52 protein-coding genes and 1 tRNA gene (1 of these 53 cut by a window edge) are annotated in these 55,863 nt (G+C 65.1%); 17 read left to right on the top strand and 36 right to left on the bottom strand.

Going from position 1 to position 55,863, the window contains the following annotated elements; all coding sequences use genetic code 11:
- The 3 genes from ACXYN8_RS11985 to ACXYN8_RS11975 all read left to right on the top strand — a co-directional run.
- Positions 1–902, top strand: partial view of a zinc transporter ZntB gene (locus ACXYN8_RS11985; RefSeq protein ID WP_458889693.1) — the 3' portion only. It extends 100 nt beyond the left edge of the window; only the last 902 of its 1,002 coding nucleotides appear in the window; the start codon falls outside the window, past its left edge; its stop codon occupies positions 900–902.
- Between the two features lie 389 nt (positions 903–1,291).
- Positions 1,292–1,978, top strand: coding sequence for a response regulator transcription factor (locus tag ACXYN8_RS11980; protein WP_458889692.1), 687 nt, complete (start codon positions 1,292–1,294; stop codon positions 1,976–1,978).
- A 23-nt stretch (positions 1,979–2,001) separates the two neighbouring features.
- Positions 2,002–3,348, top strand: a complete 1,347-nt coding sequence (locus ACXYN8_RS11975) for a sensor histidine kinase (RefSeq protein WP_458889691.1) — start codon at positions 2,002–2,004, stop codon at positions 3,346–3,348.
- A 30-nt stretch (positions 3,349–3,378) separates the two neighbouring features.
- Here ACXYN8_RS11975 and ACXYN8_RS11970 read toward each other — a convergent pair whose 3' ends face one another.
- The 9 genes from ACXYN8_RS11970 to ACXYN8_RS11930 form a co-directional block, all read right to left on the bottom strand.
- Entirely contained in the window at positions 3,379–3,891 is a 513-nt protein-coding gene (locus ACXYN8_RS11970; protein WP_458889690.1) for a GNAT family N-acetyltransferase, read from the bottom strand.
- 41 nt (positions 3,892–3,932) lie between these two features.
- Positions 3,933–5,171 carry a mechanosensitive ion channel gene (locus ACXYN8_RS11965; RefSeq protein WP_458889689.1) on the bottom strand — a complete coding sequence of 413 codons (1,239 nt, stop codon included), beginning with the start codon at positions 5,169–5,171 and terminating at the stop codon, positions 3,933–3,935.
- Between the two features lie 93 nt (positions 5,172–5,264).
- Positions 5,265–6,185, bottom strand: coding sequence for an RDD family protein (locus tag ACXYN8_RS11960; protein ID WP_458889688.1), 921 nt, complete (start codon positions 6,183–6,185; stop codon positions 5,265–5,267).
- The gene (locus ACXYN8_RS11955; RefSeq protein WP_458889928.1) at positions 6,182–7,210 is read right to left on the bottom strand and encodes a stage II sporulation protein M; all 1,029 of its coding nucleotides are present in this window, start codon (positions 7,208–7,210) and stop codon (positions 6,182–6,184) included. Before ACXYN8_RS11955 ends, ACXYN8_RS11960 begins: the two co-directional genes overlap by 4 nt.
- A 5-nt stretch (positions 7,211–7,215) precedes the next feature.
- Complete coding sequence (locus ACXYN8_RS11950; protein WP_458889687.1) at positions 7,216–8,547, bottom strand: DUF58 domain-containing protein; 1,332 nt, start codon at positions 8,545–8,547, stop codon at positions 7,216–7,218.
- Positions 8,548–8,562: 15 nt separating this feature from the next.
- Positions 8,563–9,525, bottom strand: a complete 963-nt coding sequence (locus ACXYN8_RS11945) for an AAA family ATPase (RefSeq protein WP_458889686.1) — start codon at positions 9,523–9,525, stop codon at positions 8,563–8,565.
- Positions 9,522–10,814, bottom strand: coding sequence for a DUF4350 domain-containing protein (locus tag ACXYN8_RS11940; RefSeq protein WP_458889684.1), 1,293 nt, complete (start codon positions 10,812–10,814; stop codon positions 9,522–9,524). Before ACXYN8_RS11940 ends, ACXYN8_RS11945 begins: the two co-directional genes overlap by 4 nt.
- Entirely contained in the window at positions 10,811–11,482 is a 672-nt protein-coding gene (locus ACXYN8_RS11935; RefSeq protein ID WP_458889683.1) for a hypothetical protein, read from the bottom strand. The genes ACXYN8_RS11940 and ACXYN8_RS11935 overlap by 4 nt, the downstream gene beginning before the upstream one ends.
- 51 nt (positions 11,483–11,533) lie before the next feature.
- On the bottom strand, positions 11,534–12,442 hold the full coding sequence (locus ACXYN8_RS11930) for a prephenate dehydratase (protein WP_458889682.1): 909 nt from the start codon (positions 12,440–12,442) through the stop codon (positions 11,534–11,536).
- 151 nt (positions 12,443–12,593) lie between these two features.
- Here ACXYN8_RS11930 and ACXYN8_RS11925 point away from each other — a divergent pair, with 151 nt between their 5' ends.
- Positions 12,594–13,277 carry a c-type cytochrome gene (locus tag ACXYN8_RS11925; RefSeq protein WP_458889681.1) on the top strand — a complete coding sequence of 228 codons (684 nt, stop codon included), beginning with the start codon at positions 12,594–12,596 and terminating at the stop codon, positions 13,275–13,277.
- Positions 13,278–13,298: 21 nt separating this feature from the next.
- Here the strand turns inward: ACXYN8_RS11925 and ACXYN8_RS11920 are convergent, their stop codons facing one another.
- Positions 13,299–13,967: an RlmE family RNA methyltransferase gene (locus ACXYN8_RS11920; protein ID WP_458889680.1), complete on the bottom strand. Its 669-nt coding sequence runs from the start codon at positions 13,965–13,967 to the stop codon at positions 13,299–13,301.
- Positions 13,964–15,136 (bottom strand): Ppx/GppA phosphatase family protein, encoded by a 1,173-nt coding sequence (locus ACXYN8_RS11915; RefSeq protein ID WP_458889679.1) that lies wholly within the window; start codon positions 15,134–15,136, stop codon positions 13,964–13,966. Before ACXYN8_RS11915 ends, ACXYN8_RS11920 begins: the two co-directional genes overlap by 4 nt.
- 183 nt (positions 15,137–15,319) lie before the next feature.
- Between ACXYN8_RS11915 and ACXYN8_RS11910 the strand changes: the two genes are divergently transcribed.
- A tRNA-Gln gene (locus ACXYN8_RS11910) sits at positions 15,320–15,393 on the top strand.
- Between the two features lie 22 nt (positions 15,394–15,415).
- Here the strand turns inward: ACXYN8_RS11910 and virB11 are convergent.
- The 9 genes from virB11 to ACXYN8_RS11865 form a co-directional block, all read right to left on the bottom strand.
- Positions 15,416–16,420, bottom strand: a complete 1,005-nt coding sequence (virB11, locus tag ACXYN8_RS11905) for a P-type DNA transfer ATPase VirB11 (protein ID WP_458889678.1) — start codon at positions 16,418–16,420, stop codon at positions 15,416–15,418.
- Between the two features lie 4 nt (positions 16,421–16,424).
- The gene (locus ACXYN8_RS11900) at positions 16,425–17,558 is read right to left on the bottom strand and encodes a TrbI/VirB10 family protein (RefSeq protein ID WP_458889677.1); all 1,134 of its coding nucleotides are present in this window, start codon (positions 17,556–17,558) and stop codon (positions 16,425–16,427) included.
- A gap of 3 nt (positions 17,559–17,561) precedes the next feature.
- The gene (locus ACXYN8_RS11895) at positions 17,562–18,344 is read right to left on the bottom strand and encodes a TrbG/VirB9 family P-type conjugative transfer protein (RefSeq protein WP_458889676.1); all 783 of its coding nucleotides are present in this window, start codon (positions 18,342–18,344) and stop codon (positions 17,562–17,564) included.
- Entirely contained in the window at positions 18,341–19,534 is a 1,194-nt protein-coding gene (locus tag ACXYN8_RS11890; RefSeq protein WP_458889675.1) for a TrbL/VirB6 family protein, read from the bottom strand. The genes ACXYN8_RS11895 and ACXYN8_RS11890 overlap by 4 nt, the downstream gene beginning before the upstream one ends.
- Entirely contained in the window at positions 19,531–21,954 is a 2,424-nt protein-coding gene (locus tag ACXYN8_RS11885) for a VirB4 family type IV secretion/conjugal transfer ATPase (protein ID WP_458889674.1), read from the bottom strand. The genes ACXYN8_RS11890 and ACXYN8_RS11885 overlap by 4 nt, the downstream gene beginning before the upstream one ends.
- A 46-nt stretch (positions 21,955–22,000) precedes the next feature.
- The gene (locus ACXYN8_RS11880) at positions 22,001–22,285 is read right to left on the bottom strand and encodes a VirB3 family type IV secretion system protein (RefSeq protein ID WP_458889673.1); all 285 of its coding nucleotides are present in this window, start codon (positions 22,283–22,285) and stop codon (positions 22,001–22,003) included.
- Position 22,286: 1 nt separating this feature from the next.
- Positions 22,287–22,592 (bottom strand): TrbC/VirB2 family protein, encoded by a 306-nt coding sequence (locus tag ACXYN8_RS11875; protein WP_458889672.1) that lies wholly within the window; start codon positions 22,590–22,592, stop codon positions 22,287–22,289.
- Positions 22,589–23,236 (bottom strand): lytic transglycosylase domain-containing protein, encoded by a 648-nt coding sequence (locus tag ACXYN8_RS11870; protein WP_458889671.1) that lies wholly within the window; start codon positions 23,234–23,236, stop codon positions 22,589–22,591. Before ACXYN8_RS11870 ends, ACXYN8_RS11875 begins: the two co-directional genes overlap by 4 nt.
- A 160-nt stretch (positions 23,237–23,396) precedes the next feature.
- The gene (locus ACXYN8_RS11865; protein ID WP_458889670.1) at positions 23,397–23,756 is read right to left on the bottom strand and encodes a tetratricopeptide repeat protein; all 360 of its coding nucleotides are present in this window, start codon (positions 23,754–23,756) and stop codon (positions 23,397–23,399) included.
- Positions 23,757–24,025: 269 nt separating this feature from the next.
- Between ACXYN8_RS11865 and ACXYN8_RS11860 the strand changes: the two genes are divergently transcribed.
- Together ACXYN8_RS11860 and ACXYN8_RS11855 are read left to right on the top strand one after the other, a co-directional pair.
- Positions 24,026–25,609, top strand: coding sequence for a hypothetical protein (locus ACXYN8_RS11860; RefSeq protein WP_458889669.1), 1,584 nt, complete (start codon positions 24,026–24,028; stop codon positions 25,607–25,609).
- 117 nt (positions 25,610–25,726) lie between these two features.
- Complete coding sequence (locus ACXYN8_RS11855) at positions 25,727–28,408, top strand: TonB-dependent receptor domain-containing protein (RefSeq protein WP_458889668.1); 2,682 nt, start codon at positions 25,727–25,729, stop codon at positions 28,406–28,408.
- Positions 28,409–28,476: 68 nt separating this feature from the next.
- On the opposite strand, the gene ACXYN8_RS11850 is transcribed toward ACXYN8_RS11855, so the two are convergent.
- Complete coding sequence (locus ACXYN8_RS11850; protein WP_458889667.1) at positions 28,477–29,154, bottom strand: response regulator transcription factor; 678 nt, start codon at positions 29,152–29,154, stop codon at positions 28,477–28,479.
- Positions 29,155–29,356: 202 nt separating this feature from the next.
- Here ACXYN8_RS11850 and ACXYN8_RS11845 point away from each other — a divergent pair, with 202 nt between their 5' ends.
- From ACXYN8_RS11845 to ACXYN8_RS11825, 5 genes are read left to right on the top strand one after another with little or no spacing between them, the layout of a single operon-like run.
- Positions 29,357–31,672 (top strand): glycosyltransferase family 4 protein, encoded by a 2,316-nt coding sequence (locus ACXYN8_RS11845; protein ID WP_458889666.1) that lies wholly within the window; start codon positions 29,357–29,359, stop codon positions 31,670–31,672.
- A complete protein-coding gene (locus ACXYN8_RS11840; protein ID WP_458889665.1) occupies positions 31,629–32,936 on the top strand; it encodes a glycoside hydrolase family 130 protein in 1,308 nt (435 codons plus the stop codon). The genes ACXYN8_RS11845 and ACXYN8_RS11840 overlap by 44 nt, the downstream gene beginning before the upstream one ends.
- A 19-nt stretch (positions 32,937–32,955) precedes the next feature.
- Complete coding sequence (locus ACXYN8_RS11835) at positions 32,956–33,987, top strand: mannose-1-phosphate guanylyltransferase (RefSeq protein ID WP_458889664.1); 1,032 nt, start codon at positions 32,956–32,958, stop codon at positions 33,985–33,987.
- Positions 33,984–34,793, top strand: a complete 810-nt coding sequence (locus tag ACXYN8_RS11830; protein WP_458889663.1) for a class I mannose-6-phosphate isomerase — start codon at positions 33,984–33,986, stop codon at positions 34,791–34,793. The genes ACXYN8_RS11835 and ACXYN8_RS11830 overlap by 4 nt, the downstream gene beginning before the upstream one ends.
- Before the next feature lie 46 nt (positions 34,794–34,839).
- A complete protein-coding gene (locus ACXYN8_RS11825; protein ID WP_458889662.1) occupies positions 34,840–35,721 on the top strand; it encodes an LOG family protein in 882 nt (293 codons plus the stop codon).
- On the opposite strand, the gene thiD is transcribed toward ACXYN8_RS11825, so the two are convergent.
- From thiD to glmM, 3 genes are read right to left on the bottom strand one after another with little or no spacing between them, the layout of a single operon-like run.
- On the bottom strand, positions 35,718–36,527 hold the full coding sequence (gene thiD / locus ACXYN8_RS11820; protein WP_458889661.1) for a bifunctional hydroxymethylpyrimidine kinase/phosphomethylpyrimidine kinase: 810 nt from the start codon (positions 36,525–36,527) through the stop codon (positions 35,718–35,720). The genes ACXYN8_RS11825 and thiD overlap by 4 nt on opposite strands.
- On the bottom strand, positions 36,524–36,748 hold the full coding sequence (locus ACXYN8_RS11815; RefSeq protein WP_458889660.1) for a DUF1272 domain-containing protein: 225 nt from the start codon (positions 36,746–36,748) through the stop codon (positions 36,524–36,526). The genes thiD and ACXYN8_RS11815 overlap by 4 nt, the downstream gene beginning before the upstream one ends.
- A complete protein-coding gene (gene glmM / locus ACXYN8_RS11810; protein WP_458889659.1) occupies positions 36,748–38,085 on the bottom strand; it encodes a phosphoglucosamine mutase in 1,338 nt (445 codons plus the stop codon). The genes ACXYN8_RS11815 and glmM overlap by 1 nt, the downstream gene beginning before the upstream one ends.
- A gap of 88 nt (positions 38,086–38,173) precedes the next feature.
- On the opposite strand from glmM, the gene ACXYN8_RS11805 reads away from it, so the two are divergent.
- Together ACXYN8_RS11805 and ACXYN8_RS11800 are read left to right on the top strand one after the other, a co-directional pair.
- Positions 38,174–39,463, top strand: a complete 1,290-nt coding sequence (locus ACXYN8_RS11805) for a dicarboxylate/amino acid:cation symporter (RefSeq protein ID WP_458889658.1) — start codon at positions 38,174–38,176, stop codon at positions 39,461–39,463.
- Between the two features lie 80 nt (positions 39,464–39,543).
- Positions 39,544–40,155 carry a superoxide dismutase gene (locus tag ACXYN8_RS11800; protein ID WP_458889657.1) on the top strand — a complete coding sequence of 204 codons (612 nt, stop codon included), beginning with the start codon at positions 39,544–39,546 and terminating at the stop codon, positions 40,153–40,155.
- Between the two features lie 66 nt (positions 40,156–40,221).
- Here the strand turns inward: ACXYN8_RS11800 and ACXYN8_RS11795 are convergent, their stop codons facing one another.
- Genes ACXYN8_RS11795 through ACXYN8_RS11785 form a run of 3 tightly spaced genes read right to left on the bottom strand, consistent with a single transcriptional unit; the run spans position 40,222 to position 42,200 of the window.
- The gene (locus ACXYN8_RS11795; protein ID WP_458889656.1) at positions 40,222–41,385 is read right to left on the bottom strand and encodes an AI-2E family transporter; all 1,164 of its coding nucleotides are present in this window, start codon (positions 41,383–41,385) and stop codon (positions 40,222–40,224) included.
- Positions 41,386–41,409: 24 nt separating this feature from the next.
- Entirely contained in the window at positions 41,410–42,036 is a 627-nt protein-coding gene (locus tag ACXYN8_RS11790) for a sigma-70 family RNA polymerase sigma factor (protein WP_458889655.1), read from the bottom strand.
- Positions 42,033–42,200, bottom strand: coding sequence for a NepR family anti-sigma factor (locus ACXYN8_RS11785; RefSeq protein ID WP_458889654.1), 168 nt, complete (start codon positions 42,198–42,200; stop codon positions 42,033–42,035). The genes ACXYN8_RS11790 and ACXYN8_RS11785 overlap by 4 nt, the downstream gene beginning before the upstream one ends.
- Before the next feature lie 262 nt (positions 42,201–42,462).
- Between ACXYN8_RS11785 and ACXYN8_RS11780 the strand changes: the two genes are divergently transcribed.
- A complete protein-coding gene (locus ACXYN8_RS11780) occupies positions 42,463–44,115 on the top strand; it encodes a CHASE domain-containing protein (protein WP_458889653.1) in 1,653 nt (550 codons plus the stop codon).
- 96 nt (positions 44,116–44,211) lie between these two features.
- On the opposite strand, the gene ACXYN8_RS11775 is transcribed toward ACXYN8_RS11780, so the two are convergent.
- From ACXYN8_RS11775 to ACXYN8_RS11765, 3 genes are all read right to left on the bottom strand, one after another.
- Positions 44,212–44,994 carry a response regulator gene (locus ACXYN8_RS11775; RefSeq protein ID WP_458889652.1) on the bottom strand — a complete coding sequence of 261 codons (783 nt, stop codon included), beginning with the start codon at positions 44,992–44,994 and terminating at the stop codon, positions 44,212–44,214.
- A 322-nt stretch (positions 44,995–45,316) separates the two neighbouring features.
- Positions 45,317–45,763 carry a response regulator gene (locus ACXYN8_RS11770; RefSeq protein WP_458889651.1) on the bottom strand — a complete coding sequence of 149 codons (447 nt, stop codon included), beginning with the start codon at positions 45,761–45,763 and terminating at the stop codon, positions 45,317–45,319.
- Between the two features lie 61 nt (positions 45,764–45,824).
- Positions 45,825–46,982 carry an N-acetyltransferase gene (locus tag ACXYN8_RS11765; protein ID WP_458889650.1) on the bottom strand — a complete coding sequence of 386 codons (1,158 nt, stop codon included), beginning with the start codon at positions 46,980–46,982 and terminating at the stop codon, positions 45,825–45,827.
- A gap of 139 nt (positions 46,983–47,121) precedes the next feature.
- On the opposite strand from ACXYN8_RS11765, the gene ACXYN8_RS11760 reads away from it, so the two are divergent.
- Entirely contained in the window at positions 47,122–48,228 is a 1,107-nt protein-coding gene (locus ACXYN8_RS11760) for a fatty acid desaturase family protein (protein WP_458889649.1), read from the top strand.
- Between the two features lie 63 nt (positions 48,229–48,291).
- Here the strand turns inward: ACXYN8_RS11760 and ACXYN8_RS11755 are convergent, their stop codons facing one another.
- The 6 genes from ACXYN8_RS11755 to ACXYN8_RS11730 all read right to left on the bottom strand — a co-directional run bounded on the left by ACXYN8_RS11755 (position 48,292) and on the right by ACXYN8_RS11730 (position 54,436).
- The gene (locus tag ACXYN8_RS11755) at positions 48,292–48,597 is read right to left on the bottom strand and encodes a hypothetical protein (protein ID WP_458889648.1); all 306 of its coding nucleotides are present in this window, start codon (positions 48,595–48,597) and stop codon (positions 48,292–48,294) included.
- A 99-nt stretch (positions 48,598–48,696) separates the two neighbouring features.
- Positions 48,697–49,797: an LPS export ABC transporter permease LptG gene (gene lptG / locus ACXYN8_RS11750; protein ID WP_458889647.1), complete on the bottom strand. Its 1,101-nt coding sequence runs from the start codon at positions 49,795–49,797 to the stop codon at positions 48,697–48,699.
- Positions 49,787–51,025 (bottom strand): LptF/LptG family permease, encoded by a 1,239-nt coding sequence (locus ACXYN8_RS11745; protein ID WP_458889646.1) that lies wholly within the window; start codon positions 51,023–51,025, stop codon positions 49,787–49,789. The genes lptG and ACXYN8_RS11745 overlap by 11 nt, the downstream gene beginning before the upstream one ends.
- A gap of 72 nt (positions 51,026–51,097) precedes the next feature.
- Complete coding sequence (gene clpS / locus ACXYN8_RS11740; RefSeq protein WP_458889645.1) at positions 51,098–51,478, bottom strand: ATP-dependent Clp protease adapter ClpS; 381 nt, start codon at positions 51,476–51,478, stop codon at positions 51,098–51,100.
- 180 nt (positions 51,479–51,658) lie between these two features.
- Complete coding sequence (locus tag ACXYN8_RS11735) at positions 51,659–52,453, bottom strand: phasin family protein (RefSeq protein WP_458889644.1); 795 nt, start codon at positions 52,451–52,453, stop codon at positions 51,659–51,661.
- A 105-nt stretch (positions 52,454–52,558) separates the two neighbouring features.
- Positions 52,559–54,436 (bottom strand): PHA/PHB synthase family protein, encoded by a 1,878-nt coding sequence (locus ACXYN8_RS11730; RefSeq protein ID WP_458889643.1) that lies wholly within the window; start codon positions 54,434–54,436, stop codon positions 52,559–52,561.
- 123 nt (positions 54,437–54,559) lie between these two features.
- On the opposite strand from ACXYN8_RS11730, the gene ACXYN8_RS11725 reads away from it, so the two are divergent.
- Positions 54,560–55,759, top strand: coding sequence for an LL-diaminopimelate aminotransferase (locus ACXYN8_RS11725; RefSeq protein WP_458889642.1), 1,200 nt, complete (start codon positions 54,560–54,562; stop codon positions 55,757–55,759).
- Positions 55,760–55,863 lie beyond the last annotated feature (104 nt).

Here is a 55,863-nt window from a genome sequence, read left to right as displayed (position 1 = left end):
CGAAGGGCTGGCAGCCCGAAGCCGCGCAGGAGGTGCTGTGGGTGCATCTGTGCCGCAACCGACCCGGCGTCCAGCAATGGCTGGAACAGGGACTGGGCCTACCGGAACCGTCGGCCGAACTGCTGGTGAGCGACGCGACCCGCCCCCGTGCATTCCGCGAAGGGGAAACGCTGGTCGCGACCCTGCGCGGGATCAATTTCAATCCCGGTGCGGAGCCGGAAGACATGGTTTCCATGCAACTTTGGTGCGACGGCCGGCGGCTGGTGACGCTGCGCCGCGATCCGTTGCAGACGCCGCGCGACGTGCTCGCGCTGATCGATGCAGGCCGCGGTCCGGCGGACGCGGGAGCGTTGATCACGAATCTCACCGAGTTCATGATCGCCCGCATGAACGCCTCGGTCGTCGACATGAACGACCATATCGACGAGCTGGAAGAAGCCGACGTCGAGAGCGAGGGCGAAAAGATGCTCGCCAAGGTTTCGACCATCCGCCGCAATTGCCTTGCCCTGCAGCGTCACATGGGGCCGCAACACGTCGCGCTGGAAGCGATCAGCCGCGAGGCGCCGGCATGGTTCGAGGATCATGACCGGCGCGAAATCGCCGAGAGCATCGATCGCCTGCGCCGTTATCTCGACGACATCGACGTCAGCAAGGAAAGCGCCGTCGTGTTGCAGGACGAATTGCGCGCACGCGCGCTGGCACGCTCCGAACGGACAAATTACCTGCTCACCATCGTCGCCGCGATCTTCCTGCCGCTGGGGTTTCTCACCGGCCTGCTGGGCATCAACGTCGGCGGCATACCGGGGACCAAAGACGGCGACGCCTTCTGGATCGTGGTCGGCCTGTGCGGGGTGATCTTCGCCGCCCAGATGGCGCTGTTCTGGCGCTGGCGCTGGCTGTGATGCCGATTATGACAGGATTTGTCATATTGGTAACATCAAGAGTCAGTAGGCCTGTAAGCTAACTTTTGGCATTGCGGCAATGCGAGGTGACGGAGGGGTCTGATCACTTTCGCAGACGGTCGAAAGGCCGACCATACGGGGGCAGGACCGGCAACGGTCCACTTCGCGACACCGATCGCGAACGATGGTCGGACATCGGCAATCGCCGCACAGACGGCATACTCGCGGAGACGGTTCGGCGATTGGGGTGCCGAATCGTCTCCGCGAAATTCTCATCCGCTTCCGCCACAACCGCCCGCGCCGCACTTGCGCCTGCGCCGCTTGGCTGGCAAACGCCCGCCCACAAAAGAAAATCAGGGTCGCTGAACTCCATCTAACGGGATCGGCGCGTGGCAGGTTTATCCATCCTCTATGTGGAGGATGACCCCAGGACTGCAGAGCAGGTTCGCGAGCTGGCAAGCCGCGAAGGCGACACGCTGGTGTGGGAAAGCACCGGCAGTGGCGGGCTTCTGCGCGCCGGCATGGGGGGTGTCGATGTCATCATACTCGACCGGATGCTGGACGATCTCGACGGGCTGACCGTGCTCCGCCGCCTGCGCGAAAGCGGGGTCGGAACGCCGGTGCTCATGCTGTCGGCGCTGGGCCGCACCTCCGACCGGGCCGAGGGGCTGGACGCGGGCGCCGACGATTACCTCGCCAAGCCGTTCGAGGCGCCCGAACTGCTCGCCCGCATTCGCGCGCTGCATCGCCGGTCTTCCGGAAAGGCACATGACGCGGTGATCATCCACGGCGCGTTCGAATGCCATGTGAAGGCACGCACCGCGTTCCGCGACAACACGCACATTCCGCTCAGCCCCAAGGAATTCGAGCTGTTCCGCTATTTCATCGAGAACGCGGGCGAAGTCGTGACGCGCGACATGCTGCTGAAGGACGTGTGGAAGATGAATTTCGATCCGCAGACCAACGTGGTCGACGTCAATATCGGCCGCCTCCGCCGCAAGCTGGAAAAGGACTTCGATACGCCCGCACTGGAGACGATCTGGGGCATCGGCTACCGGATGCTCGATGGCCGGTAGGTGAGAAAAGGGCTGCCGCAGCGATGACCCATTTCCCGATCAATCGATCGATCATCACCCGGCTGGTCGTCTGGGTCGTGATTATCGCCGTCGTGGTGATCCAGCTGCTGTGGTTCCTGACCGATACCTCGATCCGCCGCGCCAGCGACGAAGCGATCGCTTCGGCCGTGGATGCCGACCTCGCGATTCTCATGACCGCTTACGACGAGGATGGCGTCGATGCTTTGGCGGGCCTCGTCGAAGAACGGCTGTCCCGTCCCACGGGAATGGCCGGCCAGGCGCATTACCTCCTCGTGCGCGAAGGCGAGGATGTGCTCGCCGGCGACATCGCGCAATGGCCGCAACTCGATACCAGCGGTACGACAAGAACGCCCGACGGCACGCGGCTGTATGCGCGCGTCGCCCGACCGGAAGAGAAACTGCGGCTGGTTGTCGCTAGGGAGCTGACCGGGGGCGAGGCACTGCTGTCGCAGGCGGCCGTGGCTTTCTTCCTGGGCGGGGCGGCGATCATCATCCTTGTCGGCCTGTCCGGGCTGGTGACGGCCCAGCGGCTGGCCCGCCGGATCGACCGCATCAACGATGCCTTTCGCGGCCCGGACCCCAAGATGCTCGCGGCGCTGGCACAGGATCCCGGCGCGAATGACGAGATCGGCGAACTGACCCAGCACAGCGCCGCATCCATTACGCGCATCAATCGCCTCCTGACCGAGCAGCGCGAGCTTTCCGACCGCGTCGCGCACGAGATGCGTACGCCGCTGGTCCATCTCGACAACCGGCTGGTCAAGGCCGTGCGCGCGGCAGAGGATCCGGAGAAGGCCGCCGACCTGCGCGGCGCGCGCGCCGATCTGAAAGAGGTGGTCGACCTGCTGGAATCCGTCCTCGACATTTCAGCCAACGAGGCGCGCCGCGGCGATCTTAGCGGGCTGGAGGAGGTCGATCTCACCACGCTAGTGACGCGGATCTGCGAGATGTATTTCGAAAGCGTGGAGGAGGCGGGGCTCACGTTGCGGCACGACATCGCGCCGGACGTCAGGTTGCCGGGGGAGGAGATGCAGCTGGCGCGGGTCTTCACCAACCTGCTCGACAACGCGATGAAATACGTGCCCGAAGGGGGCACCATCACTGTCCGGCTGGAGCGCGGTCCCGTGCTTCACGTCGCAGACGATGGCCCCGGTATTCCCGAAAGCGCGCGCGCCACGATCTTCGAGCGGTTCCGCCGCGGAGCGATGAAGTTCAATGCCAGTCGCGGCGCGGGTCTCGGCCTCGCGCTCGCCCGCTCCATCGCGGAGCGTCACGGCCTCACCCTCACGCTGGAGCCGAGCCAGAAGGGCGCACATTTCCGCATGGGGACGCCACGCGACGGGGTGTGAGGCCGAAGCCGGTACGTAACCGGTACGTGGCTACAGGCGCAGTTCGTAGAGAAATTCGTCGTCGCGGTGGTTGCCGACCCAGAAGTCGATGTCGGCAATCTTGGCGAACCCGTAGCGCTGGTAGAACCGCTGCGCGCCCGTGTTCTCGGCCCAGACCGAAAGCTGGATCGCATCGCAACCGCGGGCGCGCGCTTCGCCAATCGCCCATTCCATCAGCGCGGCGCCGATGCCTTGTCCGGTCGCGTCGGGCTGCGTGTAGAGCTGGCCGAGGGCGATCGGATCGCGCGCGTCCGAATACTCGCTGTAGCTGCTCGGGTAGCGCATCTTGCAATAGCCCAGCAGGCGCCGATCGTCCTGTGCCAGCTGGTGAATGATTTGCGGACTGGCGATCTCGTCGCGGACCACCTGCGCGGAATACGCCGTGCTGATGAACAGATCGAGGTCTTCGGCCGTGTAGAGATGTCCGAACGCACCGCAGAAACTCTCGCGCCCGAGGTCGGAGAGGGCGGCTACGTCGTCCAAAGAAGCGGGGCGCAGGATCATGACCCCGCGCCCCTACTTTCATTCGGCGATGCTGTGAAGCTTTACGCGCCCGGCGGCAGCGGCTTGTCTGACGTGCCGGGGACAGTACCGGTGGTGGTGGTGGTCGAACCCGGCGTCTTTGCCGCGCGGTCCCACTCTTCCAGCTTGCGGCCGGCCCATTCGCGCCCGCCAAGGCCGAAAGCCAGCGCGCCCGCGACGGCGATGCCGATCACGATGGCGCTGAACGCGGTTTCGGTGATGATGTCGCCGACGCCGGTGTAGCTGAGGCCCATGAAAGTGAAGATCACGATCGTCGCCCAGCGCACGATGGTCGCCGCGGTCGATTGCCCGTCCGCACCACCGATCAGCTTGGCCAGCAGATTGGCGATGAGGAAGCCGAAGCCGATGACCGCCGCACCGAACACCACGCGGCCGCCCAGAGCGAGAACCTCGTTCAGGATATTGGTGAGTTCGGGGAAGCCCAGCATCCGCGTCGCCGCAATGGCAAAGAACAGGATGATGGCGACCTGCACGATGCGCGCAATCACGCTCGACGCCGTGGTGCCTTCCGACAGCAGGCCCGTTTCGGCGAGCGAGCGATCCACACCGAAGCCGGTCATGACTTCCTTCAGGATGCTCACGACGAAACGGCTGATCACGTAGCCGATGCCGAGCAGGATAGCGGCCGCGATAATCCGCGGAATGGCCGCAAGGATCAGGCGCAGCATGTCGCTGGCCGGTTCGGAAATCGATTCGATGCTCAGCACGTTCAGCGCCGCGATGGCGACCGGGATGGCAATCAGGATGTAGACCACCGTGCCGATGGTCTTGCTGATCGTGCGGTTGCCGGTGACGGTTTCCACGCCGCCGCGGTTGGCCCATTTGTCCAGGTCGACGGTCTGCATCGCCGTGACGGCGATGTCGCGCACGATGCCGGCGATCATCAGCCCGACGAACAGCAGGATACCGGCACCGATCAGGTTGGGCACGAACTCCACGGTCGATTCCAACAGGCTGTTGATCGGCCCGCTGACGGCATTGAGTTCGAGCACTTGCAGAATGGCAAGAAGGCCGAACAGCCAGATGAACAGGGACACGATCTTGCCAAGCGATTCCCCGATGCTGGTGCCGGCGCCGGTGTGCCGCTGGAGCAGCGGAACTGCGTCGACGATCTTGGCGAATGCCCATTTGGCCGCCTTGGCCAGTGCCCATGTGACGATCAGTATACCGATCGCCATCAGTGCCTTTTCGAGCAGCACCATGGCGAGGTCCTGATCGAAGCGGTAATTGCCCATTTGCATGTCGACTAGCTCCCCTGCTTTCGTTGACTTGCAGGCGTTCTAACACATTGCAGGGCAAAGACGAAATGCGCCCCCGATGTTTGTTGCCGCCGGTCAGCGGGTGGAGGAGTATTTGTCCGCCTTGCGCCTGCCGAAGCGCATGTCGCCTTCCAGCTTCGCGCGAAGCTGCGCGTAGAAGGCTTCGAGGAAGGCGCGTTCATCGCCTGCGCCGGGATGCCAGCCGATCTTGCGGCAGATCGTTTCCTGCACCTGCGCGATTGCTTCGGGTCGGTCTTCGCGCAGGACCTGTTCGAGCACCTTGAGCTCGTACTCGCCGTAGACCGACAGTTCGGCTTCCCCGAAATCGTAAGTCGCCCCGCTCAGGCGAGAACGGCCGCGCGCCCCTTCGCCAACCGCCAGCACCTCGCCCAGCCGCGTCTTCTGCGCTTCCACCACCCAGGTGCCCGCAATCACGTCGCCTGCGCGCAAATTGTCCCGGTTGAAGAAGGGGAAGCCCATGAACAGCGCGAACCACGCGGCGGCGGCGATGCCGGTCCAGCCGCCGTCCTCCATCCCGAATATGAACACCAGCGGCAGGAATATCTCGATGTCGCGTAGCAGGTTGCGCGCGATGACTGCTTCCGCCGTCAGCCGCCCGCCGTCGCGCGAGGCGATGCGGATGCCGGACATTCGCTTGCCCGGCGTCGCGCCGCGCGGGCCAAGCTCGAAATAGAGGAAGTATCCGTTGCGCAGGAAGAACACGAACAGGATGAAGATGACGAGGATGAACTCGAGTGCGCCGGGGACTTCACCATCATTGCCCTCGATCTGTCCGATCAGGTTGATCCCGAGCAGGCCGAGAACGAGGCTCACTACCAGCATCGCGGTCGCAATGACGATGAAGTCGATGATCAGCGCCCCGACCCGCGCGCCCTTGGTGGCGACGGTCAGCGGCAGGGCCAGCCCCTCCGGCGTCACCAGCATCCGCTCGCGCTTGGCGCGCTCGGCGTCGAGAATGGCGGCGGGCGAGGTCATGCCCCTGCCTCGCCCCGCTGGCGGCCGGGCAGCAGGAAGTAGCACAACCACGCAACCAGCATGAAAACGCCGACGGTCGCGCGGGAGCCCGGATCGCCGACAAGCTGCCGGACATAACCTTCGAGGATCGCGGCAACGATGAGCATGATGACCGCGCCGACCATGACCTGAGCCGCGCGCCGCCCGCTTTCCGCTGCCGCCGTCAGGATTGAGCGCTGGCCCGGAAAAGCCATGTTTCGCCCGATGTGCAGCCCTGCGGCGCCCGCCAGCAGGATCGCGAACAGTTCCGTCGTGCCGTGGACGCTCAGCCAGGCGAGGAATTCGGGCAGTGCGCCCGCCTCCGCATAAAGCCATAGCATGGCGCCCAGCATCACGGTGTTCTGCACCAGCAGCATCAGCGTCGGGATGCCGAAGGCGAAGCCCAGCGCAAAGGCGAGGATGCAGACCTGCGCGTTGTTGTTGAACAGATAGGCCGCGAAAGCGGACAGCCCGCCGCCGTGATCCTGCGAACCCAGCGGGCCGAGCAATTCCGCGCGCGTCGCACCGGGCACACGCTCTCCCGCCAGTTCGGCGGGGACGAAGGCGAAATACCAGTCGGGATTGGCATCGACCAGCAGCCAGCCGACCGCCGTGCTTGCCACCATCACCGCCAGCGCAATCCAGATGTCACGCGCGATGTCGCGCACGCTGGCGCTCCACCCGCCGAACAGGAACCCGCGCAGCCAGCCGCTGAGCGAGGTGCGCGGGCCGTAGACCTGGAACCACGCGCGGCGCACCAGCCCGTCGAGATAGGTCAGCGCCGAGGCATCGAGCGAGGTCTCCCGCGCGACCGAAAGGCTCGAGGCAGCCATGCGGTAGAGCGCGGGCAAGGCCATCAGGTCTTCGTCGGAGACCCGGCGCAGGCGTCCCTTCTCCATCGCGGTGACGATCTGCTCCAGCCGCTGCCATTCGTCTTCCCGCTCCAGCCGGAACCGGTCGGAACGCAGGACCGCCTGCTCCAGCGCGTCGCCCGATACTGTCGCCATATCGCTCATCCGATCGTGCCCCCGCGCTTGATGTCGAGATAGCGGTCGATCAGGCGGTAGGAGATCGCCTCCCACGGCGCTTCGATCACGTCGACACCCATGTGGCGCAGCCGCTCCAGCACCAGCGCCCGCTCTCGCGCGAGCGTATCGGCGGTGACGGCCATCGCCAGCGTGTCCATGTCCTTCGGCTCCTCGCCGACAAGCTCTTCCAGTTCTTCGTCCTGCATGGTGACGAACAGGACGAGGTGGTGCTTGCTCAGTCGCCCGATGCTTTCGACCATCATCTGCGCGCTGGTGAGGTCGGTGAAGTCGGAGAACAGCACCACCAGCGAACGACGCTTGAGCCTCGCGGCCAGCGTCGCCAGTGCAAGGGTGAAGTTCGGCTCCTCGCTGCGATAGTCCAGCCCCGCGGCGGATTTCTGCAGGCGGTGGAAAGCGCGCGCTTCGTTGTAGAACGGCGTTGCCACCTGCGGCCGCGCGGCGAAGCCGAACAGCGCCACGCGGTCGCCGCCCTTGAGTGCGATGTAGGACGACGTCAGCGCCGCCGTAACCGCCCGGTCGAGCCGGGCGACGCCTTCGATCGGTTCGCACATGGCCTGCCCGCAATCGAAGGCGAAGACGATCTGGTTGTCGCGCTCGCTTTCATATTCGCGCGCCTGCAGATGCATGTGCCGCGCGCTGCGTTTCCAGTCGATCCGGCGGCGGTCCATGCCGGGTTCGTATTCGGTCATGGCTTCGAATTGCGTGCCCGCGCCGCGGATACGCCGCGCGACCATGCCGAACTGCGCATCGCGAAAGAAGGCCTGCAATTGCGGCGACCGGATCGGGCCGAGCGCGGGGCGAACCGCCAAGCTTGTATCGAGTGCGCGCTGGGCTTGCCGTGCGCCGAGGCCCAGCGGACCTGTCCAGCGCAGCCACAGTGTCTCGATCGGAGCCTCGCCGCGACGTTCTGGCCGAAGATTCGCCGTCGCCATCCAGCTGCCGTCGGGCGTGGACGACAGCGGTGCTTCCGCCCGCCCGCCCCCGCCCAGGCGCGGATCGAATGACAGCGCGGCTTCCGCCGTCCCGATCTGCGCGCCGGGCGCAAAGTCTGCCAGCATGGTCAGCTCCGCATCCTCGCCCACCTCGACCAGCGGCGGGGCCAGCAGTCGCGCATCGGCCAGTTGCCCCGCCAGCACCGCATCGGCCAGCGACAGTACCAGTAACACCAGCGCCGCCAGCGGCACGGCTAACCACAGCGAAGGCAGCAGGGCGCCGACCACCAGCGCGACCAGCGCCAGCGCGGCGAGCAGCCTTGCGGTCAGCACGGTGGGCACGATGGGGATGCGGCGGAACATGATTCAGACGGCGCCCTAGCGCGGAGCCTCCGTCTGTTCGACGAGGTCGGCGACCAGCGTCTCCACCTCGCGTCCCTCGATCTCGGCCGAGGGAGAGAGCGTCAGGCGGTGACGCAGCACCGACGTCGCCAGCCCCTTGATGTCGTCGGGGATCACGTAATCGCGCCCGTCGAGCGCGGCGCGCGCGCGCCCTGCATTGGCAAGCAGCACGGCCGCACGCGGGCTGGCGCCGGTGGACAGTTCCGCCGTCTCGCGCGTGGCGCGCACCAGTCGCACGACGTATTCGACGACTTCCTTCGCCAGCGTGACCGATTTGACGGCCTCCGCAGCGGCCTGCGCCTGTGCTGCGCCGACCACCGATGCGACTCCGAAATCCTCGGGCCGGGCGGGGCCGGTGTGCTCGCCGAAGCGGGTCACGATCGCGGCTTCTTCTTCCAGCGATGGGTAAGGGACCAGCAGCTTGAACAGGAAGCGGTCGAGTTGCGCTTCGGGCAGTGGGTAGACGCCCTGGCTCTCGATCGGGTTCTGCGTCGCCACGACCATGAACTGGTCGGCCAGCGCGTGGGTTTCGCCGTCCAGCGTCACGCGGCGTTCCTGCATCGCTTCGAGCAGGGCGGCCTGCGTCTTGGGCGGGGTGCGGTTGATCTCGTCCGCCACCAGCAGCTCGGTGAAGATGGGGCCGCGCGTCAGAGTGAACTGGCTCGTCTGGAAGTTGAACAGGTTGGAGCCGAGAATGTCACCCGGCAGCAGGTCCGGCGTGAACTGGATGCGCCCGAAGTCGAGCCCGATGACGCGCGCGAAGCATTGCGCCATGAAGGTCTTGGCCGTCCCCGGAGGCCCTTCGAGCAGCACGTGTCCCTGCGCCAGCAGCGCAATCAGCAGGTGATCGACCATCTCGTGCTGGCCCACCACCGCCTTGCCGATTTCCGCCCGCACGGCCTCGGCCAGCGCATTCACATCCGTCAGGTTCATACTCATCGTGTCTTTATCGTCCTTTCGAGCGATTTGAGCGCGCGGGCGGCGCGCAGCAAGTCGTTGGGTCCGCGTGCGCCCCGCATATCGGCAGCGAGGCTGGAAAAGCTGGGTTCGTCCGGCTGGCGGCGGTTCAGCGTCTCGTCGATTGCCGATTCCACCTCGCCCGGCTCGCCGCGCTCGCGCAGGCCGAGGCGCTTCGCGATGCGATAGCGCATCAGCCGGGCGTAGGGATCGGCGAGCAGGTGCGGGCGGCGCGCGCGCTGGATCAGCGCGGCGCTGTTGGCGACCAGCTGCCGCTTGCCGAAGGCGATCGCCCGAGCTTCTGCCAGCGGCGGACCGAACCGATTGAAAGCGCGCCAGCCCACGACGATCCCGGCCAGGATCAGGCATAGCGTCGCGGCAAGAAAGGGCGGGGTAAAGGCCAGCGTCAGCAGGTTCTGCGTCCCGCCAAGGCCGTTCAGCGTGGTGTCGAAAACGATCGGCAGATCGTAGCCGTCGAGCGCGACGAGCACCAATGCCCGTCCCGCCTCACCATTGCTGCGCTGACTGAAGCCGTAGTTGTTGAGCAGGTCGGGTTCCGCCACAACGACAATGGGCCACTGGTCATCGTCGCGATCGTCGTAAACGGCGCTTCGCCCTGCCGATTGCGCGAGGTCGGGATAGCTGCCGTCGTCGAGATAGCCCGCGAGCATCTGACCGTGGTCGTCACGGACGAGCGCGACAAGGTCGTTGCCGGAGATCGACTGCACGGCGTTTGGCGCCACGGGCCGTCCGGAATAACCAAGGCCCGACCAGCTCGTGCCGTCCTTGTCGAGACGGATTTCGCCATCGGGCAGCGCGTCGAGCTGGCTCAGCCAGCCGGGCGATTGCGACCCGGCCAGGATGACCCAGCCGTCCTCCGCCTCGTTCGACACGCCGGGCGGCACGCGCATTGCGCGCCATTTCGGCAGCACCAGCATGGTCGGACCGACATAGCGCCGGTCCTCGATGATGGTCTGGATATCTTCCGCCTCCGCGGCGAGCGGGGGTGTCAGGACAAGCAGCGATTCGTCATCGTGTGACGCGGCATCGCGGCTGATGTCGACGTCCTGCCCGCTCGCCTCCAGCAATTCGACCAGCGCCGCATAGCCGGTCAGCCCCTTGCCGAGTGCGTGTGCGCCGCCGTCGTTTGCGTCGCGATTGGGCTCCCCCATGCCAAGCAGATAGAGGAGCGCGACGAACACCGCGCCGCCGAATACAATCAGCGCGATGGCGCTGCGACGGCTGAAGGGGCTCGCGGTGCGTGCGCTCATGCGGCCACCGCGCTGCTGCGAAAATCGGTCAGAGCGAAGTCGGCATAGGCCCCGCGCGCGGCGACCCAGTCTTCCTCGACCAGTGGGCGCAGCGCGAAGAGGCTGCGCTCGACCCGGGTGGAGATGGCGCCGAAGGCCTGCTTGGCGCGGTCGGACAGCGCGGGGATGCGCCCGATCTCTCGCGCGGTGCTGGACGGTTCGAGCCAGTCGGGCCTCGCGCTGGCGATGTGCTCCACACTACGGCGGAGCAGCAGGTGGGTCGCCTCATCATAGCGGCCCTCGGCAGCAAGACGATCGGCTTCCTCCAGCAGGGCGGCGGCATCGGTGCGGTCAGGCACCCAGTCCGCTTCTTCCTCAACCCCGCCGGTACGCTTCGCTTCCAATCCCATGAGCGGGGCCAGAATGCGCCAGGCGAGAAGGAGAACGCCCGCGACGGCCAGACCCAGCAATATCCATTTCACGACGAACCAGCTGCTTCCGAAAAGCTGAGCGACCGGTTCGAAAATCCGGGCAAGAAAACGTCCGATGCTCACAAGCCAATCAGGCGGCGGATCGGGTTGCGGCATTTCAATAGGAGAGAACTGGATATCGCCATCGGCGCGGATCTCGCGCCAATGGTCTTGCGAACCCGCGATGCGCTCCCCCGACTGCCCCGTTCCCGTCGTCACGATGTTCGTGGTGGCACGGCGGGGGCGAGCGTTCAAGCGCGCCGCGCGCGGTCAGCCCCGTTTGCGTGCCGAAGCGTAACTGCCGAGCGGCTGGAAAGCCTTGGCGTGGAACTGCAATTCCTCCAGCGCACGGTCCACCGCCGGATTGCCGGGGGCGCCGATGATGTCAGCGTAGAACATGGTCGCGGCAAAGCTCGCGCCCGACTGGTAACTTTCCAGCTTGGTCATGTTGACGCCATTGGTCGCGAAGCAGCCGAGCACCTTGTAGAGCGCGGCGGGCACGTTCTTCACCTCGAAGGTGAAGGTGGTGATCGCTTCCTGCCCTGCCAGCGTCGCGGGATCGAGCGCCTCCCGCGCCAGCACCACGAAACGCGTGGTGTTGTCGGCGGCATCCTCCACATTGTTCTCGATGATCTCGAGGCCGTACAACTCGGCCGCCATGGCGGGTGCGATGGCGGCGATGCCGGTCTCGCCCCGCTCCGCGATATAGGCGGCGCTTGCGGCGGTATCGGCGTGGCTCATCGGGACGATGCCACGTTCCCGCAAATAATTGCGCGACTGGCCGAGCGCCTGCGGATGGCTGTAAGCCGCGGCAATTTTGCCGAATTCGCCGCCCGGCCCGCGCAGGCCCATCAGCGCGTGGCGGATCGGCATGAAGTATTCGCCGACGATCGACAGACCGCTTTCGGGCAGCAGGAAGTGGATGTCGGCCACCCGGCCATGCTGCGAATTCTCGATCGGAATGATCGCGCAGCCGGCCTCGCCGCGCTTCACCGTGTCGAGCGCATCCGCGAAGTCGAAGCACGGCAAAGGCAGTGCTTCCGGTGCGAAACCGCGCGCGGCGGAGTGGGAATTCGCGCCCGCCGCGCCCTGAAAGGCGATGGCGCGTTCCGGCGCGGCGCTGGCACTGGCGCGCATCTGGTCGACCAGTTGGCGGGCGGGGGCGGGGAAACTGTCCATGACTGCGCGTGCGCGTAGCCAGCAGGTGCGCGTCGGGCAAGCGCGGTTGTCGCTTTAGCTGCAAAGCAGGTCTTGCGCGCGCCAAGCCGCGACACTAGAGCGGCGCGCAATCGCCACATTTGTGCCAACGCTACTGCGGAACGATATTTCGATGAACGATCGCACCAACACGATTTTCGGCTGGATTCTTGGTTCGGGCATCGTCGTGCTCGGCCTCGCGAGCCTGTCGAGCCGGCTGTACCATTCCGAATCGCCGGAAGAGCCGGGCTATTTCATCGACGCTCCCGAAGAAGCTGCGGGTGCCGATTCCGGCCCGCCGCTGGCACAGTTGCTGGCAGAAGGCGACGCCGCCGCGGGCGAACAGGTCTTCGCCAAGTGCGTGTCCTGCCACACCATCAATTCCGGCGGCCAGAACGGCATCGGCCCGAACTTGTTCGGCGTGCTGGGCAAGCCGATCGGCAAGCACGCTGCCGGTTTCGCCTACTCCGATGCCCTGTCCGGCCACGGCGGCGACTGGAGCTACGAGAATATGGACGCCTGGCTGAAGAGCCCGCGTGCCTTCGCCAACGGCACCAAGATGAGCTTCGCGGGTCTCGGCAAGGCGGAAGACCGTGCCAACGTGATCCTGTACCTTCGCGAAAATGGCGGCGGCCCGGCCCTGCCGGCATTCGTGCCGGGTGCCGAAGGCGGCGATGAAGCGGGTGCGGAAGGCGAAGCGGCCGAGGGTGCGGAAGACGCCACCACCGCGCCGGGCGCAACCGCTGGCGTGGTCGGCGATGCAACGCCGGAAGCTGCCGGTGCCGTCGCTTCGGAAGTCCCGGTTCCCGCCCAGTAAGGCTTTCAGCCGCAAGGGTGTCTAGCTGGCGTCCTTGAACCCCTGCGCGATCACGTACCATTCCGACGAGCCCTTCCGGCTCGCAGGCGGTTTGGCGTGTTTGACCGTCTTGAAGTGCTGCTTCAGCAGCGTGAGCAGCTGCTGGTCGGTTCCGCCGGCAAGCACCTTCGCAACGAAATCCCCGCCGGGCGCAAGATTCTGGATCGCGAAGTCTGCGGCCAGTTCGACCAGGCCCATCGTCCGCAGGTGATCGGTCTGCTTATGGCCGACCGTGTTGGCCGCCATGTCCGAGATGACCAGATCGGGCGTCGCTCCGCCCAGCGCCTCGTCCAGCGCGACCAGCGCCTCGTCCGAGGTGAAGTCCATCTCCAGCAGCACCGCGCCCTCGATCGGCTCGGTCGGTAGCAGGTCGATGCCGACCACATGGGCGCGCGGCTGCTGCTTGCGGACCACCTGTGTCCAGCCGCCCGGCGCGACGCCCAGATCGACCACGGCACGCTTGCCGCGCAGCAGGCTGAACTTCTCGTCCAGCTCGATAAGCTTGTAGGCGGCGCGGCTGCGGTACCCATCGGCCTTGGCCTGCCGAACGTAAGGATCGTTCAGCTGCCGCTCCAGCCAGCGGGTCGACGAGGCAGTCCGTTTGCGCGCGGTCTTGACCCGCTTGCTGGTGTCCTTCGCCCCGCGGCTCATCCTTCGTCTCCGCGGTCGGCGATCAGGCTGGCGCGGTTCTCGCTGCCTTCCAGATCCGTGCTGATGAGATTGCGCAATATGCCCTCGCGAATGCCGCGGTCCGCGATGCCAAGGCGTGCCGCGGGCCAGATGTCGAGAATGGTGTCGAGTATGGCACAGCCCGCGACCACCAGCTCGGCCCGGTCGCGGCCGATGATCGGCAGTGCGGAACGATCCTTGTAAGACAGGGTGGAAAGCTGTTCGGTCACCTTGCGAATGCCGTCGGTCGGCACGATCAGCCCATCGACCGCGCGCCGGTCGTAGCGCGTCAGGCCGAGATGTACGCTGGCCAGCGTCGTCACCGTGCCGCTGGTCCCGAGCAGGCGCTGGTCTGGCGAATGAAAGGGGGCGATGCGTTCGGCAAACTCGGCGAAGCTGTCGCTCACCAGCTTGCGCATCTTGTCGTAACGCGCGGTGCGCTGGCGGGCGGTGGTCTCGTCCCGGCCGCAGGTGTCGGTCAGCGAGACCACGCCCCAGGGCACGCTCTGCCAGTCGACGATGCGCGGGATCGGTCCGCCCGATTCGATCAGCACCAGTTCGGTAGAGCCGCCGCCGATGTCGAAGATGATTGCCGGGCCGACCCCGTCCTCAAGCAGGATGTGACACCCGAGCACGGCCAGCCGCGCTTCTTCCTGCGCGCTGATCACGTCGAGCGCGATGCCGGTTTCCTGGCGCACCCGCTCGATAAAGGCATCGCCATTGCTGGCCCGGCGGCAAGCCTCCGTCGCCACCGACCGGGCAAGGTGCACGCCGCGCTTGCGCAGCTTTTCCGCGCAGATCCGCAGCGCCTCGACCGCGCGGTTCATTGCCGCATCGCTCAACCGCCCGGTGGTGGCGAGCCCTTCGCCAAGCCGGACCACGCGGCTGAAAGCATCGATCACCACGAAGTCGTCGCGCGTCGGGCGCGCGATCAGCAGACGACAGTTGTTGGTGCCGAGGTCGATCGCAGCATAGGACTGGCGAAAGTTGCGGTGCGGGGGGCGACGCCACTGGCCGGCACCCACTGGAGGTGCCTGGTTTTCGTCTGTCGTCCCGGAGCCATCGAGGCCTGCGGAGCCCGCATCGTGCGGGGCAAACCGCGAATTGCGCCCATTCTCCCGGCGCGGCTCCGGCGGAGAATGATCCGCCATCGTATTTCCAGCTTTCTTATGTTCTTTCCGTCGGACCGTAACGATCCGACACCTGGCGCCGATGCTAGCGATGAGTTGCATTGGCGGCAAGGGCAGCCCTTGACCGCCCCCTGCCGCCCGCCTAGATGGCCTGCCTCTGCGCTGCGGGGCGAATCACTTCGCCTGCATTCGCGCGACCCGGATTGCCCCGTCGTCTAATGGTAAGACTACGGACTCTGACTCCGTCAATTGAGGTTCGAATCCTCACGGGGCATCCAGCTTTTTCAGACAATTAACGGTTCAGACCAGCGTCGCACTCTCGGCGATCTGGGTGATGCCGCGCTTGCCATCGGCACGGCCGAGCTGGACGACGATGTCGATCACCGATGCGGCGTAGGTGATCGTGTCCGAGTGGCTGAGGCCGATGCCGGTCTGCATCACCATCAGCGCCAGCTGGTCGAGCGCGCCGCGCGGGCTGTTGGCATGAACGGTGGAGAAGGAGCCGGGGTGTCCGGTGTTGATCGCGCGCAGGAAGGACACGCTTTCCGCCCCGCGCAATTCGCCCAGCACCACGCGATCGGGCCGCAGCCGCAGCGCGGCCTGAAGCAGTTCGTTGGCGGTGACCTTGGCTTCCCCAAGCTCGCCCTTTACCGCGACGAGACCAACGCCGTTGTCGCCCGGCAACCTGAGTTCGGGCGTATCCTCGACCAGCACGACGCGCTCCTGCGCGGGGATTTCGCCCAGCATGGCGTTGAGGAAGGTCGTCTTGCCGGTGGAGGTACCGCCGGAAATGAGGATCGTCTTTCGTGCAGCGATGGCAGCACGAAGGAAAGCCACGGGCTCTGCCTGCGCGTCCGGCATGGCGTGTGTGCGTGCCGCGACCAGAGGGCCGGTATCGTAGGCATCGAGCGGCAGGTCGAGGCGGCGGTGGCGACGGATGGCCATTGCCCAGTGCCGCCGCGTCGCGGGGGGACCACAGAATTGCACGCGCGCGCCGTCGGGCAGGGTTGCGCCGAGCAGCGGGTGCTCGCGATTGATCCCTTGGTGGCTGACCCGCGCGACCTGTTCGGCCAGGCGCTGAACCAGCCGGTCGTCGATTTCGGGCGCGGCGACGCGCTGCATTCCGGGCACGCCCGAATCCTCGATCCACACCTCGCCCGGTGCGTTGACAAGGATTTCCGTCACCGTGTCCCGCGCCAGCCACGCAGCGAAAGGGGCGAGATAGGCGTCGAGATAGACGCTGCCGCTCTGCAGCACGGGCTGCGGGTCTTCCACGGCGCTCAGGGGTACGACCTCGGCGCTCATCGGATCAGAGCCGTGGGGCTTGGCTGAAGTCGAGATCGCGCGCGGTAAACACGCGGATCGGCTCGCCCTGGCTGACGCGCACGGTCGGGCCGATGTTGCTGCCTTGGTTGATGGCCGCCGCGGCAGCTCCGCCACCGCCGCCCAGAACAACCGAGCTGCCACCGCTCGCCACGGTGGAAAGACCGCCGATGACGCTCAGCAACATGGCCGAGCCGAAGCGCTTGAAGAAGTGGTTGTCGACCTTGCCTGGCAAACCGGTGTTTCCGGCGAAGTCGGTGGCGGGCGATTGCAGCGCCACCGAAACGCCGTCGGGCCGGATCAGCCGTGTCCAGATCACGTAAGCACGTTTCTGCCCGTTCTGCAGCCCGCTCTGGTACTGCCCGATGAGGCGCGAGGAACGCGGGACGAGGATGCGCCGCCCGTCGTAGCTGCGCACGTCCTGGCTGACGATGGCGCGGGTGAAGCCGGGCACGTCGGTGTCGATCGCCGTTTCCAGCACCGCGGGGATCAACGTTCCCTGCGTCACGGTGGTGGCGGGATCGAAGTTGCGCGCGGCAGCAGCGGCTGCGCCACCCACGCCGCCAACGCGGCTGGCGAAGTCGCTGGCCGAGCCGGTGCCTGCGCCAGCGTCTCCTGCCGGGGCGGACACCGCGCCCGATCCCATAGCCTGCGGCAGCGCACCTGCGTCGAATACGACGGTGGGCGAGGAATAGGGATTGGAGACAGGACCCATCGCGACTTGCGGCGGGGCGGCGAGCACCGGCGATGGCGCGGGATCGCGGCGGGGCGATGTCACGGGGGCGGAACTGGCATTTCGCTGGACACCAGGATCGGGGACGCCGTTCTGGCCAGGATTTGCTGCCGGACCCGCAGGCTGCGGCTGGGCGGCGGCCTGCTGCTGTTGATCGGCGGGCGAAGTGCGCGCGGCGTTCATGCCCCACAGCGTCGCTGCGCCGAGAAGTGCGACCACCGCGATCCCGCCGACGAGGCCGAGCGCGTCGGACTTGCCCTTGCGCTGGGAGACGACGGGATAGGATGCCCGGCTGGCGAAATCGATGATTTCCGCCCCGCCGTCCTCGCGCGGATCGACGTCGTTTGCGACATCGTGCTTCGCGGCGAAATTGCCTGCCAGTGCCATGACTTATTCCCCCCTGTGCGCGAGCGAAGGCTCGGCAGACTGGCGGGCTTCGCGGACCGGCCTCTGGTTAATCAGCGTTGCGAGGTTCTTGCCCGAACGCAGCACGATTTCGCGTGGCACCCCGTCGACCACGATGGTCTCGCCGCGCACGGCGTAATTGACCGGCCCCTCCGTCCCCTCGTGATCCTTGATCAGGATGGCAGGCACCGGCGTTCCGGCGGGCCAGGACAGGAATGTCGCTTCGCCATCGTCGTAAGTGCGTGCGGGCAGCAGCTTGCGGTCGCCCTTGCTGGCCCAGGCGAAGTTGAGTTCGGCGGGATCGGTCACGGCGTAGGGATCGGCCGCGGCCTGCAGTTCCGCCGCATTGGGCGCTTCCGCGAGTTGAGGTGCGGCTTCGTCCTCCGGCACTTCGGGATAGGTGAAGCGCAGGACGTAGAGCGGGCTCGCCTTGGGGCTGGCGACCAGATCGAACAGATAGGTGTGGCGGTTGGTGATGACCGTCATGTTGGTCGCCGCGCGCGCTCCCAGCGGTTTGACGAACAGCAGGTTCGCGCGCTTGTTCGGCGTGACCTGCCAGCTGGTCGAATCACCAATCGCGACATTCTCGATCTGCTCGTCATTGCCGAACTGGATCGTCGCCTGCACATTGGTGCGCCCCTCGATTGTGACGACCGAATCGGCATCGTAGAGCCGCTCGACGAGGCGAGGGTCCTCGGCATGGGCCGGGGCGGTCATGGCGCCGGCCAGAAGGATTGCCAGCAGCGGCGCGGGCAGGTGGCGGGTCATCGCAATTTCTCCGTGGTGCGAATGGGGGCGGCGCGGAAGCGGCTGCCGATGCCGCGAGCGCGCGAGGTGGCGGCGGAGCGGGTGGCGGCGGACTGCCGCTCCCCGGTCGAAATCACGGTGGTGCGGCTGTGCGAGGCGTGACTGCCTCCGCCGCTCGGGTCGTTGGCGGCCGCGGGGGCGCTCACGCCGGAAAGCGTAATGCGCCGCTGCGGAGCGAGGCTCGGCTGCTCGGTGACGGTGGACGCAGGTGCGACAGATGCCGGGGCATTGGTTGCGATTTGCGGCGCAGCGGCGGGCCGATCCATCCGTTCGCCGCGCGCGAGGCCGAAGACGCTCCATCCCGCGACCATCGTCCCGGCGGTGCGCATCACCATCACCATCAGCGCGATATGGACCGCGCCGATGATGAAGAAAGCCATGGCCGCGCGCGCGTCGATCTCGCCGGGCACGGTGACCAGTCCGCCGATCACCGGCACCGCAAGTTCGAGCATGAGCGAGCCGCCCAGCACGGCGAACAGCGGCGCGACGGCCAGTAGCACGAGCCCCTTGACCCAGCCAGCGAACAGGCCGCGCGTCCCGCCGAACAGCGCCAGCACCACGAACACGGGGCCGACCGCGATCAGCACTGCGAGGGCAATGCGCGTCGCCACCAGCACGCCGACCGTGCCGAGCAGCAGCATCATCGCGCCGAGCCACATCAGGCCTTCGGGGGAAAAGGCGCTGGCCGCCGCCTCGCCGTCGGGGGCGCCGTTGGAGCCGGCTTCCGCCGCCTGCGCGACGGCGCCGAACACGACGTCGATCTTCTGCGCGAAGGTGTCGGTGGCCGAGCCGCTGACGCCCGTCAGCACGCCCGCGATCTGGTCCGGCGCGCCGACCGCGAGGTTCCACACCACGCTCTGGTAGGCGACCCAGCTGGTCGCGAAGGTCAGCACGAGGCCCAGCGTCATCATGCGCGGCGTGAGCGCCCCGATGCCGAGGCTGGAGCGGCCGGTTATCAGCGAGAATGCGAAGAACGCGACGTATAGCGTCAGCAGAATGGTCAGCGCGGGAAGCAGTGCGCCTTCGCTGCCGAACAGCCGCCCGAAGGCCGCCTGCGCCATGCCGTTGGCGACGCAGTCCACGCCCTGAAGCGAGGATGCGACGCCGTTGCCGACGGCCCCGACGGCCTGCTGGCAGGCAGCGGCGTTCACTCGGCTGCTTCCGGCATCGCAAAGCGCTCGTCATTGTCGGTCGCTTCGCCGGGCCAGGCATGGCCGGTCAGCGCGGGATACCACTTGGCCGGATCGTCGCCGACGGCTGCGCGGATATTGTCCAGGCGACGCACCGCGCTCTCGCGGCCCGACAGGATCGTCAGGACTTCGGGTGCGTTCGACAGGTCGAGCCGGACGACGACGCTCGCGTCGGGCTGGCGGATCAGGAAACAGCGGCTGTGCGCGGGCAGGCTGCGGATCAGCGCCAGCTCGTGTCCCGTCAGGCCGAAGCCGTCGCAGTAATCCTCCGCCCGTGCGCGGGCATTGGGCATGAAGATCATCGTCGCGGTCTGTTCCACCAACGCGGTCGATATGCGGCTGTCCAGCGCGTCGCGCGCGCTCTGCGTGGCGAAGCCGACCAGGGCGTTGCGTTTCCGCAGCGTCTTGAGCCAATCGCGAATGCGCGCCGCGAACACCTCGTCGTCGAGCGCCTTCCAGCCTTCGTCGATCAGGATCATGGTCGGCTGCCCGTCCAGCCGCTCGTCGATGCGGTGGAACAGATACATCATCACCGGCGTACGCAGGCGCGGATTTTCGAGCAGCGCGGTCATGTCGAAGCCGAGCACGCGGGTGGAAAGGTCGAGGCGATCGTCCGCATTGTCGAACAGCCAGCCGTGCTCGCCATCTTCGATCCACGAGGTCAGCCGGTCGGCAAGGTCGCCTGGCTGCGGACGCCGCGCACCCGACAGCAGTTCGCGGAAATGCCGCAGTCGCCGCAGCGAGGCATCGTTGGCGTAGGCGGCGTCGACCGCGGCGCTGATCGTTGCCAGCTCTTCCGGTCCCTCCGCCTTCAGCAGTACGCCCAGCCAGTCGCGCAGGAAGGCGCGGTTCGCCGGATTGTCGGGCAGGGCCAGCGGATTGAAGCCCGATGGCGCGCCGGTGTGGATGCGGTCGTAGTTTCCGCCGATGCCGCGGATGAACAGTTCCGCCCCGCGGTCCTTGTCGAACAGGATCGTGCGCGGGGAAAACTTCTGCGCCTGCGCGGCAAGGAAGTTCATCACCACGGTCTTGCCGCTGCCGGATGGCCCGATGACGGAAAAGTTGCCGAGGTCGCCATTATGGAAGTTGAAAAAGAACGGCGTCGCGCTGGTCGTCTCCAGCAGCGCCACCGCTTCGCCCCAGTGATTGCCTTCCGCCTGTCCGAGCGCGAAGCCGTGCAGCGAACCAAAGCCCGCCATATTCGCAGTGGAGATCATCGCACGGCGGGCGAGGAAATGCTCGTTGCCGGGGAACTGGCCCCAGAACGCCGGCTCCAGATTGGTATCCTCGCGCACCGCGATGGCGCCGGTGTCCGACAGGGCGGCTGCGCAACTTGCTGCAAGATCGTCGAGAGCGTTAAGCGACTGCGCGCGCACCAGCACGGTCAGGTGGTGATCGCCAAAGCCGCTCGAGCCGGCACCCAGCGCATCGCGGGCGGCGATCATGTCGCCACGTTCGGCCATCGCTTCCTCGTCGGCGGACTTGAGGCGGCGGATGGCAAGGTCGATCCGTTCGCGCGCGGTCTGGCGGTCGGCGGGGGCGAAGCTTTCGCTTACCACCATTTCGCACGGCATCCGCAGCATCGCGTCGAGCAGGCCGGGGCTGGTCGCTTCGGGATAATCCTTGAGGCTGAGGATGGCGGCGAAGTCTGCGCCCTGCGCCCCGCGCAACTCCATCGCGTCGAGACCGAAACTGGCACGGCGATAGGGCAGCATCTGGCCGATGTCGGTGTCGTCTGCCGGACGGCGGACGGGGCGCATTTCGCCATTGTAGAGCGCGCTCAGCAATTCGAGCAGTTCGTTATTGGTGCCGCCACGCGCGCCTTCGTAATCGCCAAGCACCCGGGCGCCATATTCGGTCAGCGAGGCGGCCATCGCTTGTGCTGCGGCGCGCAGGGCCTTCAGATCTTTCGGATCGGCTTCCACCTGCGGGCGGCCCTTGTTCTTCCAGCGGCGCGACATCTTGTCGGCCCAGCCCGCCTTGCCGCGCGCCGGGCGGCGCACCAGCGTGACGAACTGGTCGTTGAGATAAAGCGTGTCGCGCGACAGCTTTTCCTGCCAGCGCGCGTCGATATGCGCGGCGAGCGGGTCGGCGAATTCCGCTTCCAGTTCTACCGACACGCGGCGACGGATGACGTGGTGGTACATCACGAAGCGCGCATCGAGGGTGGAGCGCAGCATCACCTCACGCGTCGCGGCGTGAGCATTCAGCGCTTCGCTGTCCTCGGTCTCGAACAGCAGGCCGGGCACTTGCAACGCGGTCATCAGCGAGCCGTCGCGCAGCAGGATCGTGCCGGCATCGACCAGCCGGGCATAGGGCAGCCGGTCGCCGACGCGGGCTTCCTTCGCGTTCCATGCAGCAGCACCGAACCATTTGGTCATATCGCAGCGGCCCTCCCGAGGCCCGGTTTGTGCGTCAGCGCCGCGCTCAGGCAGCGTAGCTGTTGCAGCCCCAGTGCTTCCAGTTGGGCACGCGGGGACATTTGCTGACCTTGGCCAGCCAGAGGTCGAAGATGCGCGGTTCGCGCAGGCAGGCGAAATAGCCGATGGCGTGGACCACCAGCGGGATCGGCAGGATCCACAGGCTCTTGAAGATCAGGAACGCCTCGGTCGTCACCAGCGCGTTGATGATGAAATAATTGAACGTGACGCCCGCGAACATCTGCGGCCGGGTAAGCGCGCGGTGGACCGGGTGGCGGGCCAGCTCGCTCACCTCACGCGCCTCCGGCGGCGGCCTGAATGCCCGACACGATCGAAGCTGCGCCGAACAGGATGAAGCAGCCGACGATCACCGTCGCCCCGAAACGCCAGTTCATCCGGCCCGTCAGCATCATGAAGCCAACTGCAGCCACCGCCATTACGGCGACAGCCGTGGCGACATTGCCCAGCATCGTTCCCTGCATCCAGCCGAGCGCGGCCACGATCGGGCCCGACCCCTGCGGATCGGCGCTTTGCGCGAAAGCGGCGGTGGGGGCGAACATCGCGGCAAATGCGATGGCCGAGCGGATCAGCGATGTCATTGGTAGGAACTCCGGGAGTGGTTGGAGAGACGGCCCATGATGGCCGCAACGTAATTCTGGGTTTCGCGGATGCGGGGGATGCCGCCGGCGCGCTGCACGCGACCGGGACCGGCATTGTAAGCTGCCAGCGCCTTCTCGATGTCGCCGCCGAACCGGTCGAGCTGTTCGCGCAGGTAACGCGCCCCGCCTTCGAGGTTCTGGCGCGGATCGTTCGCATCGACGCCGAGGTCGCGCGCCGTGCCCGGCATCAACTGGGCAAGCCCGCGTGCGCCGACCGGCGAGACGGCGTTGGTGCGCCAACGGCTCTCCTGCCACACCAGCGCCTCGATCAGCGCAGGGCTGATGTCAAAGCGGCGGGCAAGCATGATGACATCTTCGCGGAACGGTTCGGGCAGCTTGGCGCGGTGGCGTTCCGGATCGGCAATTGCCTCGTCCGGCGTGTGCACATCCTGAGGAACTTCGCCGGCAGGCTGGGTCGGCGTCTGCGGTTCGGTGGAAGGCGCACTTGCCTTCGCGAGCGCGATCCATGCCGAGCTTTCGCCGTTCACCTCCATCACGTCCGCGCAGGCAGGCACAGCCGCCAGGGCAAATGCCCCGGCCAGCGTCGCCGTTACAGCGCGTGGGAGAATCGTCCGTCCGTCCATGCCCGGCCTTTTGTGGGCGGGAAATGACATCTGCGTGACAGAAATGGGATTTTGCCGAGCGGTCGCGAAAAGCTGCGAAGCCGGGGCAAAAATGTGCCCGGCGATCCGCGAGGATGCCGGGCGCAAGGGTAAGGCCGGAATGGACCTTATGTCATGATGGTCACTTCATCGCCCAGGCGCGCGAGCTCTCGAGGCGGGCGAGGCCGGTGCGGGCAAGATTGCGCGAATCGACCCAGCTGCCGTCGGCCATTTCAAGTCGTGCGCGCTCGCCGCTGCGGATCGCCGCGACATAGGCTTCGCGCGCATCCTCCAGCTGGCCGACCTCGATATAGGCGGCAGCAAGATTGATCAGGAGCGCAGGGTCTTCGGGCGCGTCGGCGCGCAGCGTTTCGAGGTGACGGACGGCGGCAAGCGCCTTCCCGTCGCTGAGCTGCAAGAAGCCGGCATCGGCGCTTTCGATTTCAGGTGCGGTGGCGGGGGTCTGCGCGCTGAGCGCGGCAGCCAGAAGAGTTGCAATCATCCGTGTTCTCCCATTTTCGTTATCGCCAGATTGCGCCGTGTTTCTCACCAATGCAACAAAACCGTAACATTGTCACAAAACTGAAACATTGGCGCGGCCAGCATTATATAAGTCGCAGTGCGAACGTCACATCTGTCACATCGCGCACTTAATCATCACACGGAAATAAAACGGCTTTCCTGCAAGAAAACTGTCACGTCGCGGTCCTAGCTGGCGATTCGAGCCAAGCATTCAGCTCGACAGACTTCAGTGTTCAGGGGATCGACACCGTGACCAATCTTTCGCGTATTCTTGTAATCACTTGCAGCACGCTGGCGCTTGCCGCCTGCGGCGGCGAGGAGATCGTTTCGCCCGGTACCGGCGGCAATGTCGTCATCAACAATCCGGCGCCCACGCCCGCGCCGACACCGACGCCGACGCCGACCACCACGGCAACTGCCGCAGCCGACTGCCCGTTCATTGCCGATCCGCAAGGCCTGACCGATCGCGGCACCATCAGCGGCCCGACCGGCAGCTACCGCCTGTGCCAGCTGCCCGCGCGCTTCAACCGCAACTCGACGCTCTCTTTCAGCAGCGCCAATGCCGCAGTGATCTACCTGATCGACGGCCAGGTCGATGTCGGTACCGACGGTGGTCCCGCAGCCGACGCTTCGGACGGTCTCAGCGATACCAACGTCACGCTGACGATCGACCCGGGCGTGACCCTGGTCGGCCTCGACGGATCCTATCTGAACGTCAATCGCGGCAACAAGATCATGGCCGACGGCACCGCCGCGCGCCCGATCATCTTCACCAGCCAGCAGAACGTGCGCGGAGAGAATACCGATACGTCGAGCGGCGACTGGGGCGGCCTGATCCTCAACGGCCGCGCGCCGGTGACGGATTGCCTGTCCTCCACGGCAACTCCGGGTACGGTGGCGTGCGAGCGTGAAGTCGAAGGCACCACCACTCCGCCTCGCTACGGCGGTAATGTCCGCAACGACAGCTCGGGCAGCGTCAGCTTCGTCCAGCTGCGCTATTCGGGCACCGTGCTCGCCAATGGCGACGAGCTTCAGGCACTGACCACCGGCGGGGTCGGCTCGGGCACGAAGTTCGAGAACATCATGTCGTTCAACAGCGCAGATGACGGCGCCGAGTTCTTCGGCGGCGAAGTCAACATCAAGGGCCTCGTGGTCGTTGGCGCGGAAGACGATTCGCTCGACACCGACACCGGTGTGCAGGCCAATCTGCAGTATGTCGTCGCCGTCCAGCGCGCCAACACGGGTGACACCATCCTCGAAGGTGATTCGAACAATTCGCTGACCGACAACACGCCGCGGGCGCGCACCAACATCGTCAACGCGACGTTGATCGGCAGTTCGGGCGTGCTCGACCAGGTTCTGCGCTTGCGCGGCGAAGCGGACTTCAGCTTCGCCAACACCGTGATCGTCGACCGCACCGATGCAACGCCCTGCGTCCGCATCGACCTGCCCGGCACGCTCGCCGCGGCGGGCAGCCAGGCCGACGAAGCCGGTCCGCCGTCGTTCGATTCGGTCGTGCTCGACTGCGCCACCAACTTCCGCGACGGGTCCGACGGCGTGACCGCAGCCCAGACGGAAGCGGCCTTCGATGCCGGCACCAACAATTCGAAGAGCTTCACCAACACGCTGCAGATGAATTACATCAACGGCGCCAACGAAGATGCCGTAACGGCCTTCGCTGCCAGGGGCATCAACGCCTTCTTCGAAAATGCCGGCCACATCGGCGCGGCGCAGGCGGGCGACACCCGCTTCGAAGGCTGGACCTGCGATTCGGTGACGGTGACCTTCGGCAACAACACCGGCCTTTGCACATCGCTGCCGGTTTACGCCTGATCTGACGCACGGGACGGGGCGCGGCGGCTAGGGATGCTGCCGCGCCTCGCCTTCACCATGCAGCGGCGCCCAAGGCGCGCGCCGCTCTTTGACGAAATTCCAGGGGGATCACCCGCCATGTCCATCGGGACAAAATTCACCACCGCGCTGCTGCTGGGCACGGCGCTCGCATTCCCCGTGTCGGCCTTCGGGCAGGATGCTCCCACGAGTTCCGACGTCGCCTCCGAACTCGCGACCGAAGACGAGCAGCCGCAGGACGTTATCGAAGGCGATGTCGCAGAGCCCGACGTGTCGATCCCCGGCGGTGCGATCATCGTCACCGGCCGCCGCATCCGCGACGTGCAGCGCAGCTCCAGCCAGGTCGTCAGCGTGCTGTCGAGCGAAGATATCGCGCGCACGGGCGAAGGCGACATTGCCGGCGCCCTCGGCCGCGTCACTGGCCTTTCGGTCGTCGGCAACGGCAGCGTCTATGTTCGCGGCCTCGGCGATCGCTACTCGCTCGCGCTGCTGAACGGCCTTCCGCTGCCCAGCCCGCAACCGCTGAGCCGCGTCGTCCCGCTCGACATCTTCCCGACCAACGTCGTCGCATCCTCGCTGGTGCAGAAGACCTACTCGGCCAATTTCCCCGGCGAATTCGGCGGCGGCGTCATCAATCTGACCACCCGCGCTGTGCCGGACGAAAGCTTCGTCAAGATCAGCGCCGGCGTCAGCGGCGACACCGAGACGACCTTCCAGGACAGCCTGTTCTATTACGGTTCCGACTACGACTGGTTCGGCTTCGACGACGGCACGCGCAGCGTGCCGCCCGCGTTGCAGGCGTTCTTCGACAGCGGCCTGCGTATCGGCGATCCCGCTGTCGACCAGCAGGAAATCGTCAAGCAGCTTGGCAATCCGAACCTCGTCGTTCTCCAGAAGGTGGAGGAGACCCGCCCCAATCTTTCCGGCGGCATCACTGCGGGCACCTCGATCGACATCGGGGACAGCGGCGTCCTCGGCATCATCGCCACCGCTTCGCTCAGCAACAGCATGCGGACCAAGGTCGTTACCGCGCAGAACCCGTTCTCGACCGACCTTCAGCTCGATCGCGATTCGCGCAATTTCGTGACCGACAACCGCATTCTTGCCAATGGCATGCTCGGCTTCGGCCTGGAGGTGGGCGACCACAAGTTCCGCTGGACCAACCTGTTCATTCGCGACACGCTGAAGCAGGCAGGGCTCGGCTTTACCGAACAGTTGCTCGATGGCGACAGCCTGCTGACGCAGGACACCGCGTGGTTCGAACGCCAGCTGTTCGACACGCAGCTGGTGGGCGAGCTGGAGTTCGGCGACATCTCGCTCGATTTCCGCGGCGGCTATGCGCAGACGCAGCGCAATGCGCCCTACGAATACGAGTTCGTCTACGTTCGCACCAACAACCCGAACGACGCGACCGGCGACATCTACATCAACGTGCTCAACCGCCAGCAGGGCAGCGGCTCGGTAGCGTTCTCGGAACTGACGGAAGACCTCTATTACGGCGGTCTCGACTTCAGCTTCCCGGTTGCCGACTGGGCAAGCGCGACGCTGGGCTACGCCTACACGCTGACCGACCGCTTTTCCGAACGGCGGCAGTTCCTGATCGATGGCGACAACATCCCGTCCGGTGTCGGCGCCCTGCGGCCCGACCTGCTGCTCGGCGATGCGTTGATCGACTATTTCGACATCGGCCTCAGCGAACCCACCCAGACCGACCCGGCCTTCGCCGCCGATCTGGAAATCATGGCCTATTACGCGAAGATAGTGGCGGAGCCGGTGGTAGGCCTGAACCTCGATCTCGGCGTGCGCTACGAAGATGCGGTGCAATCGGTGGAAACGGTCGCGCGGTTCGACCAGCCGTTCGTCTCGCTGGCTTCGACCGACATTCGCAACGACTACTTCCTGCCGGGCGCGACGCTCACCTGGGAAGTCACCGACAGCCTGCAGGCGCGGCTGGCCGCGTCCAAGACCATCGCGCGTCCGCAGTTCCGCGAACTGATCTTCCAGCCGTTCACGGACCCGGAGAACCAGCGCCAGTACATCGGCAACCCCTCGCTCGGCGATACGGAACTGATCAATGCCGAGGCGCGGCTGGAATACTACATGGGCGGCGGAAGCCGACTGTCGGTGGCGGGCTTCTACAAGGATTTGGACAGCCCGATCGAACCCTATGTCTCGATCGGCGCCGACACCAGCTACACCACGCGGTTTGCCAATGCGCCGGGCGCGCAGCTTTACGGCGCCGAAGTGGAACTGCAGTACAATCAGGACCTCATCGGCCTTGGCGGGATGTTCCAGACCAAGCAGGCTATCCTGCTGGCGAACTACACCTACACCCAGTCGGAACTGCAGGTCTCGGCCGGCGACGTAACGCGCATCTTCACCGCTGGCGTCGGTCCGATCGACACCGCGGCAGAGCTGTTCTTCAACGATGGCGAGCCGCTGACCGGCCAGTCCGACCATCTCGTCAACCTCCAGTTCGGGATCGAGGATACGGAGAAGCTGCAGCAGCTTACCTTCCTCGTGAACTATGCCAGCGAGCGTGTGACCCGGCGTGGCACGGCAGGCCTTCCCGACATCGTCGAGAACCCCGGCCTGACGGTCGACATCGTTGCCCGGACCGAGCTCAACCTGTTCGCCCAGCCGTTCGAAGTGAAGGTGGAGGCCCGCAACATCTTCGGGCGTGACAACTTCGAGTACCAGAGCACCGGCGAGAACCGCATCGAGGTGAACACCTACGACGTGGGCACCAAGTTCAGCCTGTCGGTTTCGACCGAGTTCTGAGGCGACGGAAAACGAAAAGGGCGGCCGGGCCATGTGCCGGGCCGCCCTTTTGCTGTCTGGTCGAAATCTCAGTCGAGAATGTCGAGCACGTAGCCCTTGCGGTGAACTGTCCGCAGCGCACCTTGCGCGCCGACCTGCTTGAGCCCCTGCCGCAGGCGCTTCATCCAGACGTCGACCGTGCGCAGGTAACCGGGGTCGCCTTCCTTTCCGAGCGCCTCGATAAGCTCGTTTCGCGAGAGCACGCGGTTCGGGTTCTCGGCCATGTAGCGCAAGAGCCGGAATTCGTTGGGGCGCAGCGGGATGGGCTGCCCGTCCCAGCGCGCCTGTTCCGCCGCGAGATCGATGTGCATCCGCCCCAGTTCGAGATTGCGGAAGCTGGAGCGCGTGCTCCGCCCGCCTTGCAGCGCCATGACCCGGTCGAGCATGATGCGCCGGTCGATCGGCCCGACGACATAGGCATCGGCGCCGGCGTTCAGCGCGCGCTTGCGATCGTCGAAATCGTCATGGTCGAGCACCATCGTGATGTGGGCATTCTCGGTCCGTTCATCGGCGCGGAGCCGGCGACACATCTCGAGCCCCGAGAACTCGTCCATGATCCAGTCGACGAAAATCCATAGCTCTCCCTCGACCAGCTTCTTTAGCCCCTGCGGCCCGAGCCGGCTGAAGGAGAAAATCTGGTTGTCGTGGACGAAATCGGGATGCTCGTCGCCATCCGGTGCGGTGCAAAGAATATTCACTCGAATCATCACCCAAACCCAGTTGCAATGCGGGAATTGGCGCAGCGATGTGACGCGAATGTTACGCGGCGCGCGCAAACTTGCATTTCGGAAAAGATGGCAACCGGTCGGACCTGCGACAGGCCATGCAACTTTTATTGTGCAGTGCAGCGGAACGCAAAGCGTGGTATCTGGTTGTGAGTCGGTGGGCGAAACGAAAGGTCCGGACAGCATGGCATTCGACGGCAAGCAGGCACATCTTCCCGGCGACCGGGGCGCTGTCTTGCAGATGTCTTCGGCCTGGCACCGCACCACATTGTCGCTGGTCGGCAATTATCCTCCCCGCCAATGCGGCATCGCGACGTTTACTGCGGACGTGGTCCGCACGCTGAGCGAATACCAGCCCGATATCACGCCAGAGGTCTGGTCGCTGGAAGATGCGCCGGACGTCCCCGTGGATGGCGTGACCGGCACGATCACACGGCAGGACCCGGCAAGCTACGCCGCGGCCGCGCGGGCCTTGAATGCCTCGCCGACGGACGTCGTCTGGCTGCAACACGAATTCGGAATCTTCGGCGGTCCGGACGGAGAGATGGTCTGCGATTTCGTTGACCAGATCGCGGCGCCGCTGCTGGTGACGTTCCACACCGTGCTGGAGCATCCGTCGGACAATCAGCGCCGCATCATGGACCATCTGGTATCGCGCGCCTCGCGCGTGATGGTCATGTCCCACGCCTCGCGCGAGCGGCTGATTGCCAGCCACGGCGCGCCGGCGGAACTCGTGCAGGTCATCGAACATGGCGCGCCCGACCGTCCGTTCGGGCGGGAGGCGGAGTTCAAGGCCGCGCGCGGCCTCGGCGACCGTCCGGTGCTCACGACCTTCGGCCTGCTCGGTCCCGGCAAGGGGCTGGAGAACGTGATCGACGCGCTCCCGCGCATTCGTGCCGCCAACCCCGACGCACTCTATCGCATCGTTGGCGCGACCCACCCGAACCTCGTCGCACAACATGGCGAAAGCTATCGTGATGGCCTGAAGGCCCAAGCCGAACGGCTGGGCGTTGCCGACATGATCGAGTGGGACGACCGCTTCGTCGATACGCCCGAACTCCTCGACCAGCTCGAAGCTTGCGACATCTATCTGACGCCGTATCCGGGGATGCAGCAATCGACCAGCGGCACGCTCAGCTACGCCGTTGCCCTCGGCAAGGCGGTGGTCTCGACCCCCTATGTTCACGCGCGCGAATTGCTGGCCGACGGGGTCGGTCGCCTGGTGCCGCCGAACGATCCCGGCGCCATCGCTACGGCAGTGTGCGACCTTCTGTCCGATTCGACAGCGCTCACGGCTCAGAAGCGCCGGGCATGGCAGCGCGGTCGCGTAACGATCTGGCCGCGCTTTGCAGAGGCGGTCGCCCACATGGTTCGCAATACCGCCGCGCGCTGCATTTCACGCGGAGCGGTGCGCCCGCCGTCCTTCACCGCGGTGGCGCGAATGAGCGATTCGACCGGCATGTACCAGCACGCGATCGGCGTGGTGCCGGACCGGAACCACGGATATTGCCTCGACGATAACGTGCGCGCACTCATGCTCGCCAATGTCGCCGTCCTGCCGGAGAAGGAGCGGACCGCCTACGCGCTGACCTGCGCCGCCTTCATCCAGCACGCCTGGAACGCCGATGCTGGCGGTTTCCGCAACTTCATGCGCTTCGACCGGAGCTGGTGCGAAGACCTCGGCTCCGAAGATTCCAACGGCCGCACGCTCTGGGCGCTGGGTCGCACGATGCACGACAACAGCGACCCCGACCTGCGCGACTGGGCGGAAAAGCTCTTCGATCAGGCCTTGCCCGCGTGCGAGCGGATCGACAGTCCGCGCGCGCTCGCGTTCATCACGCTGGGCGCCGTCGCTTCGCTGGAGGCGCGACCGGGGCACGAACCGTCGCTGGCCGCTGTCAGGCGTGGCGCCGCAGTGCTCGCCAACCTGCTGGAAGCAAGCCGGCGGCCCGACTGGTTCTGGTTCGAAGCCGTGCTAGCCTATGACAATCCGCGCATGTCGCAGGCCCTCATCGAGGCAGGTCGGATTTGCGGGAATGCCCAGTGGACCGAACTCGGTCTGGAGACATTGCGCTGGATCTGTGAACGTCAGACCGGTCCGGGCGGGCGCTTCCGTCCGATCGGTTCCGAAGGCTTCGGTCTGCGCCACGAACAGCGTCCGTTCGACCAGCAGCCGTTGGAAGCGCAGGCGATGCTCGACGCGTGCGCCGCCGCTGCGCGCGTGGATAACGGTGCCCAGTGGTCGCGCTATGGGCTTTCCGCCTGGAACTGGTTCTTCGGCGCGAACGATCGCGGCGTCGTGCTGGCCGACCCGGCGACCGGCCTGTGTCGCGACGGCATCAACCCGCGCGGTGCCAATCTGAATTGCGGTGCAGAAAGTATTCTGGCGTTTCAACTGGGCTATCATTCCATGCTAGCGCTGCTCCCCGACACCACGCAGGAATCGGGAATAGCGCTTGAGCCATCCATCATCGAACGACAGCCCATTGCAAATCCATGATTTGCGGCTGCACGCCGATCCGTCCCGCGTCGTCCTGCGTCCCTTCCACCTTGGCTGGCAGGCGAAGAATGCAGAGGGCAGTCGCGCCATGCGGCTGGTCGAGAACGTTGCGGAGCTGAGCGAAGCTGAGGTCGAGCGCGAATACCGCAAGGTGCTCGCCGACTTCAGCGAGCGGCACTGGCAGACCGAAAACATGTTCGCAGAACGCTGGGACGAGGTCGAACATTCGCTCGACCTGCAGTCCCGCGATTTCACGCCGATGCGCGAGAAGCTGATCGGGGCGTATTTTTGTCACGAATACACCTACGCCGCCGCGGCGCTGATGAACCCGTCCATCGTGCCGCATCCCGACCAGAGCGGTTGCAGCGAAGGGTCGGTCCGTTTCGTCATGTCGCTACGCGCGGTGGGCGAAGGGCACATCAGCTCGATCGTCTTTCGCGAAGGCATTGCCTATGGTGACGGCAGCTTCGACCTCTGGCCGCAGAGCGCCTTCGGCACCTCGGTCGAACTCGACGATGCCAGCCTGTCGGACAGAGACAGCGCGGTCATGGTCCATCGCCACGTTGATACCAGCCTGTCGAACACGGTCATCTTCCCGATCACCGAGCAGCAGCGCAACGGGCTCGAAGACCTCCGCCTCGTCCGTTTCGATCATGGCGACGGGGATTTCGAATGGATCGGCACCTACACTGCCTATTCAGGGTCCTCCATCCGGTCGGAACTGCTGCGAACGCGCGATTTTCGCCGCTTCCTGCTCGAACCGATCGACGGGCGCGCCGGCCGGAACAAGGGCATGGCACTGTTTCCGGAGAAAGTCGGCGGAACCTACGCCATGATCGGCCGGCAGGACGGCAAGAACCTCTATTTCCTGCGCAGCAACCGGATCGATCGCTGGGACGACGAAGGCGTGCTGATGATGGAGCCGCGCTTCCCGTGGGAATTCATCCAGATCGGCAATTGCGGCAGTCCGATCAAGACGAAGCATGGCTGGCTGCTGTTCACCCACGGCGTCGGCGCCATGCGGAAATATGCGCTTGGCTGCGCGCTGCTCGACCTCGACGATCCTTCCAAATTGATCGCCCGGACGGCGCAGCCGGTGCTGACGGCAGAGGATGCCGACCGCTCCGGCTACGTGCCCAATGTCGTCTATACCTGCGGCGCGATGCGGGTCGGGGAACAATTGCTGATCCCCTACGGTATCTCAGACAGCTCCGTCGGATTTGCCAGCGTCGGCATCGACGCGCTGGTCGCGACGATGAGCTGAGGCAAAGGGAAAGCGTGCTATGTCCCGATTGATTACCCCTGTGGTTCTTTGCGGCGGGAGCGGCACGCGCCTCTGGCCGCGCAGCCGGCGGGACCGGCCCAAGCCATTCCTGCCACTGCTGGGCGACCGGACGCTGTTCCAACAAACGCTCGACCGTTGCGCGGACACCGCACGCTTTGGCGCCCCGGTGGTGGTCGCGGGCGCGGCGCACATGGATTTCATTTCCGATCAGGCAGGCGATGACGCGACCGTGATCGTGGAACCTGCCGCACGCAACACCGCGCCGGCGATCGCCCTTGCCGCCGCTGCATTGCCACCGGACGCGATCATGCTTGTCTGCCCGAGCGACCATCACATCGCTGACCCCTGCGCCTTTGCCGAGGCGGCAGCGCAGGCGGCGGAACTTGCCGCACGCGACCACATGGTGGCGTTCGGAATAGCGGCCGTGCGGCCGGAGACAGGCTACGGCTACATCCGCCGGGGCGAGGCGATCGAAGGCGGTCACGCGGTCGATCGTTTCGTGGAAAAGCCTGACCGCGAAACGGCACAAGGGTTCCTCTCCGACGGGGGATACGACTGGAACGGCGGCATCTTTGCCTTCCGTGCGGGCGCTTTTCTCGACGAGCTTGAACGCCACCGTCCCGACATGGCGAAACTTGCGCGCGAAGCCGTCGCGCGTGGTTCGCGAAGCGGCAACGCGCTTCACCCCGATGCGGATGCCTTCGCGCAGATCGAAGGGGAATCGGTCGACTACGCCGTGATGGAAAACACCGACCGCGCAGCCGTGGTCAGTGCCGACATGGGCTGGTCCGACGTCGGCAACTGGGAAGCGATGCGCGATGCCCGCCAGGGCGATGCCGATGGCAATCGTGTCTCCGGCCCCGCGGAACTGGTCGATTGCCGCAACGTGCTGGTCGAAACCGATGGCCCACACGTTTCGGTGATCGGGCTGGAAGACGTGATGATCGTCGTCGATGGCGACCGCATCCTCGTCACCACGGCGCAGGGCGCTGCGCGGGTGGGCAAGTTGGAAGGAGCAAGCCAGCAATGACCGCCTGCCGCATCCTCGATACAATCACGGTCGAAAAACCTTGGGGCCGGGACAGCTTGCCAGCGCCCTTCACGGGCACCGGCGAGGGACGCATCGGCGAAATCTGGTTCGACCCGCCGCCGGAAATGCCCGACGTGCTCGTCAAATACCTCTTCACCAGCGAAAAGCTGTCGGTGCAGGTGCACCCGTCGGACGCGCAGGCGCCTGAGGGATCGCGCGGCAAGGAAGAGTGCTGGCTGGTGCTGGATGCTGAACCCGACGCGCGCCTGGCGGTCGGTTTCAAGCAAGGCATCTCGCCCGAGGCGATGCGCGCCGCCGCACTCGATGGCAGTATCGAGGACCTTCTCGAATGGCACCCGGTCGCGCGCGGCGACTTCTTCTATCTTTCCGCCGGGACGGTCCATGCCATCGGGGCAGGTCTCTCGATCCTCGAAATCCAGCAGAACTCCGACATCACCTATCGGCTGTTCGATTACGGCCGCCCGCGCGAACTGCACCTCGACGAAGCAATCGCCGTCGCGAAGGGGGAGCCTTATCCCGATAGCGCCAAGCGGCGGTTCGATTTCGACCGCACCAGCGAGGTGGTCGGCGGCAGGCATTTCCGCGTCGACATCGTGACCGGACCGGACGCGGCGGCGCAGACCGGCGGCGCGATCTCCGGGCCCGTCATGGTCCTGCCACTCGAAGGCGCGCCTGCCTGCGACGGGCAGACGATAGCTGCCGGCCAGGCGGTGCTGCTGTCCGATCTGGCGGGCTTGCAGACGCGGGACGGCGACACGGTGGTGCTGGCCAGCCGCGGCAATTAACGCTTCGCAGTTGCTTGCATGAAGCGGCGGGGATAGGCCGCTCGCCATGACAGAAGAAGAAAAAGAACGCGCTCTGTCGGAGCGCAAATTCTACCGTGCCCAGCAGGAAGCCGAGTTCAGCGACAAGGCGCCGCACCAGACCCCGCAAACACAGCACCCGGCCTATCGGCTGGCATTTCGCGACACCGATTTCCTGCTGCGCGAGGAACTGCGCCCGGTGCGTTTCCAGCTGGAACTGCTCAAGCCCGAGATGCTGCTCGACGAAGCGGGCGTGGGCTCGACGCTAGTGATGTACGGCTCTGCCCGCATTCCCTCGCCGGATCAGGCAGAGGCGGTGATCGAGGCGAGCAAGAACGGTTCGGAATACGAACAGAAGGTCGCGAAGAACCTGGCTGCCAAGGCGAAATACTACGACGAGGCCTACAAGCTCGCGCGGATGGTCAGCGAAAAGTCGATCATCGAGGACGGGCAGCGCCAGTTCGTTGTCTGCACCGGCGGCGGCCCGTCCATCATGGAAGCGGGCAATCGCGGCGCGAGCGAGGCGGGCGCGGAATCGGTCGGGCTCAACATCATCCTGCCGCATGAGCAGGCGCCGAACACCTATGTGACGCCGTACCTCTCGCTCAACTTCCACTACTTCGCGCTGCGCAAGATGCACTTCCTGCTGCGCGCGCGCGCGGTGGCGGTGTTCCCCGGCGGTTTCGGGACATTCGACGAGTTCTTCGAACTGCTGACGCTGATCCAGACCGGCAAGATGAAGCCGATCCCGATCCTGCTGTTCGGCAAGGACTTCTGGAGCCGGGTGGTCGATTTCGAAGCGATTGCGGAAGAAGGCACGATCTCGAAGGCCGATCTCGACCTGTTCCGCTGGTGCGAAACCGCGGAAGAGGCATGGGCCCACATCGCGGGATTTTACGAACTGAGCTAGTCGAGCCGCCGCACGGCGTGGTGGCCCATCGGGCCGTGCCCGGCGCCCAGGCCGGGCGCTTCCTCGATCGCGCGCAGCACGAACTGGCGGCCCAGCGCCACCGCGTGTTCCACGCTCTGCCCGTGGCCGATCAGAGTCGCGATGGCGCTGGACAGCGTGCAGCCGGTGCCATGGGTATGACGTGTCGCAATGCGGCGATGCTCGTGATGCGTCGCGCGGCCATTGGGCGCGACCAGCACGTCGATGATCCGCTCGTCATCGGTATGCCCGCCCTTGGCCAGGACATGGCCACCGAACTCCGCCGCAAGGCTGGCTGCCGCCGATTCCATTTCCGCGGTGGTCTGCAACTGCCGGTCCGAAAGCAGGCGCAGTTCCGGCAGATTGGGCGTGATGACATGGGCGCGGGGAAAAATGCGATGGCGCAGTTCGTCGATGGCGTCCTGCGTGATCAAGGCCGCGCCGCTGGTCGCCACCATCACCGGATCGACCACGACCGGCAGGCCCGGATCGAGGCTTTCGAGCACTTCGGCCACCGCCGCGATGACGCCCGCATCGTGGAGCATCCCGATCTTGATCGCGTCCGCGCCGATATCGTCGAGGCAGGAGCGCGCCTGCGTCGCCACGAAATCGCCGGTCAGCGGGACGATCGCCTGAACGCCCACGCTGTTCTGCGCGGTCACTGCGGTAATCGCGGTCATGGCGTAGCCGCCGAGCATGGTGATGGTCTTGATGTCGGCCTGGATCCCCGCGCCGCCGGAGCTGTCCGAGCCGGCGATGGAAAGTATGCGAGGCGGCGGCTTGCTCATGCCTTGAACCGCCGCTCGGTCGAGGCGGGATTTCGTTCCTGCAAGGCCGCACTGCGCGTCGGGCGATCCATCAACTCGCCGCCGCAATTGGGGCAGCGATCGTCGAGCGCGTCGGCGCATCCGGCGCAAAAGGTGCATTCGAAGCTGCAGATGAAGGCGCCGGGCGCCCCTGCCGGAAGGTCCGTGCCGCAGCGTTCGCAGTCGGGGCGCATCTCCAGCATCAGGCAGCCTTCGCCACTGCGTCGCAGATCGAATCCACGACGCGATGGACCTGCGCCTCGTCGTCGCCTTCGGCCATGACGCGGATCACAGGTTCTGTGCCGGAAGGCCGGATCACCAGGCGACCGCGGCCTTCCAGTTCCGCTTCCGCATCGGTAATCGCCTGCTTTACGTCGGCCGCTTCCAGCGGAGCGCCCCCGGAATAGCGCACGTTCTTGAGAAGCTGCGGCACCGGATCGAACAGGTGGAGCAGTTCGCTTGCCGGCTTGCCCGACTGGACCAGCGCGGCCAGCACCTGAAGCGCGGCGACGCTGCCGTCGCCGGTGGTCGCGTGTTCGAGCAGAATCATGTGCCCCGATTGCTCCCCGCCGACATTGTATCCGCCCGCGCGCATCGCTTCGAGCACGTGGCGGTCGCCGACCTTGGTGCGAATCAGCTCGATGCCCTGCCCGGCGAGGAAGCGTTCGAGGCCGAGATTGCTCATCACCGTGGCAACGACACCGTGGCCAGCCAGATCGCCGCTTGCCGCCAGCCGCGTGCCGATCAGCGCCATCAGCTGGTCGCCGTCGACAACCTGGCCTTTCTCGTCGATCACGATCAGGCGGTCGGCATCGCCATCGAGCGCGATGCCGATATGCGCGCCTTCTTCCACCACTCGCGCACGAATCGCGTCCAGCGCGGTGGAGCCCACGCCGTCGTTGATGTTTAGCCCGTTGGGAGTGACGCCCATCGCGATCACTTCCGCGCCCAGTTCCCAGATCGCGGTGGGCGCAACCTGGTAGGCGGCGCCATGCGCGCAATCGACGACGATCTTCAGTCCGTCGAGCCGCACGTCGTCGCCGAGGGACTGCTTGATCGCGTGGATGTAGCGCCCGCGCGCGTCCTCGATCCGGCGTGCGCGGCCCACGGCCTCGCCCTGCGCCAGCCGCGGTTCTTCCTCCATGTAGCGCTCGATCGCTTCCTCGTCCGCATCGGACAGCTTGAACCCGTCCGGGCCGAACAGCTTGATGCCGTTATCGGCGAAAAGGTTGTGGCTCGCGGAGATCATCACGCCGAGGTCGGCGCGCATCTCGCGGGTCAGGAGAGCGACTGCGGGGGTGGGCAGCGGACCGGTCATGATCACATCCATCCCGACGCTGGTGAAGCCCGCGACCAGCGCGTTTTCCATCATGTAGCCCGACAGCCGCGTGTCCTTGCCGATCACCACGCGATGCTTGTGATCGCCGCGCAGGAAGCGGCGGCCAGCGGCCTGCCCCACGCGCATGGCAGTGGCGGCGGTCAGCTTGCCATCGTTGGCGCGCCCGCGAATGCCGTCGGTGCCGAAGTAGATGCGTCCCATTCGTAAAACCCGTGCTGTCTTGCCTCGCGGCCCTGCCGCGCCCTATGCGGCAGGCTTCTGGCCAATCCCTCGCGCAAAGGGAAGGGTCTTGGCACGGGAGACGGGTCTAGTGGGCGAAACGCAGCGAGACGGCGAGACGCTGGTCACTATCACTCTGCCGGTGTGGTGGACGCTTGGCGGGCTCGTCGCCGGGCTGGCGGCTGGCCTGGTATTGCCGCAGGCCTGGCTTGAGGGACCGATTGCCGCCGTGGCCGGGCCGGTCGGATCGCTGTGGCTGCGCGCCTTGCAGATGACCATCATTCCGCTGGTTGCGGGGTTGCTGGTGCTCGGCATCGTGCAGATGGTTCGCGCGGCCAGTGCCGGGCGGGCGGCGGTCAGGATGCTCGCATGGATGCTCGCCATGCTGATTGCGGGAAGCCTTGGAACCACTCTGCTGCTGCCGCTGCTGCTCGACGCCTTTCCGATACCCGCTGCCGCGGGATCCGTTCTCGGCACGCAGGACCTTGCCGAACAGACGGTTCCGGTCCTCAGCGATTTCATCACCTCGCTGATCGCGCCCAATGTCATCGCAGCCGCGGCGGAAACGGCCATGTTGCCGCTGACGATCTTCTTCGCGATCTTCGCTGTCGCACTGACGCGCTTGCCGGTCGCGCAGGCGGAAAGCCTGCTGGCGGTGTTCCGCGCGCTCGCCAACGCGATGCTGGTCGTGATCGGCTGGGTGCTCTGGCTGGCCCCTGTCGGCGTTTTTGCGTTGGCGCTCGGCGTGTCGGCGCGCGTCGGGAGCGGCGCGGCATTCGCGACGCTGGGGCATTACATTCTCGTCGTCAGCGCAATGGGCGCGCTGGTGCTGCTGCTCGCCTACGTGGTCGGGATCGTCGCCGGGCGGGTTAGTCCTGCCCGCTTCGCGCAGGCCCTGTTGCCAGCGCAGGCCGTCGCGATCTCGACGCAAAGCTCGCTCGCCAGCCTGCCAGCCATGCTCGACAGCGCGCGTCGGCTGAAGCTGCGCGAGGAGACGGGCGAGTTCGTCCTCCCGCTGGCGGTCGCGATCTTCCGCGCAACCAGCCCGGCGATGAACCTCGCCGTCGCGATCTACGTCGCGCATCTGGCGGGCATTCCTCTGACCGCGGCAACTTTGGCGGCCGGGGTGGCGGTGGCGCTGGTAATCAGCGTCGGTTCGGTCAGCCTGCCCGGATCGATCAGCTTCGTCATCTCGATCGGCCCGATCGCGCTCGCCATGGGCGTTCCGGTGGAACCGCTGGCGTTGCTGGTGGCGGTGGAAATGCTGCCCGACATCATGCGCACGCTCGCCAACGTCACCGCCAATGTGGCAGTCGCTACCGCGGTTGACCGTGCGGTTGCGCCCGACGAGCCGCTCTAGCCTGCTTTCCTGCAACCAAGCCGCGCCTCGTGCGTTGGACGGTTGAACATCACTGCGACCAACAAACGGACGGAGATACCATGAGCTTTGAACTTATCCCCCTGCCATACGACGACAGCGCCCTCGACCCGGCCATTTCGGCCGAGACGCTGTCCTATCACCACGGCAAGCACCATCAGGCCTATATCGACAAGACCAACGCGGCGATCGAAGGCACCGACCATGCCGACAAGTCGCTGGAGGAAGTCATCGCGGCGGCACGCGGCAACGACCAAGGCCTGTTCAACAACTCCGCACAGAGCTGGAACCACGGCTTCTACTGGCATTCGCTGGCGGCCGACGGCGGTTCGCCTTCGGACGAACTTTCCAGCATGATCGACGAAGCTTTCGGATCGAAGGGCGACCTCGACAAGAAGCTTGCCGAAAAGGGTGCAGGTCACTTCGCCAGCGGCTGGGTCTGGCTCGCCGAAAAGGACGGCAAGCTTTCGATCGAGGAAACGCATGACGGCGACACGCTTGCCGACAGCGATTTCAATCCGCTGTTGACGATCGACGTGTGGGAACACGCTTATTATCTCGATCACCAGAACGCGCGTCCCAAGTATCTCGACGCGGTGATCGGCGGAAAACTGAACTGGAGCTTCGCTTCGGAAAACCTCGCGCGCGGGACGACGTGGAAATACCCGTCCTGATCGACGCCTGATCGAACGACCAGAGGCCCGCTGCACGATTGCCGTGCGGCGGGCCTTTTCGTTTGTTCAGTCGTCCGCGTCGGGCGCGAGGTCGAGCAGATTGGTCTGGAACAGCGGTTCGCCGAATATGAAGCCGACGAGGTTGGGTCGACCCAGGTGATCGAACAACGCGGTAAGCGTCAGCAGGATCGGGACAGAAAGAAGCGCCCCTGCCACGCCCCAGATCCATGTGAAGTAGCTCAGCGCCAGCAGGATAAGCACCGGGTTCATGGTGAAACGCGCGCCAAGGACCGAAGGCGTTACGATGTTCGATTCGACCGTGTGCAGGCCGAGATAAAGCGAGGCGGGGAGCAGGCCCAGCAGTGCGGATTCCGCCGTGCCGAGGCCGAACAGCGTCAGCAGGGCGACCATCACCATCGGACCGATATAGGGCAGGAAGTTCAGCAGGATTGCCAGCCCGCCCCACATGATCGGCGCCTCCAGCCCAAGGGCCCAAGCACCGGCGGCCACGATCAGGCCCGCACCGAAATTGATCACCGCTACCGTGAGGATGTAAGCGGCCACGCGGTCCTGCACGTCGCGCATGACGCGCGCGGCCTTCACGCTGCTGCCGAAATGCGCCCGGTCGAGCAGAAGGCGGCGGCGCAGGCGAACGCGGGCTTCGATCATGAAGAACGCCATCAGGAACGTCAGCAAGACGGACAGAACCACGCTTGGCGTTGCGAGGGCGAATTGCTGGAAGACCGATGGTCCTGCCAGCACGACGGTCTGCCCTTCCTCCTGTCCCAGCACATCTGCGAAACGGTCGTTCAGTTCCGCTGCCCAGGTGAACTGGCTGCGAAGCTGGTCGAAACGAGCGGAAAGCAGGTCCACCATCTCCGGCACCTTGTCGACCAGGCCGACTGCCGGTTGCAGCACCAGTCCGAAGGCGAGAATGACGATCAGGAAGAAGAACAGCAGCGCCAGAAGCGAGGCGAGCACGTTCGGCAGGCCGATCCCGGACATCCGGTCGGCCAGCGGAGAGAGAATGATCGTAAGGATGATCGCCGTCGTCAGCGGCAGGAAGACCACCGCACCGATCGACAGCACGAAGGGCAGGGCGAGGAACAGCCCGATGCCCAGCAGCAGCACCAGCGACGAGATCAGCCGCAATTCCTGTTGTGCGAAGCCCATCCGCCGCATCGGACGCGCCTGCGGGTCAGGCCGCCCGGCCTCCAGATCGTCGCTCATGCGGTCCGCCCACCTGGGGACGGTTCAGCGCGTAGGAACAGCCTCGCCATTGCCAGCTGCCACCTCGTCCAATTCTTCGAGGATGGCGCGATGGGCGCGCGGATCCTCGCTCGCGCGTTGCGGAATATCGCCGTCCTCCAGCATGCTCGTCAGCGCAGAGCGGGCACGGCCCACGCGGCTTTTGATCGTGCCGACCGCACAGCCGCAGATTTCGGCAGCTTCCTCGTAGGAAAAGCCGCCGGCACCCACCAGCAACAAAGCCTCGCGCCTTTCGGCGGGCAGCGTGAGCAGCGCACGGTGCATGTCGGACAGGTGGATCGGTTCCTCCTGCCCCGCGGGCGCAGTGAGGATGCGTTCGGCGGTCAGTTCGTCATAGTCGCCGCGGAAGCGATTGCGGCGCATGTCGGTGAGATAGGCATTGCGCAGGATGACGAAGGTCCATGCGCGCATCGAGGTGCCGGGTTCGAACCGTTCCTGCGCGGCCCATGCCTTCAGCAAGGCTTCCTGAACCAGGTCGTCGGCCATGTCCGGACGCCCGCAGAGACCGCGTGCGAAGGCACGCAGATGCGGCACGACCTCTGTGAGTTCGCGTTTGAAGTCCGCCAGTTCGGCGTCCGTTCGCTTGGGTCTGTCCCCTCCCGGCTTGCTCATGTTTTCTTGTCGTCCAGCTGCGAAAGGAGATCGCTGAAGGACTCGGGCAGGGGTTCTTCCACGACGGAATCGTAGAAGTCGCGCAAGCCCTTGGCCCATCCCGGGCCGGGCTTCGTTCCGGGCGATCTTCTCTTGGTCACATCTTTCTCTTTGTCGCTGGTCATATGTGCTCGATGGCCCCTCTGCCAACCCGGCCACGCATGTGGAAGGTCGAGATTGTCGTGCTTGTGTGCGATCCCTCGTATCGATCCCGCGCGCACGACGAATGATATTGCAAGGGAGGGAACGCATCGTGCGCCCGCCGGTTCCCTACATTGGGTCTAAACAGGGAGTCTTGCGTGACTGCGATCGAGGGGAAAGGTCTGACCGGCATTTTGCCGGCCAGAAAAGTTGCGCTCGACGCCGCGACGGGGACTGATTGAGACCATGGCGACTTCCAACTTGCAGGCGGTGCGGCGCAACCGCCTACTGATCCGCTTCCCTCGTGCCCTGCCGATCGGCATCTTCGCGCTGGTCATGGCGATCACCATTCTCAGCGCCTTCGCGATCGAGCGTCTGGAGGCCGAGAATCGCGCCGCCCGCCAGAGCGAGACCGCGGGAAGCGTGGCTGCATCGATGGAGAACCGGGCCACCGCGGTTGCCGCCTATCTGCGCGCGGGCGCCGCGCTGTTCTCTGCATCGGAAGAAGTCACGCCGACGGATTTCCGCCGCTTCGTCGATGGCCTTCAGATAGAACCGGAATATCGCGGCTCGGACGGGTTCGGCTGGGCCCAGACCGTGCCGGTCGACCGTATCGATGCCTTCGAAGCGCGCCAGCAAGGCTTGCGCAGCTCGGGCTACGAAGTGCAGCCAAGGCCGCAGGCTGGCGATCTGTTCGCAGCTCCGGTCACTTTCATTCACCCCAATACGCTCCGCAACCGGCGCGCCTGGGGATACAACATGTATTCGGAGGCAAACCGCCGCGAAGCCATGATGGAGGCCGCGCAGAGCGCCGGTCCGGTCGCGACCGCTCCCGTGGTGCTGCGGCAGGAAGGTGCGCAGGACGCCCCCGGCTTCATCATCTACATGCCGGTCTTCCGGCGCGACACCGATGCGATCCCGATCGGCTATGTCTACAGCCCGTTCAACGCGCAGAAATTCATGGAAGCGGCGACGGAAAAGCTCTCGACGAGCAATTACGCCATGGCGATCTACGACCAGAAGGCCGATCAGCTGCTTGCCTCCATCGGCGATTTCGATGCTGCGAACGATGAATACATCACGGACGAGATCGAGATTGCGGGTCGACCATGGCAATTGCGGTTCGAAATCCCGCCGTCGGCCGGCCTTTCGTTGTTGACGCAGTTGACGCTCCTGTTCGGCGTCATGGTCGCTGCCCTGCTTGCCTACGTCGCGCGATTGCTGACGCAGCAGGCGTCCGAAGACGAAGGGGCCATCGCATGGTTCGAAGAACAGAACTCGATCCGCAACTCGCTGACGCGCGAACTCAATCACCGGGTCAAGAACACGCTTGCCAACGTTCTGTCGATCATCGCTTTGACCCGTCGCCGGGCCTCGTCGCTCGACGAATTTGTCGACGGACTCAACGGGCGTATACGGGCGCTTTCGGCGACGCATGACCTGCTGACGCAGTCGGACTGGGCAAGCACGCCGATCCGCGCGGTCATCGACGCGGAACTGGCGCCTTACGCCCTGGATAGCGAGACGCACCATCTGGTGATCGAGGGGCCGGACGTAGGACTTGCGCCCAACGATGCGCTTTCGCTCGGCCTCGCGATCCACGAGCTTTCGACCAATGCCGCCAAATACGGCGCACTCAGCGTGCCGGGCGGAACCATCACCGTGCGCTGGCAGAGACTGCGCGATAACCTTGCCGAGATTTCGTGGGAGGAATCCGGCGGTCCCGACGTGCCGGTCTCGCCGCGGCGTGGGTTCGGCCTCGACCTCATCGAGAAGATCGTCGCGCACGAACTCGGCAATCCGGTGGATCTCGTCTTTGCCGAACACGGTGTCGAATGCAGGCTGATCGTGCCGGTCCGGCAGCCCACCGAGTTCGTGCCCCGCGCCGCACAGGGCTGACGCTCCTCCGAAGCACAAGAAAAAGCGGCGACCCGGAACTCTCCGGATCGCCGCTTATCTATTTCAAGGAGTAAGCCGCATAAGGCGGCACCCCGGTCAGCCCTTCTGGCCGAGGAACAGCGCCTGGCTGATAGCTGCACGCACCGTCGATTCCTCGAACGGCTTGGTCACGAGGTAGGTCGGTTCGGAGCGGTCGCCGGTCAGCAGCCGTTCCGGATAGGCCGTGATGAAAATCACCGGCACATCGCACAGCTTCAGGATGTCGTCGACCGCATCGAGGCCGGAACTGCCATCGGCCAGCTGGATATCGGCAAGCACCAGCCCGGGCGTCTTTTCCGCAACGACGTCCTGCGCCTGCGTGCGGGTGGCGGCCGTGCCGCAAATCTCATGGCCGAGCGAGGTGACGAGGTCTTCGAGCTGCATCGAAATCAGCGGCTCGTCTTCGATGATGAGGACGCTGGTCGCGGACTCGCGATCGATTTCGGCAATCGCTTCCTGCACCAGGGAGTCGACCTCAGACGGGTCCATGTCCATGATCGTGCCGGCTTCCGCGCTGGTAAAGTCTTCCAGCGTTGTCAGCAACAGCGCCTGGCGGTTGAGCGGAGTGATGCGGCTGAGCTGTTCGGCCGCGCCGCTTTCGGCAACGCCGGGCGCGTCGGCATCGGCAACTTCGAGATAGGCGCTCGACCAGATCTTGTTGAAGGCACGGTAGAGCGGCACGCGGCCTTCGCCGAGCGAGGCCTTCAGATCGTCATCCGCGAGTGCGGCTTCGAGGGTCTGGCGCACGAAGGCGTCGCCCGTCGCCTGCGATCCGGTAAGCGCGCGCGCGTAGCGACGCAGGTATGGGAGATTGGAAGCGACTTGTGCGCTGAGTGACATAATTGATTCCCGTGCAAGTGTTCTCCGCTTGCAACGACCGGCCCCGCATCGGGTTCCCCTCATCGCAATCGCATCGCCTCATGCGCCAGCAACGGGCAGATCGCAAAAAATTTCGGGCAGCGGGAACAGGCTGAAAGGTGGTGCATTATCCATGTATCACCGCCGAGACCCCCCTCCCGTCCAAGCGGCTGGTGATACGATCCCGAAAGGCCTCCATTCCAAGAGAATGGAGGCCTTTTTTCGGTCATGGCAAAATGGGCCGACGCACGGGAGCGCGCAACCGGCTTTTGCGGTTAGCAGTCAGCTTTGATCAGGAAAGAGGTCAGGCGACGGAATTGCGCAGGCGAGCGATCAGTCCGGGCTTCGCGTCCGCACCGTCGATTGCCGCAATCAATTCCTCACCGCTGTAGGGCTTGGCAAGCACCGTGCCGAGCTGCGCGATGTGTTCGGGCACGTCTTCGGGCGTCCCGGTCGAGAATATGATCCGCGGTTTGCGATGGACGATCTGTGTGACGAGTTCGGCGATGGCCCAGCCATTGTCGCTATCGGCCAAATGCACGTCGAGCACCGCGATCTGCGGACTGAAACTTTCCAGCTTTTCCATGGCCTTCGCGGTGCTGGCGCAGGTTTCGACCTGACTCGCCCCTGCGTCGAGCAAGGTTTGTTCGATCGTCAGCGCGAGCACGGCATCATCTTCCACGACAAGCACGTTGCCGTAGTTCTTGCCGGCAATCCTGCCGGCTTTCCTGCCCTGTAATTTTCTTGCCATTCGGCGCTCCGCGACTGTGCGGTTTGAAACGGGCGGAATCTGGCGTTGTTCCTCGCCGCAGCTAGAGATCGCGCGAATAAATGACGTATTCGCGGTTGATCGTCGCCTCGATCGCATCGGCAATCGCGATCATCCCCTGGTTGTCTTCCAGGATCCACCCGATTTCCCCGCGTGTCGCACCGTAGCGGGTTATGGCGTTCTGGCGGATCTTCTCGATCATCATGAAAGCAAGCTGGCTGGCGACACGGCTGCTCTGGAGGCGTTTGACCACGCCCATCAAGGGTACGCGCATGGTGCGACACTGGGGGTTGCGCAACCACAGCAGCAGCTTCGCCCACCCCAGCGGCAGGAGCTTGCCGTTCACTGCCTTGATCGGTTCGTTGAAGTCGGGAAGGGTCATCATGAAGGCGACGGGCTCTCCCTCGATCTCGGCGATCATGATCAGGTCTTCGCGAACCAGCGGCTTCAGTGCCTTGCCGACATGGGCGACTTCGCTTTGGGTAAAGGGAACGAAGCCCCAGTTGTCCGACCAGGCGTTGTTGAGAATGTCGAGGATGATCGCCGCGTCGCGGTCGAAATGGGCCAGTTCCACCTGCCGGATGTTGATCTTCGGATTGCGCTCCCCCGACTGGACGATCCGCGCGATCAGCGGCGGAAAATCGCCGGTGATGTCGAGTTCGTAGGTATAGAGGCTCTTCGCCCGGGCGTAGCCCGCACTTTCGACCCAGCTTTCGTAGCGCGGGTCGTGATGGCCCATCATCACGGTAGGCGAGTGGTCGTGGCCCTTGACCAGAAGACCCGGCTCTTCCCAGATCGAAAGGCTGATCGGGCCGAGCGCGCGGGTCATGCCTTGTCCGCGCAGCCAATCCTCCGCAGCGTGGATAAGGGCGTGCGCGGCAGCTTCGTCGGTCGCTTCCAGCAGGCCCCACATGCCGGTGCCCGGCCCCATTCCTTGTTCCACCGGCTGTTCCAGCGCCAGCTCGTCAATGTGGGCGGAAATGCGACCGACCGTTTCGCCATTCCGCCGCGCCAGGAACAGCTGCATCCGCGCGTGTTCGTGAAACGGGTTCTTGCCGGGGGTGATAAGATCGCGCGCTTCCTGGCGAAGCGGGGGTACCCATGCCGGATCGCCGGCGTTCAGCCGATAAGTGACATCGAGAAATTCGCGCGTGTCGCGCTTGCCCGACACAGGGGCGACCACTATTTTGCCGTCAGCCACACGAGCCCTTTCCGTTCAGCCTGGCTTAGCCCTGTGTGTGGCATACGGGCATTGTCAAGCGGGCCTTTGCCGACACTGCCCGGCGATGATACAGCGCCCCCCGGGTGCACTTCCCCCTACAAGCAGATCGAACCCGACCATGAGCACGCAACCGATTATCGACACCATCGCACCGACCGCGGGCTCGCCAGCCCCGGCGCGCCGTGTCCACGCCGATATTCCGGACGACAAGGCGATGCTGCGCGCCGCGCGAGACCTGACCAAGGACATCGCAGAGGCCCGCGGTGCGATCTACTGGCCGGACCTGCTGATCTCGGCGGGTCTGGGTTATGCCGGTCTGGCCGGCGCTATCCTGCTGGCAAACCCGGTGGCTGCGGTGGCGAGCGGGCTGGTCGCCGTGCTCGCGCTCTATCGTGCGTTGCTGTTCATCCATGAAATCAGCCATATTCACCGCAGCGCGCTGCCCGGATTCCGGCTCGGCTGGAACCTGCTTGTCGGAATACCGATGCTGACCCCGTCCTTCATGTACGAGGGCGTTCACACGCTGCATCACAAGCGCACGCAATACGGGACGAAGGACGATCCGGAATACCTGCCGCTCGCGCTGATGAAACCGTGGTCGCTGCCTGCGTTTGTCGCGATAGCCTTGCTCGCGCCTATCGGCCTGATCATTCGCTTCGGTATCCTTAATCCGCTCAGCCTCGCGATCCCGCCGCTGCGCCGGACCGTGTGGGAGCGTTTCTCCGCGCTGGCGATCAATCCCGATTTCCGCCGCCGCCCGCCCGAAGGCGAATTGAAAGCGCGCGTCCTGTGGCAGGAGGTCGGGGCCACCGTGTGGGCCATCGCCCTGATTGGAAGCATTTTCTTCATCGGCTGGCGCCCCTTGCTGATCGCGCTTGCCGTCTTCTCCGTCGTCGGCGTTCTCAACCAGCTCCGCACGCTTGTCGCGCATCTGTGGGAGAATGAAGGCGAGCCGATGACCGTGACCGCCCAATATCTGGACTCGGTCAATGTCCCGCCTCCGGGCCTGATGGCCGAACTGTGGGCGCCGGTCGGCCTGCGCTATCACGCGCTGCATCACCTGATGCCGTCGATGCCTTACCACTCCCTGCCGGAGGCGCATCGGCGCCTGGCGAAGGCGCTCGGCACGGATTCGACGTTCCACGGTGCCAATCACAAGGGCATGGCGGTGCTGGTCGGACGCATAGCGCGCAGCACCATGACGCGGGGCCGGGGCATCTCCTGATCCCAAACGGAAACGGCCCCCGCATCGCTGCAGGGGCCGCTTCACGTCAAAGGCGAAAACGCCTTAGTTGGTGGTGACGGTGGCCGAAGGATCTTCGTCCATGTTCACGTCGACCGCGGTTTCGCCGTCGTTGATCGAAGCGTTCACGCCGTCTTCGCTGACGGAGACCGTGTCGCTGGTGTCGGCGGCAGCCGCGTCACCTTCGACCGTGCCGTCGACCATCGCGTCGCCAGCAGCGGCGTCTTCGGCCGGCATGGTGGCTGTGGTGTCTTCGGCAACGTCCGTGGACGGCGCTTCGGCTTCGTTGCAGGCGGCGAGGCCGAGCGCGATGGGAAGAACCAGAGCGGCGGTCAGAGCAATCTTCTTCATAAGTCTTCTCCTGAGAGCGCGCCCTGTCATGCGAAAGGGCGACACAAACTAAATAAGGCGCCAATCGGGCAATGCAAGCCTTATTTGCGCCACATTCCGCTATTCCTCGGTGCGGATGAGCACGGCCTCACCGATCAGCGCGAACAGCACGAAGGGAGCCCAGGCTGCCAGAAGTGGCGGGTAGCCTCCGAAATTGCCCATGGCGAGCGCGGCGTTGTCGACGACGAAATAGGCAAAGCCCAACGCCATGCCGATCACCGCGCGGACGAACAACTGCCCCGATCGCGCGAGCCCGAAGGCCGCCACCGCACCGAGGATCGGCATCAGCAAGGCGGACAGCGGACCGGAAAACTTGTGCCACCATGCGCCCTTCAGCTCCGCCGTGCGTCGCCCGGCGGCGTCGAGCGCGTCGATATGGTCGGACAATTCGCCCGCCGACGTGGCATCGGGATCGATCTTGCCCAGCATGATCTGCGCCGGTGTCAGGCGTTCGGCCACGATAAAGGTCTCGGGGGTTTCCACGGACAGGGCGGGGCCGACGTCGAACCGGGTCGGCTGCTCCAGCGCCCAGCCGGGGTTTGCGTAGGTCGCACGGTCCGCGCGAAACTGGCGCACGATCGCGCCGCCCTGTCCCCGCTCGTAGAAGGTCACGCCGCTCAGGGTGATGTCGTCACCTTCGCCCGACACCAGCCGGGCCACCAATATGTCGTCGTCCGATGTGAAATAGGCGTTGGTCCGCGCCTTCTCGTCCGTGGGGATCGGTCCGAAATCGACGGCATCCCAAGCCTGCAATTTGGCCGAGGCACGGGTGACCACGGTTTCGTTAAAAGTGAAGCTGATTGCCGAGATCACGCCTGCCGTCAGCACCAGCGGCGCGAGGATCTGATGCGCCGAGAGGCCTGCCGCCTTCATCGCGATCACCTCGCTGTTGGCGTTTAGCGTGGCGAGCGTGATGATGGTTGCCAGCAGCACCGAATAGGGCAGGAAGCGCGCGACCAGCTGCGGCGCGCGCAACGAGACATATTGCAGCACCTCGGCCTGTCCGTTGCCCGGCTGGGCGAGGATGTTGCCCGTCTGCGAAAGCAGGTCGAGCGCCTGCAGGACCACCACCAACATGACCAGCACGGCGGCAATGCGGACGACGAACGTCTTCGCGAGGTAGGTCGTCAGCCTGCGCGAGGGGAAGAAATCAAGCCGCATCCGCGCCTCCGATCACGCTGGGCCGTGGATCCCGCCGAACCTTGCGAAGCAGCGACTTGAAGCGTTTTCCGAGCTTGGCAAAGGCGGTTTCCATCCACCCGATCGCCTGCCCGCCGGGAACATAGGCGACGCGGTAATACATCCAGATGATCAGCGCGGCGAAGATTGCGAACGGCCCCCATAGCGCGAGCCACGGATCGAGCCGGCCAAGCGAGGCGACCGATTCCCCGTACTGATTGATCTTGTGATAGGCGACCACCATCACGATCGACACAAACACGCCCAGCGCGGAGGTCGATCGCTTCGGCGGGATCGCCAGTGCCACGGCGAGAAGCGGCAGAAGCAGCATCATCACGACCTCCACCATGCGATAGTTGAAAGCGGCCTGGCTCTGGTCGCGAACGAGGTCGGAAGCGCCCTTGTCCCAACCCAGTTTAAGCAGTTCGGGCAGGATATACTCGCGGTCTTCCTTGAGGTCTCCACGACCGCGGAACCGCTCGATCGCAGGCAGATCGATCGGCAGATCATGGCGCGAGAAGCTGAGGACGCGCGGGTCGCTGCCGGGAATGTCCTGCACGATGGTGCCGTCTTCCAGCCGCAGAATGATCGTGTCGCGATTGTCCTTGTTCGACAGGAAGCGCCCCTCGCGCGCGGAAATCGACAGCACTGTGCCCTTGGAACTGGCGACGCGGGCGAAAATGCCCATCAGGCGGCGGCCCTCGTCTTCGCTTTCCTCGACGCGCAGCGCCATGCGGTCCGCCAGCGTGACGAATTCGCCGACCTTGATCGAGGCACCCAGCGCACCGGAGCGAAGCTGGAACTCCAGCTCTTCGTAGTAATAGCGGCTGAGTGGCTGGAGATAACCGACGATGGCGAAGTTGAGCGCGGCAAGGCCGAAGGCGATCATATAGGGCACGCGCAACAGGCGCCCGTAGCCGATCCCGACCGCGCGGAAGACATCCAGCTCGCTGCTGGTCGCAAGTTTGCGGAAGGCCAGCAGTATGCCGAGCATCAGGCCGAGCGGAATGGCAAGACCGGCATATTCGGGCAGCAGGTTCGCCAGCATCCGGAAGACGATGCCGACCGGCCCACCCTCTGCCGCGACGAAGTCGAACAGTCGCAACATCTTGTCGAGCAACAGCAGCGATGCCGCGATGACGAAGACGGAAATCATCGGCACCAGCACCAGGCGCAGGATATAGCGGTCGGTGGCGGTGAAGAGTTTCAAGGGAGGAATATGCTCGCGCTGGGGTCCGGTCGGGTCCGGCTATAGCGCGGCATCACACCGCGGTCATGCCCTTCAGGCTTTTTCCAGCGTGCATTGCAGCGGATGTTGATTTTGACGCGCGAAATCCATCACCTGGTTCACCTTGGTTTCGGCAATTTCGTAGGGGAAGATGCCGCATACGCCGACGCCCTTCTGGTGGACGTGGAGCATGACCCGCGTGGCCTGTTCCAGGTCCATGCTGAAAAAGCGCTTCAGGCACATGACGACGAATTCCATCGGCGTGTAATCGTCGTTGAGCATCAGCACCTTGAACTGGCTGGGGCGCTTGGGCTTCGTCCGCGTCTTCGTCGCGAGGCCGACCTGGCCGTCGCCGTCGCCATCGTCCGGCGGCCCTTCGGGCGCGTCGCCCGCAAGGCGTGCGGGAAGGATGGAGAAGGTGGCGGGGTCGATCATTGAACCGCGAATATCGCAAGAGTCGGGCCGCGCTTCAAGTCGCGGGCACTCAAAAAAGGTCAGCTGCAAAAGGTCGGGCCGGACAGTCTCGCGACTGCCCGGCCCGTGTTTCGGGGTAACCCCCGGTTCCCCTGCCGCGGATTTTGGAGAGGAGAGAGAGCCGCGGCGGAGAAAATTCGATCAGGCTGCCTTGGACAGCTTTTCCGAAGCGACGCTCACGCGGCTCGAAATCGGCGCGAAGGCATCGTTGAACAGCTTGACCATCATTTCGGTGTTCTTCGAACCGAAGGCGATGGCATTGTCGAAGTTGCGGCGAGCAATCTTGCTTTGCAGCTGGAACAGCTCGGTCGGCGACTTCACGGCAGCCATTTCCTTCATGTCGCCGGTGACGGTCGAGTAGGCGCCCTTCATTTCTTCGACATAGGACTTGCCCATGTCCTGCATGCCGGTGCCGAGCACCTTGCCGCTTTCTACCATGGCTTCGACGTTGCCCTTGCTGAATTCGACCATTTCGCCGGTGAGGGCGGTCGACTTTTCGTAGGCGGTCTTGGCGCGGGTCTGCAATTCGCTCATCGCGGTCTTCATCGTGTCTGCGACGGTGTTGGTCTGGGTCTTGGCCATGATGGTTTCCTTGAGTTCGGTAAGTGTGGTTTTGGGTTCGGCGGGCTGCGCCGGTTTCTTCAGCGACGGAATGGTCAGATCGCTGGCCTTCGATTTCGCGGGCAATGTCTTCGCCTTGGGGGCAGGCTTCTTCGCAGGAGCCTTCTTCGCCACTGCCTTCTTGGCCGGAGCCTTGGCGGGAGCGGGAGCCTTTGCGGCGACGGCCTTGGCGACCTCTGCCGGTTTCACTTCCGGCTTCGGCTTGTCCGCCTGGACGGCCTGAGCGACAGCCTTTTCACTGACCGATTTCTCGGCAGCTTCGGCGAAAGCCTTTTCGCTGGCTTCGAGGGTCTTGTCAGCCGTGGCATCTGCCATGTTTCATTCCTTGGTTCGATCGCTTTGTTGCACTGCACAATAAGCATCGGCAGTCGACCTGTCAAGGAAATTTGTGCACTGCACAAAACGGCAAGGGCGCCCCGGTTACCGGGTGCGGACGTATGTCCCGGGCGCGTCTTCGATGACCTTGTCGCCCTTGCTTCCGGGCACACGCTTGCCTTTCGCCGCAACCGTTTCGGAGCCCTGTGCGGTCAGCCATGACAGCCAGTCCGGCCACCAGCTTCCGGGGTGCTCGATCGCCCCTTCGCGGAACTCGGCAAGTGAGGATACCTCAGCCTCGTTGGTCCAGTACTGGTATTTCTTCGCATCAGGCGGATTGACCACTCCCGCGATATGGCCGCTGCCCGCGAGGACGAACCGGGTCGGCCCGTCGAAATGGCGGGTCATCTTGAAGACGCTGGCGGCCGGCGCGATGTGATCTTCGCGCCCGGCCTGGATGTAGGACGGCGTCTTGACCCGCGTCAGGTCGATCGGCGTGCCGCAGGCGGACATCTCGTCGGGCAGGACCAGGCGATTGTCGCGATAGAGATCGCGCAGGTAACTGCCATGCCACTTCGCCGGAAGATTCGTGGTGTCGCCGTTCCAGTGCAGGAGGTCGAAGGCGGGATAGTCCTCCCCCATCATGTAATTGTTGACGACGTAGTTCCAGATCAGGTCGGTCGAGCGCAGCATGTTGAAGGTCGCCGCCATGAAGCGCCCGTCGAGATAGCCCGGCCCACTGGCCTGATCGACCATCGCCAGCGGCCCCTCGGCGATGAACGCTTTGAGATCGCCGCCTTCCTCGAAATCGACCTGCGCGGTGAAGAAGGTCGCGCTCCTGACCTTGTCGGCTTCCTTGCGCCGCGCGAGGATCGCCAGCGCCGCGGCGAGTGTTGTGCCTGCAACGCAATAGCCGATCGCGTGGACGCTGGGCACGTCGAGCCGGTCGCGGATGAAGTCCACGGCGTCGATCTCGGCCTGGATGTAATCGTCCCACACCACGTCGACCATGCTCGCATCGGCCGACTTCCAGCTCGCGACGAACACGGTGATGCCCTGTTCCACCGCCCAGCGAATGAAGCTTTTCTGCGGATTGAGGTCGAGAATGTAATAGCGGTTGATCCACGGGGGGAAGATCACCAGCGGCGTTTCCAGCACCTTGTCCGTGGTCGGCGTGTACTGGATCAGCTGGAGCATGTCGGTCTGGTGCACGACCTTGCCCGGCGTGATCGCGATGTTTTCGCCAAGGGTGAAGGCATCCGCGTCTGTATGGGTGAGCTGGCCCTTGCGCAGGTCCGCAAGCATATGCTCCGCCCCCTTGACGAGGTTCTCTCCGCTGGTCGCCATCGTACGTTCGATCACCAGGGGGTTGGTCATCGCGAAATTGGCGGGCGACAGCGCTTCCAGTGCGGTGCGGGTGGAAAAGCGCAGTTGCTCGCGCTTGTCTTCGCTCAGGCCGTCGATCTGGTCCACCATCGCCTCGAGCCGTTCGGCCAGCATCAGATAGGTCTGGTGGATCAGCGCGAAGACCGGTTGCTCGCGCCACTTGGGATCGGCGAAGCGGCGATCCTTGCGGGGGAGAGCGTCGGCATTGACCTGCGCGCTTTCGAGGCCGGTCTGGCCATAGAGCGACATGACGGACTGCCACACGCGCATCCCTTCGTTCCACAGTTCCTGCTGAACATCGGGATGGGTGAACGGCATCGAACGATACCAGCCTTCGAAGAAGCTTGACCACTGGGTCGGATCGAGGAATGGCGGCGGTGTCTGCGACAGGGCGGTTTCGCGCTGGTAGGCGGTCCATACTTCCTGCAGCTTCTGCATGTTCTCGCCCCAGCGCGCCGGGTCGATGGCGGCGACGCCGCCCGCCTGTGGCGAGCCGAGCAGGGGAAAGAACATCTGCTGCATCGCGGCGGGATTGGGCGTGAACATCGTCGCCAGCGTCGAGGGGTCGAAGGCGGGCGTATCGTCGGATTTGTCCATCGCGGCTTGTCCTATCAACTCTTGTGCGGCGCAGCAAACGCCGCGGTTAGGCGTTGCGCTGGCGATTCGATTGCGTCACAATTGTGCGCCCAGCTTAGCCAGAAGGCACAGGATATTTCCCGAATGGACGACGAATTCTATCGTATCAAGCGCTTGCCGCCTTATGTCATCGCCGAAGTCAACGCGATGCGGCACGCGGCGCGGCAGTCGGGACGCGACATTATCGACCTCGGCATGGGCAATCCCGATCTGCCGCCGCCCGAGCACGTGATCGACAAACTGTGCGAGGTGGCACAGAACCCCGATGCGCACGGATATTCCCAGTCGAAGGGTATCCCCGGTCTGCGCAAGGCGCAGGCCAATTACTACCAGCGCCGCTTCGGGGTGGAGCTTGATCCCGAAAGCGAAGTCGTGGTCACGCTGGGGTCCAAGGAAGGACTTGCCAGCCTCGCGACCGCGATAACCGCGCCGGGCGACACCATTCTCGCGCCCAATCCCAGCTATCCGATCCATACCTTCGGCTTCATCATCGCGGGCGCCACGATCCGTTCCGTACCCACGACGCCGAATGCCGACTATTGGGATGCGCTGGAAAAGGCGATGTACTTCACCGCCCCGCGTCCGACCATCCTGGTGGTCAACTACCCGTCGAACCCGACGGCGGAGGTTGTCGACCTGGAGTTCTACACGAAGCTCGTCGACTGGGCGCGCGAGCACAAGGTCTGGATCCTTTCCGACCTCGCCTATTCGGAGCTTTACTACAACGGCAAGCCGACGCCCTCGATCCTGCAGGTTCCGGGCGCGAAGGACGTCGCGATCGAGTTCACCTCGCTGTCAAAGACCTATTCGATGGCGGGCTGGCGGATGGGGTTTGCCGTCGGCAACCGCACGCTGATCGCGGCACTGACGCGGGTGAAAAGCTACATCGATTACGGCGCCTTCACGCCTATTCAGGCAGCAGGCGTGGCCGCGCTCAACGGGCCGCAGGACATCGTCGAACAGAACCGCCAGCTTTACCACAAGCGGCGCGACGTGCTGGTCGAATCGTTCGGGCGTGCGGGTTGGGACATTCCGTCCCCACCGGCCAGCATGTTTGCATGGGCGCCCTTGCCGCCCGCACTGAAGGACATGGGCAGCCTGGAGTTTTCCAAGCAATTGCTCACCCATGCCGAAGTCGCGGTCGCTCCCGGTGTCGGTTATGGCGAGGATGGTGAAGGCTACGTCCGCATCGCTATGGTCGAGAACGAACAGCGGCTGCGGCAGGCCGCGCGCAACGTGAAGCGTTACCTGTCGTCCATGGGCGTCAACACCAGCGCGGCCTGACGGCAGGCGCCAGCATCCGCAGTCTCCCGGCTTGCCTGTCTCGGCCCGCCTCCGTTAGCCGGGCTCGGGACAGGGTCTGCCGGGACAAGGGGGCCTCATGATGA

The organism is Altererythrobacter sp. CAU 1778, assembly GCF_054482795.1.
This window is presented reverse-complemented; position numbering and strand designations above follow the sequence as displayed.

Excerpts from the sequence above, each read along its gene's own strand:
- ACXYN8_RS11940 (WP_458889684.1), bottom strand. The coding sequence starts at position 10,814 with ATGAGCGCACGCACCGCGAGCCCCTTCAGCCGTCGCAGCGCCATCGCG.
- ACXYN8_RS11900 (WP_458889677.1), bottom strand. The coding sequence starts at position 17,558 with ATGGCACTGGCAGGCAATTTCGCCGCGAAGCACGATGTCGCAAACGAC.
- ACXYN8_RS11975 (WP_458889691.1), top strand. The coding sequence starts at position 2,002 with ATGACCCATTTCCCGATCAATCGATCGATCATCACCCGGCTGGTCGTC.
- ACXYN8_RS11790 (WP_458889655.1), bottom strand. The coding sequence starts at position 42,036 with ATGAGCAAGCCGGGAGGGGACAGACCCAAGCGAACGGACGCCGAACTG.
- ACXYN8_RS11835 (WP_458889664.1), top strand. The coding sequence starts at position 32,956 with ATGTCCCGATTGATTACCCCTGTGGTTCTTTGCGGCGGGAGCGGCACG.
- ACXYN8_RS11930 (WP_458889682.1), bottom strand. The coding sequence starts at position 12,442 with ATGGACAGTTTCCCCGCCCCCGCCCGCCAACTGGTCGACCAGATGCGC.
- ACXYN8_RS11870 (WP_458889671.1), bottom strand. The coding sequence starts at position 23,236 with ATGGACGGACGGACGATTCTCCCACGCGCTGTAACGGCGACGCTGGCC.
- ACXYN8_RS11780 (WP_458889653.1), top strand. The coding sequence starts at position 42,463 with ATGGCGACTTCCAACTTGCAGGCGGTGCGGCGCAACCGCCTACTGATC.
- ACXYN8_RS11915 (WP_458889679.1), bottom strand. The coding sequence starts at position 15,136 with ATGGCGGATCATTCTCCGCCGGAGCCGCGCCGGGAGAATGGGCGCAAT.
- ACXYN8_RS11945 (WP_458889686.1), bottom strand. The coding sequence starts at position 9,525 with ATGAGTATGAACCTGACGGATGTGAATGCGCTGGCCGAGGCCGTGCGG.
- ACXYN8_RS11825 (WP_458889662.1), top strand. The coding sequence starts at position 34,840 with ATGACAGAAGAAGAAAAAGAACGCGCTCTGTCGGAGCGCAAATTCTAC.
- ACXYN8_RS11760 (WP_458889649.1), top strand. The coding sequence starts at position 47,122 with ATGAGCACGCAACCGATTATCGACACCATCGCACCGACCGCGGGCTCG.
- ACXYN8_RS11735 (WP_458889644.1), bottom strand. The coding sequence starts at position 52,453 with ATGGCAGATGCCACGGCTGACAAGACCCTCGAAGCCAGCGAAAAGGCT.
- ACXYN8_RS11850 (WP_458889667.1), bottom strand. The coding sequence starts at position 29,154 with ATGATTCGAGTGAATATTCTTTGCACCGCACCGGATGGCGACGAGCAT.
- ACXYN8_RS11815 (WP_458889660.1), bottom strand. The coding sequence starts at position 36,748 with ATGCTGGAGATGCGCCCCGACTGCGAACGCTGCGGCACGGACCTTCCG.
- ACXYN8_RS11925 (WP_458889681.1), top strand. The coding sequence starts at position 12,594 with ATGAACGATCGCACCAACACGATTTTCGGCTGGATTCTTGGTTCGGGC.
- ACXYN8_RS11785 (WP_458889654.1), bottom strand. The coding sequence starts at position 42,200 with ATGACCAGCGACAAAGAGAAAGATGTGACCAAGAGAAGATCGCCCGGA.
- ACXYN8_RS11795 (WP_458889656.1), bottom strand. The coding sequence starts at position 41,385 with ATGAGCGACGATCTGGAGGCCGGGCGGCCTGACCCGCAGGCGCGTCCG.
- ACXYN8_RS11865 (WP_458889670.1), bottom strand. The coding sequence starts at position 23,756 with ATGATTGCAACTCTTCTGGCTGCCGCGCTCAGCGCGCAGACCCCCGCC.
- ACXYN8_RS11920 (WP_458889680.1), bottom strand. The coding sequence starts at position 13,967 with ATGAGCCGCGGGGCGAAGGACACCAGCAAGCGGGTCAAGACCGCGCGC.
- ACXYN8_RS11800 (WP_458889657.1), top strand. The coding sequence starts at position 39,544 with ATGAGCTTTGAACTTATCCCCCTGCCATACGACGACAGCGCCCTCGAC.
- ACXYN8_RS11845 (WP_458889666.1), top strand. The coding sequence starts at position 29,357 with ATGGCATTCGACGGCAAGCAGGCACATCTTCCCGGCGACCGGGGCGCT.
- ACXYN8_RS11830 (WP_458889663.1), top strand. The coding sequence starts at position 33,984 with ATGACCGCCTGCCGCATCCTCGATACAATCACGGTCGAAAAACCTTGG.
- ACXYN8_RS11960 (WP_458889688.1), bottom strand. The coding sequence starts at position 6,185 with ATGACCTCGCCCGCCGCCATTCTCGACGCCGAGCGCGCCAAGCGCGAG.
- ACXYN8_RS11725 (WP_458889642.1), top strand. The coding sequence starts at position 54,560 with ATGGACGACGAATTCTATCGTATCAAGCGCTTGCCGCCTTATGTCATC.
- virB11 (WP_458889678.1), bottom strand. The coding sequence starts at position 16,420 with ATGAGCGCCGAGGTCGTACCCCTGAGCGCCGTGGAAGACCCGCAGCCC.
- clpS (WP_458889645.1), bottom strand. The coding sequence starts at position 51,478 with ATGATCGACCCCGCCACCTTCTCCATCCTTCCCGCACGCCTTGCGGGC.
- ACXYN8_RS11730 (WP_458889643.1), bottom strand. The coding sequence starts at position 54,436 with ATGGACAAATCCGACGATACGCCCGCCTTCGACCCCTCGACGCTGGCG.
- ACXYN8_RS11885 (WP_458889674.1), bottom strand. The coding sequence starts at position 21,954 with ATGACCAAATGGTTCGGTGCTGCTGCATGGAACGCGAAGGAAGCCCGC.
- lptG (WP_458889647.1), bottom strand. The coding sequence starts at position 49,797 with ATGCGGCTTGATTTCTTCCCCTCGCGCAGGCTGACGACCTACCTCGCG.
- ACXYN8_RS11895 (WP_458889676.1), bottom strand. The coding sequence starts at position 18,344 with ATGACCCGCCACCTGCCCGCGCCGCTGCTGGCAATCCTTCTGGCCGGC.
- glmM (WP_458889659.1), bottom strand. The coding sequence starts at position 38,085 with ATGGGACGCATCTACTTCGGCACCGACGGCATTCGCGGGCGCGCCAAC.
- ACXYN8_RS11875 (WP_458889672.1), bottom strand. The coding sequence starts at position 22,592 with ATGACATCGCTGATCCGCTCGGCCATCGCATTTGCCGCGATGTTCGCC.
- ACXYN8_RS11970 (WP_458889690.1), bottom strand. The coding sequence starts at position 3,891 with ATGATCCTGCGCCCCGCTTCTTTGGACGACGTAGCCGCCCTCTCCGAC.
- ACXYN8_RS11755 (WP_458889648.1), bottom strand. The coding sequence starts at position 48,597 with ATGAAGAAGATTGCTCTGACCGCCGCTCTGGTTCTTCCCATCGCGCTC.
- ACXYN8_RS11775 (WP_458889652.1), bottom strand. The coding sequence starts at position 44,994 with ATGTCACTCAGCGCACAAGTCGCTTCCAATCTCCCATACCTGCGTCGC.
- ACXYN8_RS11965 (WP_458889689.1), bottom strand. The coding sequence starts at position 5,171 with ATGCAAATGGGCAATTACCGCTTCGATCAGGACCTCGCCATGGTGCTG.
- ACXYN8_RS11955 (WP_458889928.1), bottom strand. The coding sequence starts at position 7,210 with ATGGCGACAGTATCGGGCGACGCGCTGGAGCAGGCGGTCCTGCGTTCC.
- thiD (WP_458889661.1), bottom strand. The coding sequence starts at position 36,527 with ATGAGCAAGCCGCCGCCTCGCATACTTTCCATCGCCGGCTCGGACAGC.
- ACXYN8_RS11855 (WP_458889668.1), top strand. The coding sequence starts at position 25,727 with ATGTCCATCGGGACAAAATTCACCACCGCGCTGCTGCTGGGCACGGCG.
- ACXYN8_RS11770 (WP_458889651.1), bottom strand. The coding sequence starts at position 45,763 with ATGGCAAGAAAATTACAGGGCAGGAAAGCCGGCAGGATTGCCGGCAAG.
- ACXYN8_RS11950 (WP_458889687.1), bottom strand. The coding sequence starts at position 8,547 with ATGTTCCGCCGCATCCCCATCGTGCCCACCGTGCTGACCGCAAGGCTG.